Origin of the sequence: Izhakiella capsodis (genome assembly GCF_900115045.1) — a bacterium.
Classification (GTDB): Bacteria; Pseudomonadota; Gammaproteobacteria; order Enterobacterales; family Enterobacteriaceae; genus Izhakiella; species Izhakiella capsodis.
Genome location: NZ_FOVC01000002.1, coordinates 173,014 through 230,684, shown reverse-complemented (window position 1 = coordinate 230,684; position 57,671 = coordinate 173,014). Strand labels below are relative to the sequence as shown.

General features: G+C 49.9%; 47 protein-coding genes and 1 pseudogene (2 of these 48 only partly in view). 24 read left to right on the top strand and 24 right to left on the bottom strand.

Annotation, left to right across the window (positions count from 1 at the left end; translation table 11 throughout):
- The 3 genes from gcl to allA form a co-directional block, all read right to left on the bottom strand.
- Nucleotides 1-144 carry the 5' portion of a glyoxylate carboligase gene (gcl, locus tag BM191_RS04445; RefSeq protein ID WP_092875564.1) on the bottom strand. 1,647 nt of this gene lie to the left of the window's left edge, so the window shows 144 of its 1,791 coding nt (coding positions 1-144); it begins with the start codon at nucleotides 142-144; its stop codon lies off the left edge, out of view.
- Nucleotides 145-229: 85 nt separating this feature from the next.
- Nucleotides 230-1,048 carry an HTH-type transcriptional repressor AllR gene (gene allR / locus BM191_RS04440; protein ID WP_092875562.1) on the bottom strand — a complete coding sequence of 273 codons (819 nt, stop codon included), beginning with the start codon at nucleotides 1,046-1,048 and terminating at the stop codon, nucleotides 230-232.
- Nucleotides 1,049-1,139: 91 nt separating this feature from the next.
- Complete coding sequence (gene allA / locus BM191_RS04435; RefSeq protein WP_092876157.1) at nucleotides 1,140-1,622, bottom strand: ureidoglycolate lyase; 483 nt, start codon at nucleotides 1,620-1,622, stop codon at nucleotides 1,140-1,142.
- Between the two features lie 209 nt (nucleotides 1,623-1,831).
- Here allA and allS point away from each other — a divergent pair, with 209 nt between their 5' ends.
- Nucleotides 1,832-2,797 (top strand): HTH-type transcriptional activator AllS, encoded by a 966-nt coding sequence (allS, locus tag BM191_RS04430; RefSeq protein ID WP_092875560.1) that lies wholly within the window; start codon nucleotides 1,832-1,834, stop codon nucleotides 2,795-2,797.
- A gap of 237 nt (nucleotides 2,798-3,034) precedes the next feature.
- On the opposite strand, the gene ycgZ is transcribed toward allS, so the two are convergent.
- The 3 genes from ycgZ to BM191_RS04415 all read right to left on the bottom strand — a co-directional run bounded on the left by ycgZ (nucleotide 3,035) and on the right by BM191_RS04415 (nucleotide 4,805).
- Nucleotides 3,035-3,274: a regulatory protein YcgZ gene (gene ycgZ, locus BM191_RS04425; RefSeq protein ID WP_092875558.1), complete on the bottom strand. Its 240-nt coding sequence runs from the start codon at nucleotides 3,272-3,274 to the stop codon at nucleotides 3,035-3,037.
- A 179-nt stretch (nucleotides 3,275-3,453) separates the two neighbouring features.
- Nucleotides 3,454-3,732, bottom strand: a complete 279-nt coding sequence (locus BM191_RS16735) for a hypothetical protein (protein WP_177203289.1) — start codon at nucleotides 3,730-3,732, stop codon at nucleotides 3,454-3,456.
- 524 nt (nucleotides 3,733-4,256) lie between these two features.
- Nucleotides 4,257-4,805, bottom strand: a complete 549-nt coding sequence (locus tag BM191_RS04415) for a hypothetical protein (RefSeq protein ID WP_092875554.1) — start codon at nucleotides 4,803-4,805, stop codon at nucleotides 4,257-4,259.
- Nucleotides 4,806-6,423: 1,618 nt separating this feature from the next.
- Here BM191_RS04415 and BM191_RS04405 point away from each other — a divergent pair.
- Nucleotides 6,424-8,976: an AIDA repeat-containing protein gene (locus BM191_RS04405; protein WP_230479517.1), complete on the top strand. Its 2,553-nt coding sequence runs from the start codon at nucleotides 6,424-6,426 to the stop codon at nucleotides 8,974-8,976.
- A 344-nt stretch (nucleotides 8,977-9,320) separates the two neighbouring features.
- Here the strand turns inward: BM191_RS04405 and BM191_RS04400 are convergent, their stop codons facing one another.
- A complete protein-coding gene (locus BM191_RS04400) occupies nucleotides 9,321-10,280 on the bottom strand; it encodes a sugar kinase (RefSeq protein WP_092875546.1) in 960 nt (319 codons plus the stop codon).
- Between the two features lie 9 nt (nucleotides 10,281-10,289).
- Nucleotides 10,290-11,123 (bottom strand): DeoR/GlpR family DNA-binding transcription regulator, encoded by an 834-nt coding sequence (locus BM191_RS04395; protein WP_230479516.1) that lies wholly within the window; start codon nucleotides 11,121-11,123, stop codon nucleotides 10,290-10,292.
- Nucleotides 11,124-11,716: 593 nt separating this feature from the next.
- On the opposite strand from BM191_RS04395, the gene pfkB reads away from it, so the two are divergent.
- The 4 genes and pseudogenes from pfkB to lacD all read left to right on the top strand — a co-directional run bounded on the left by pfkB (nucleotide 11,717) and on the right by lacD (nucleotide 16,126).
- Nucleotides 11,717-12,631 carry a 1-phosphofructokinase gene (gene pfkB / locus BM191_RS04390; protein ID WP_092875542.1) on the top strand — a complete coding sequence of 305 codons (915 nt, stop codon included), beginning with the start codon at nucleotides 11,717-11,719 and terminating at the stop codon, nucleotides 12,629-12,631.
- A 10-nt stretch (nucleotides 12,632-12,641) separates the two neighbouring features.
- Nucleotides 12,642-14,036, top strand: a pseudogene (locus BM191_RS17050) (PTS fructose transporter subunit IIC); the annotation flags it as partial.
- On the top strand, nucleotides 14,037-14,876 hold the full coding sequence (locus BM191_RS17045) for an HPr family phosphocarrier protein (protein ID WP_230479528.1): 840 nt from the start codon (nucleotides 14,037-14,039) through the stop codon (nucleotides 14,874-14,876). It abuts the pseudogene before it with no gap.
- Nucleotides 14,877-15,139: 263 nt separating this feature from the next.
- Nucleotides 15,140-16,126 carry a tagatose-bisphosphate aldolase gene (gene lacD / locus BM191_RS04375; RefSeq protein ID WP_092875536.1) on the top strand — a complete coding sequence of 329 codons (987 nt, stop codon included), beginning with the start codon at nucleotides 15,140-15,142 and terminating at the stop codon, nucleotides 16,124-16,126.
- Between the two features lie 1,594 nt (nucleotides 16,127-17,720).
- Here lacD and BM191_RS04365 read toward each other — a convergent pair.
- The 5 genes from BM191_RS04365 to BM191_RS04345 form a co-directional block, all read right to left on the bottom strand.
- On the bottom strand, nucleotides 17,721-18,281 hold the full coding sequence (locus tag BM191_RS04365; RefSeq protein WP_092875532.1) for a fimbrial protein: 561 nt from the start codon (nucleotides 18,279-18,281) through the stop codon (nucleotides 17,721-17,723).
- 53 nt (nucleotides 18,282-18,334) lie between these two features.
- Entirely contained in the window at nucleotides 18,335-20,881 is a 2,547-nt protein-coding gene (locus BM191_RS04360; protein ID WP_230479515.1) for a fimbria/pilus outer membrane usher protein, read from the bottom strand.
- A 34-nt stretch (nucleotides 20,882-20,915) separates the two neighbouring features.
- A complete protein-coding gene (locus BM191_RS04355) occupies nucleotides 20,916-21,635 on the bottom strand; it encodes a fimbria/pilus periplasmic chaperone (protein ID WP_177203288.1) in 720 nt (239 codons plus the stop codon).
- A gap of 27 nt (nucleotides 21,636-21,662) precedes the next feature.
- Entirely contained in the window at nucleotides 21,663-21,950 is a 288-nt protein-coding gene (locus BM191_RS04350; RefSeq protein WP_230479514.1) for a hypothetical protein, read from the bottom strand.
- A 334-nt stretch (nucleotides 21,951-22,284) separates the two neighbouring features.
- Nucleotides 22,285-23,214 (bottom strand): LysR family transcriptional regulator, encoded by a 930-nt coding sequence (locus BM191_RS04345; protein WP_230479513.1) that lies wholly within the window; start codon nucleotides 23,212-23,214, stop codon nucleotides 22,285-22,287.
- A 690-nt stretch (nucleotides 23,215-23,904) separates the two neighbouring features.
- Between BM191_RS04345 and BM191_RS04340 the strand changes: the two genes are divergently transcribed.
- Both BM191_RS04340 and BM191_RS04335 read left to right on the top strand, forming a co-directional pair.
- The gene (locus BM191_RS04340) at nucleotides 23,905-24,270 is read left to right on the top strand and encodes a helix-turn-helix domain-containing protein (RefSeq protein WP_092875524.1); all 366 of its coding nucleotides are present in this window, start codon (nucleotides 23,905-23,907) and stop codon (nucleotides 24,268-24,270) included.
- A 114-nt stretch (nucleotides 24,271-24,384) separates the two neighbouring features.
- On the top strand, nucleotides 24,385-24,780 hold the full coding sequence (locus BM191_RS04335; protein WP_092875522.1) for a hypothetical protein: 396 nt from the start codon (nucleotides 24,385-24,387) through the stop codon (nucleotides 24,778-24,780).
- A gap of 289 nt (nucleotides 24,781-25,069) precedes the next feature.
- On the opposite strand, the gene BM191_RS04330 is transcribed toward BM191_RS04335, so the two are convergent.
- A complete protein-coding gene (locus tag BM191_RS04330; RefSeq protein ID WP_092875520.1) occupies nucleotides 25,070-26,038 on the bottom strand; it encodes a magnesium and cobalt transport protein CorA in 969 nt (322 codons plus the stop codon).
- 33 nt (nucleotides 26,039-26,071) lie between these two features.
- The gene (locus tag BM191_RS04325) at nucleotides 26,072-27,289 is read right to left on the bottom strand and encodes a mechanosensitive ion channel family protein (protein WP_092875518.1); all 1,218 of its coding nucleotides are present in this window, start codon (nucleotides 27,287-27,289) and stop codon (nucleotides 26,072-26,074) included.
- Between the two features lie 498 nt (nucleotides 27,290-27,787).
- Between BM191_RS04325 and yghU the strand changes: the two genes are divergently transcribed.
- The 3 genes from yghU (at nucleotide 27,788) to BM191_RS04310 (ending at nucleotide 30,760) form a co-directional block, all read left to right on the top strand.
- A complete protein-coding gene (yghU, locus tag BM191_RS04320; protein ID WP_092875516.1) occupies nucleotides 27,788-28,636 on the top strand; it encodes a glutathione-dependent disulfide-bond oxidoreductase in 849 nt (282 codons plus the stop codon).
- Nucleotides 28,637-29,240: 604 nt separating this feature from the next.
- Nucleotides 29,241-29,828 carry a TetR/AcrR family transcriptional regulator gene (locus BM191_RS04315; protein WP_092875514.1) on the top strand — a complete coding sequence of 196 codons (588 nt, stop codon included), beginning with the start codon at nucleotides 29,241-29,243 and terminating at the stop codon, nucleotides 29,826-29,828.
- Nucleotides 29,828-30,760: a DMT family transporter gene (locus BM191_RS04310; protein WP_092875512.1), complete on the top strand. Its 933-nt coding sequence runs from the start codon at nucleotides 29,828-29,830 to the stop codon at nucleotides 30,758-30,760. The genes BM191_RS04315 and BM191_RS04310 overlap by 1 nt, the downstream gene beginning before the upstream one ends.
- Before the next feature lie 431 nt (nucleotides 30,761-31,191).
- Here BM191_RS04310 and BM191_RS04305 read toward each other — a convergent pair whose 3' ends face one another.
- Entirely contained in the window at nucleotides 31,192-31,464 is a 273-nt protein-coding gene (locus BM191_RS04305; protein ID WP_092875510.1) for a metal-sensing transcriptional repressor, read from the bottom strand.
- Between the two features lie 109 nt (nucleotides 31,465-31,573).
- On the opposite strand from BM191_RS04305, the gene BM191_RS04300 reads away from it, so the two are divergent.
- The 3 genes from BM191_RS04300 to BM191_RS04290 all read left to right on the top strand — a co-directional run bounded on the left by BM191_RS04300 (nucleotide 31,574) and on the right by BM191_RS04290 (nucleotide 35,307).
- Entirely contained in the window at nucleotides 31,574-32,671 is a 1,098-nt protein-coding gene (locus tag BM191_RS04300) for a nickel/cobalt efflux transporter (protein WP_092875508.1), read from the top strand.
- Between the two features lie 589 nt (nucleotides 32,672-33,260).
- A complete protein-coding gene (locus BM191_RS04295) occupies nucleotides 33,261-33,959 on the top strand; it encodes an MgtC/SapB family protein (protein ID WP_092875506.1) in 699 nt (232 codons plus the stop codon).
- 532 nt (nucleotides 33,960-34,491) lie between these two features.
- The gene (locus BM191_RS04290) at nucleotides 34,492-35,307 is read left to right on the top strand and encodes a siderophore-interacting protein (protein ID WP_092875504.1); all 816 of its coding nucleotides are present in this window, start codon (nucleotides 34,492-34,494) and stop codon (nucleotides 35,305-35,307) included.
- 110 nt (nucleotides 35,308-35,417) lie between these two features.
- On the opposite strand, the gene BM191_RS04285 is transcribed toward BM191_RS04290, so the two are convergent.
- The 3 genes from BM191_RS04285 to BM191_RS04275 form a co-directional block, all read right to left on the bottom strand.
- Nucleotides 35,418-36,869, bottom strand: a complete 1,452-nt coding sequence (locus tag BM191_RS04285) for a methyl-accepting chemotaxis protein (RefSeq protein ID WP_092875502.1) — start codon at nucleotides 36,867-36,869, stop codon at nucleotides 35,418-35,420.
- Nucleotides 36,870-36,921: 52 nt separating this feature from the next.
- Nucleotides 36,922-38,817, bottom strand: coding sequence for a penicillin-binding protein 2 (gene mrdA / locus BM191_RS04280; RefSeq protein WP_092875500.1), 1,896 nt, complete (start codon nucleotides 38,815-38,817; stop codon nucleotides 36,922-36,924).
- A gap of 116 nt (nucleotides 38,818-38,933) precedes the next feature.
- Nucleotides 38,934-39,938, bottom strand: coding sequence for a LacI family DNA-binding transcriptional regulator (locus BM191_RS04275; RefSeq protein WP_092876154.1), 1,005 nt, complete (start codon nucleotides 39,936-39,938; stop codon nucleotides 38,934-38,936).
- Nucleotides 39,939-40,183: 245 nt separating this feature from the next.
- On the opposite strand from BM191_RS04275, the gene BM191_RS04270 reads away from it, so the two are divergent.
- On the top strand, nucleotides 40,184-41,380 hold the full coding sequence (locus BM191_RS04270) for an L-talarate/galactarate dehydratase (RefSeq protein WP_092875498.1): 1,197 nt from the start codon (nucleotides 40,184-40,186) through the stop codon (nucleotides 41,378-41,380).
- A 153-nt stretch (nucleotides 41,381-41,533) separates the two neighbouring features.
- Here the strand turns inward: BM191_RS04270 and BM191_RS04265 are convergent, their stop codons facing one another.
- Nucleotides 41,534-42,082, bottom strand: coding sequence for a YceI family protein (locus tag BM191_RS04265; RefSeq protein WP_230479527.1), 549 nt, complete (start codon nucleotides 42,080-42,082; stop codon nucleotides 41,534-41,536).
- 225 nt (nucleotides 42,083-42,307) lie between these two features.
- The gene (gene treF / locus BM191_RS04260) at nucleotides 42,308-43,939 is read right to left on the bottom strand and encodes an alpha,alpha-trehalase TreF (protein WP_269017625.1); all 1,632 of its coding nucleotides are present in this window, start codon (nucleotides 43,937-43,939) and stop codon (nucleotides 42,308-42,310) included.
- A 901-nt stretch (nucleotides 43,940-44,840) separates the two neighbouring features.
- On the opposite strand from treF, the gene BM191_RS04255 reads away from it, so the two are divergent.
- Nucleotides 44,841-45,812 (top strand): VirK/YbjX family protein, encoded by a 972-nt coding sequence (locus BM191_RS04255; RefSeq protein WP_092875494.1) that lies wholly within the window; start codon nucleotides 44,841-44,843, stop codon nucleotides 45,810-45,812.
- An 808-nt stretch (nucleotides 45,813-46,620) separates the two neighbouring features.
- Entirely contained in the window at nucleotides 46,621-47,124 is a 504-nt protein-coding gene (gene ftnA, locus BM191_RS04250; RefSeq protein ID WP_092875492.1) for a non-heme ferritin, read from the top strand.
- Between the two features lie 362 nt (nucleotides 47,125-47,486).
- Here ftnA and BM191_RS04245 read toward each other — a convergent pair whose 3' ends face one another.
- Together BM191_RS04245 and BM191_RS04240 are read right to left on the bottom strand one after the other, a co-directional pair.
- The gene (locus BM191_RS04245; protein ID WP_092875490.1) at nucleotides 47,487-49,229 is read right to left on the bottom strand and encodes a lysophospholipid acyltransferase family protein; all 1,743 of its coding nucleotides are present in this window, start codon (nucleotides 49,227-49,229) and stop codon (nucleotides 47,487-47,489) included.
- Nucleotides 49,230-49,721: 492 nt separating this feature from the next.
- A complete protein-coding gene (locus tag BM191_RS04240) occupies nucleotides 49,722-50,333 on the bottom strand; it encodes a hypothetical protein (protein WP_092875488.1) in 612 nt (203 codons plus the stop codon).
- A 220-nt stretch (nucleotides 50,334-50,553) separates the two neighbouring features.
- Here BM191_RS04240 and BM191_RS04235 point away from each other — a divergent pair, with 220 nt between their 5' ends.
- On the top strand, nucleotides 50,554-51,045 hold the full coding sequence (locus BM191_RS04235) for a YlaC family protein (protein WP_092875486.1): 492 nt from the start codon (nucleotides 50,554-50,556) through the stop codon (nucleotides 51,043-51,045).
- A 152-nt stretch (nucleotides 51,046-51,197) separates the two neighbouring features.
- Here BM191_RS04235 and BM191_RS04230 read toward each other — a convergent pair whose 3' ends face one another.
- The gene (locus tag BM191_RS04230) at nucleotides 51,198-51,482 is read right to left on the bottom strand and encodes a hypothetical protein (RefSeq protein ID WP_092875484.1); all 285 of its coding nucleotides are present in this window, start codon (nucleotides 51,480-51,482) and stop codon (nucleotides 51,198-51,200) included.
- 658 nt (nucleotides 51,483-52,140) lie between these two features.
- Here BM191_RS04230 and BM191_RS04225 point away from each other — a divergent pair.
- From BM191_RS04225 to tcuC, 6 genes are all read left to right on the top strand, one after another.
- Nucleotides 52,141-52,707 (top strand): Csu type fimbrial protein, encoded by a 567-nt coding sequence (locus BM191_RS04225; protein ID WP_092875482.1) that lies wholly within the window; start codon nucleotides 52,141-52,143, stop codon nucleotides 52,705-52,707.
- Nucleotides 52,708-52,723: 16 nt separating this feature from the next.
- Nucleotides 52,724-53,251, top strand: a complete 528-nt coding sequence (locus BM191_RS04220) for a Csu type fimbrial protein (RefSeq protein ID WP_092875480.1) — start codon at nucleotides 52,724-52,726, stop codon at nucleotides 53,249-53,251.
- A 24-nt stretch (nucleotides 53,252-53,275) separates the two neighbouring features.
- On the top strand, nucleotides 53,276-54,004 hold the full coding sequence (locus tag BM191_RS04215) for a fimbrial biogenesis chaperone (protein WP_092875477.1): 729 nt from the start codon (nucleotides 53,276-53,278) through the stop codon (nucleotides 54,002-54,004).
- Nucleotides 54,001-56,430 (top strand): fimbria/pilus outer membrane usher protein, encoded by a 2,430-nt coding sequence (locus tag BM191_RS04210; RefSeq protein ID WP_092875475.1) that lies wholly within the window; start codon nucleotides 54,001-54,003, stop codon nucleotides 56,428-56,430. Before BM191_RS04215 ends, BM191_RS04210 begins: the two co-directional genes overlap by 4 nt.
- On the top strand, nucleotides 56,427-57,407 hold the full coding sequence (locus BM191_RS04205) for a Csu type fimbrial protein (RefSeq protein WP_092875473.1): 981 nt from the start codon (nucleotides 56,427-56,429) through the stop codon (nucleotides 57,405-57,407). Before BM191_RS04210 ends, BM191_RS04205 begins: the two co-directional genes overlap by 4 nt.
- A 138-nt stretch (nucleotides 57,408-57,545) precedes the next feature.
- Nucleotides 57,546-57,671, top strand: the beginning of a protein-coding gene (tcuC, locus tag BM191_RS04200; RefSeq protein WP_092875471.1) for an MFS transporter. 1,239 nt of this gene lie beyond the right edge of the window; 126 of the gene's 1,365 nt are visible here — the first part of the coding sequence; its start codon is at nucleotides 57,546-57,548; its stop codon lies off the right edge, out of view.

The following is a 57,671-nucleotide window of genomic DNA, read 5'->3' as shown; positions in this document are numbered from 1 at the left end:
GGCTAAAACATGGCGGATGCCACCCTGCTTACGCATAGCGGAATAAAACGGATTGATTGCCGCGCCAGGCACGCCAAAAGCGGCAGTCACACCCTCTTTTTCCAGAATATATACAGCCGCATCCACGGCTCTCATTCTTGCCATTATGACTTCCTTCTTAGTTTATTGGAAAATATTTCCAACAATAGAAAAGTCTAAAAAACTCCCGCTCCTGCGAGCGGGCAGTTGCCTATTGCGCTGGCTTTCTCAGCCCCAGGGCCGTACTGATATCCTGTGCAGTGCTATGCATAAGCTCGCCCTGGCTGACAAACCTGTCCGGGGTCAACCTGGAAGCAGGACCAGAGATAGAAATAGCAGCGACTACTGTACCCACATCGTCATAAATCGCAGAGGCAATGCAATTCAGGCCGGTTATGTGCTCCTCATGATCGATACTGTAGCCACGCATCCTGGATTCTTTCAGGTCTTTTTGCAGCGCGGGCAGATCGACGACAGTGGTGGACGTGAAACGCTGAAGACCGGTATTAACGATAACCTCGACCAGCTCCTCATCGGGCAACGGATAGAGCAGCGACTTGCCGGCACCTGAAGCATGCAGTGGCAGACGACTGCCCAGCGGAGCACACATTCGGATCATCGATTGACACTCCAGCTGTCCAATCAGCACCGCTTCATTACGGTTACGTATTGCCACATTGACCGTTTCGCCAGACATCAGCATCAGCCGACGCATAAAAGGCCCCGCAACTGATAACACATCCCGATTATGGATATAGGCCGAGCCAATATTAAATGCACCCAATCCAATATGCCACCAGCCTAACTGGCTGTCCTGGTTTACAAAATCGGCATTTTCCAACGCCTTAAGTAAACGAAAAGTCGTGGATACAGGTAGCGCCAGGCTCAGCGCAATATCACTGACCGACGAGCTACCACCGCTTTTTTCAAGGTATTGCAAGATGGCAATCCCGCGCTCCAGCGCCTGCGCTCCTTTTACCGCCACCGGAGCCGCTCTTCCCGGTCGGCCTCTCCGTCTTACTTCCGTCATACCCTGATTATCTCCAGCTCAAAATGTGAGCAAATGTATAAGCTTCATGCCCACATCTTATGCAAGATAATCTACAGCGTCATCTGCTACCTTACGCAAAGTACAGCTCACAGTCAGAAATCGACATCACGTCACAATTATCCTGACCGGCGCGATCAACGGTGAGAAAATCAATTTGTTTTTGCCAGCCGAAAATCGGGTGGTGCCATATGTTACGGTGATAATTTACTCCCTGATGGCCATTGGAGATAAACGCGCGCAGCGTATCCAGATCAGGTTCGGTATCCCCAGTGGCAACAATTACCACAAAGGGCTCACCATTCATTGGAATAAAAGCCTGGCTACCCAATGGATGGCGCTCCAGCCTGGAAAAAACGAGCGGTAGCTTCACCGGTTGCGCCCGATTGATGCTGATAAGCGCCCGGTCCTGCTTGAGAATATCTACCTTCGCAAGATCATGGTAACGTTCAACGGTGCCATCATTGATGTAAAAATAATCGTTCCCGGCGGTTTCAATAACGTCTCCATAGGGGCTAAATGCTGTCCGATTAAGAGGTAACACATTGATTTTAATGGCACAAGACATTTAACAATACCTTTATTATATGATTACATGTAAATAACAAAGTGCATGAGTGCTAATCTAGAAGCATCAAAAAACATCGGCAAGATAAAATTGAAATATTTTTCCAAAACAAGATTGAACCCACAGTTATACAAACCGTATTATGAAAAAAATTGAAAACCCTATAAGGACATCTTAGGTGATAGGAGTTGCCCTGCATGCTGGATCCTGAAATTCTACGCACCTTCATCGTCGTTGCTGAAACCGCTAGCTTCTCAAAAGCAGCCGATAAGCTTTGTAAAACCACAGCAACCATCAGCTATCGGATTAAGCTGCTGGAAGAGAATACCGGCGTGGCACTACTGCAACGCACCACCCGCAGCGTCTCCCTGACTCCGGCAGGCATGCATTTACTTGAACAGGCGCGTGAATGGCTGAGCTGGATAGACAGCATGCCCGGGAAGCTGCGACAGATTAATGACGGCGTCGAGCGCCAGGTGAATATCGTGGTCAATAATCTGGTTTACAGCTCTGCGGCTGTCACGCAGCTGCTTGCCTGGCTGACCCACCGCTATCCGGTTACACAGTTCAATTTTTCACGGCAGATCTTTATGGGGGTATGGGATGCGATGCTGCACGACGATTTTTCACTGGCGATCGGTGTAACCGGCACTGAATCGCTGGCCGAAACCATCGCCATCGCACCGCTGGGTGAAGTGGAATGGCTGTTTGTAATGGCCGCAGATCACCCTTTACGACAGCATGCTGACCCGCTGACCGAAAGCCATTTACGTCAGTATCCTGCGATTAACGTTGAAGATAGTGCCAGAAAACTGACCCGGCGGGTGGCCTGGCGGCTGTCAGGCCAAAAAGAGATTCTGGTGCCTGATTTGGAAACTAAAATTGCCGCCCATCTTGCGGGCATCGGCATCGGTTTTTTGCCAGCGGCACTGTGCCAGCCGTTGATTGCCCAAGGGGTATTATTAAGCCGTACTATCCCTACCATGCGCGCTCCCTCTCCTTTAAGCCTGGCCTGGCGCAAAGATCTGAGCGGCAGCGCCGTTCAGGAAATCGTGAGGCTTTTTCACCACTCACGTCAGGAAATAGCCGGATTTCTGTCGCCCTTTAACGCCGCGCAATACAAAGAGGCCGGCTGCTGCGGTAGCATCATCAATACCGTTTAAGACCGGTGGGTATAAAGTACCCATGCACAGGATAACTGAGATCATTTGGCCTTTCGCCATTAACGTCTGAAACGGATGCGATCTTGAGTAAGACCGCTTCTCAGTGTTTCTCAGCGCGAACGTATTAAGCCCATATGGCGGCCGCGATCGAGCGGTGAGATAAGGTATGACCATTAATCTGCATGCACCTCTGGCAAAATGAGGGTTAACGGCCCGATCAGAGAGTACGTGCAGGGCTTACTGCTCAAACAGCATGCCAATCAGCGTCTGATAGCGCTGCTTCTCCTTTCCGGTCGTGGCCAGCTCCTGACCTCTTAACAGTCTGGTGCAAATCGCCTTACGGTTGAGATGTTTTCCTGCCTGGATAATCTCGACCACAATATTTCCCAGGATTTCCTGCTGGGATGGAAGCACTGCGTCACTGACATAATCGGCAATCTTACGGTCAGTCACTGCCAGGGAGCCGGTATGATGCATAGATACCTCTTCTTTGGTTAAACGTTGAGCGCAACATAATAACGATAAAGTTATACAAGAAAATAATTTTTGTACAGATATAATGTTAGTTAATCGTTTCAACCGGAAAAGGCATAGCCGATGAAGATCACGTTGGCCTGAAGGAATGAGTGGTACGCAAAGGTGCAAAAATAAGAGGTTTAGACGAGCAGAAAGCGTGTTTGTAGAGAGGAAAGCGTCATCCCTGACATAAATCTCCGGCCGGCGCGCCCGGAAGCGCATCCGATATAAAGGTTATCTGTCATCGTCGTTTTCCGGCCGGAGCCGGACCACGTCTCCAGCGTGTTTTCCCTCACCGTCATCATCATTGCCTGCCAGCCAGTAAAGCGCTGGCGGGTTTCTCTGACCCGGCTGTCTGAAACACCTGAGCCAGTGAGTGGCATCGGATATTTGTATAAGCCGGAGGTCGCTGATTTCATTTTCGGCAAACAGCCTGAGCTGTGCAAGGAGTGTATCGACACTGATGTCCTTATCACTCAGAGCAAGACTCAAAGCCGCTTCACCAATAAGGGTTTGACCTGATTCATCGTCGTGAAAAAACACGGTATATCCTCCTTAAATGAACGGGTGATAACCTCGTTATTAATCGTAGACGAAAAATACCAGAGTGCGTCACCACGGACAGATACATCATTTGCGAGTAATTTAAGATGGATTGAAGAGCGGGATTCGCCAAGTCTAAGAGGCGCTGATGAACCGGTTATTGACGAGCGAACCCTATAAGGCTGTCGAGCTACTGTAACTGAAGAGCGAAACATAGCTATATCTTCGACACGAACAGATTGCGATGCGAATACTTCGCTCCCCTCCTCAGCCCAAGATCAGCGCCTGTATCAACATCAGAGGCACAATTTTCGATAACAGTGACATCTGAAAGATAACCTGATAAGGCGGGTTAATAAAAATAGCTGCCAAGGTTATCCGGTTTTCCATAATAAGATAATTAGCGGGCGTTTTGTTGGCTGGGTCGTAAGCGGGATAGAAGCGAAGGTGCTAAAGGGATTCCCGACTGCTCAAAAACCAATTTCTTGTACAGTTTTTCTTCGAATGAATAAATCACGGGCGGTTTTAAATTATAAAGAAGGGCAATAGATCTAGTATCCATACCATTTGACATAAGCCGCAGTATTAGAAACTCATGCTCAGTGAGCGGCGGCTGCTCTGAATGCGTTTCCAATATTTTTTCATTTTGTGGAGAGGTGGTAATGATACGGCTTATAATCTCCATTTTTATGCTCGACTCAAAGACCGCAAAGACATTTTGATATCTTTTGAGAAGATATTTAGCGATAGACATCAGTCGGCGAGAGCAGATAATGACGTATTTCCTGTCATCAGAAAGTGGTATAGCTCTGAGAAACAGGCTGAGCGTTGACTCATTAAGATTAATAAATGTGAGATCTTCCCGCATAACACTCTGATTTAGCTCAATAACACCGCCGCCAAATAAATGATCATTCTGGGGCCAGTAAATCCTTTTAGACGCAGACATATAACCTCTTTTCCTGAGGAGTCTTCACCAAGAGTTTAAACCCAAAGTATTAAAAACACAGCCAATGATAGATGAAAAGATATCTGGCACTGCTGTGTAGAATTAATTAAAGTTCTTAATCTACAATATTTATATAGTACACCAAATACTTTATTCGTTAAAGTCGATCAATACGTTAAATATCATCGTTAATAACTATTAAACTAACTTAACCGATCGTTGTTACTAATATGTTTTCTACTTCTTCATACTCAGTTTTATTTACTCCTCCACAAAAAACTCACTACCTCCATAGAGTGGAATAAGCGATGGATATATGATAAAAATCTGCTTTCGCTATCATTTCTTAGCCATTCATTCAATCTAAGTACGGTATCAGCCTGCTTGTCGCTCTTCCCACCTTGCATTTTAATTAGGGGTATACTGGCAAGTTTTAAATTGTCATAAATCTTCGCGGTGTTAAGGCAGAGACTATATGAATATTTTTCAATCGGAATACTTTTGACAATACGGCCAGAATTAACACCGTCATACATATCTAAAAAAAGTGCTTATGACAGTGAACACTTCACCCGTCACACCGATATTTCCCTCGACGGCCTAGCTGATGAACTGTCACGTTTACCGGCACTCAGGCGCGACAGTACAGGCGTTAGCACGACCACAATTAAAACAAGGGGGCTCGTCTGCACTGCCAGCCAGGTTTGAAAAGAGAATCATCCGACGCCTTGCGCATGACAATGCTCACACCGATAACCCAGGTCTCAGGCGGGTTCGCAAACCCGCTGCGACTCAGACCCCGTCGAGCAGCATGAAAACGCTATCCTGAACGCGGTATAAAACAGTTCGCCTAATAAATTGAGTTATCGCCATGTCTCATCGCTACAAACGAAGCGTTTAACCACCGTTTAACTAGCTTTTGTATAATCCTGCGCTTGGCTTACAGCTTAACTGGACTGACCAGAGCATTAAACATCATCCGTGTTTCACTTTGCCTTAGATTCTGTGTTTAACAATGATGTTGCTTTCTTTGTTAATTCACAATGAATCCGGTTCTGTCACACAAAGCCTCATGGCTAAAGAGTTTTAAACTGATTAACCGTCTCGTAAGGACAAAAATGATGTCATTCGACTGCATGACATCATTTGCCATGTCGAAGTGTTCAGTGTATCTGTGGCGACCTGGCGCATTACCACCGCCTGCATAATTTGAAAGAGAGGATCGTGAGATACTCTCCCAGCCATAACGCGTTGCCGTACCACGCTCACTGGCACGTTGTTTTACTGGATGACTACGTTCTCTGCAACGCCACGTCGCGTATGCCAGGCAATCCTCAGAAAAGTATTTAACCCAATTCAGGTTTCAGCTTCAGAGCTGGCCATGTTGACGTCTTTGCCGGAACAGGCAGGCTTCATACGCAATAACATAACAAAATGCAATTCAGCTTAACGACTTCGCAGCGGCTTTATTCCGGCAAAAAAGTTTAAATATACATCAGTAATAAAGAGAAATCAGATGAACAAAAGGTACAGGCTCGCTTGGATTATGTTGCGAAATGTGGGGGTTGCAATATTGAAACCTATCAGATACCGCGTATATCAATCATGGATGTTGAAAATGATACCAGGCACATTGCTGCTTTCCACCCTAAGCGGATATGCCACGGCAGCCGATTACAACGGTACCCTACTAAGCTTCATGCAACACCAGATGATTTTAGTGAAAGACATTGCCGCAGACACCAAGATAAATAGCGATGAACCTCCGTTATTAAACAATGGCTCTGGGCTACTCACCACGGTGAATTCAGACGGTTATCAGGATATATTTCAAGGCGGGGAGGCTACGGCCACCACATTAAACGCAAACGATGTACAGAATATTTACAGAAATGGGCGGGCCATCTCCACCACGATAAATAATAAAGGAACCCAGTATGTCAGCGGAGGCTCGGTGATATCCACCATAAATAACGGTGGAGAGCAAACCATTGAAGACGGCGGCATAGCGATAGGTACGATAGTCAATGCAAGGGGCACTCAGCGTGTCAGAAACGGCAATGTGAAGTTTAGCGTATTAAATTCTGCTTCAAAACAATATGTTAGCAGAGGTGGACTGGCAACGTACACCACGGTAAATTCTGGGGCGCGTCAGCATGTCTTTAGTGGAGGGGTAATTAGATCGACGACACTCAAGGCCGGGGGATTTATCAGCGTTGCTGACGGGGCAACGGCAACCGGTGTACAACAACTACCGGGAAGTGCGATTTTTACGATTACCCGATCGACTTTGACCGGTACCAACGTTAAGGGTGATTTCTCTATCAGGAACGGCGTGGCCCGTAATATTTTACTGGATAACGGTGGTAACCTTACTGTATCAAAAGGTGATACGGCGTGGGATACCACAATCAACGCGGGCGGCACGCTCAACATCAGCGATGGCGGTATACTGAATGGCGTCACTACGTTAACTGACGGCGGCGTGATCGCGGGAAACACGGTTATCAACGATGGTGATATGAATTTTTCACTTGATGCAACAGAAATCGGGAACGGCAACCTTACGGGAAGCGGTCAACTCACCAAGTCTGGCACCGGCTCTCTCATCCTGGGGGGTGTTGTGGCTCAGAAGCAGATTAACCTCAACGCGGGATCGTTGGTGATGGACGGTCTGCAGGCCAAGACTAACATTATTGCCCAGGCGGGAACGTCACTGTCACTGATTCATCGCACTACGCTCACCGGTTTTATTGACCCAACCGATGTAAGCATTGACAGCAGTAGTACCTGGAACCTCACCGATAACGCGCAGGTGAATAACCTGACTCACGCTGGCAGTATTACGTTTGTACCTGCACAGGGTTCCTTCACACCGCATACCCTGACCGTAAAAAACCTGACCGGTAAAGGCGGTACTGTCACTCTTAATAGCGTATTGGGCGACAGCAGTTCTCCGGGCGATAAGATCGTGATTGATGGCGGCCGCGCCACCGGTAATAGTGACCTGAAAGTGCGCAACCACGGTGGCCTGGGCGCACAAACGACAGGCAGCGGTATTGTTCTGGTTAAGGCCATACACGGCGCGACTACCGACGAAAAGGCCTTCAGACTGAAACAGCCGATAAAAGCGGGGGCTTATGTGTACAGCCTGTACCGAAACGTCGACCAGAGCTGGTATCTGACCTCGCAGCAAATGAACAACGATAGCCCGCGGGTAAACTACCGCGACGCCATGTGGAGCTATACAGCAATGCCGTCGCTGTCCCTCGACTATGATCGCCTGGTCGCAGGCACAGCCGACACCCGTTTTAACTATGCACCAGAGAGCAGGATCTGGGGCCGTGTGGCAACAGGTCAGCTTCACAAACCTGGCAAAGGCGGTCTCACGGAGGGCGGTATCCCGGCCAGTAACAGCACTTATCGCTTTTTACAGCTTGGTGGGGATCTATGGCAGCTTGATAACGAAATAGCCAACTGGCGTGCGGGTGTTTACGGTGCCACAGGTTTGATGCGTAGTGATGTCTGGCGTGAAGTAAGCCGCACATCAGCGGGTAGTACTCGCGATACAGTCTACACTGGCGGGGTCTATCTTTCGGGTCACCTCCATAGCGGCCTGCATCTGAGCAGTTTGCTGCAGGTCAGTCGCCATAGCCTGAATGCCACATCCAACGACGGTACGCAGCTGTCCACCAACGGCACCGGATGGCTGGCTTCAGCAGAAGCGGGACAGACCTTCTTTTTTACAAGAGCGCTGACTCTGGAGCCGCAATTGCAGTATACGATACAGGGTCTGGGCATGAATGATGGTCGTGACAGCGCCGCCTCGCTTCACTGGTCTGACAGCCGTCGCCAGTCGGTACGCGTAAGTCTGAAGTTAGGCACATATCAGGATGCAAAAACCACGCTGGCCTGGTGGGTCGCGCCGTCATTAACTCAGTCGTATGGCGGACATAGCGGTTTCACGGCTTCAGTACCTGCGGTGACCGCCTCAGATACACGTTTTCGCAGCAACCTGTCGGGCACTCGTGCCGGCCTCAACGCTGGTTTAAGCGCTCGCATTCGTCAGAATACGGCGCTGAGCGTCCAGGGAGGCTGGTCCACGTCGCTGAACGGTAGCGAAACCGGCGGCTATTACGGACTTGTTAACCTCACTGTATCGTTTGGCTAACCGGGCATACAGGTATCATCAGTTAATGGTAAATCATACAGCGCGGTGATCCAGCATCACCGCGCTGATATCTGACGGATTAGGGGAATCTACCCATTCATCCTGATAGCCCTGCCTCCGCTAAACAGGATACGAAATGGTGTTAACAATGGAGTGACCGAGCATGGCGCGCCGGGGGTATATCATTTCTTCCTTTATTTACGTATCAAAATATTGCAGCGCGCCTATCCTCTCAATTGATGTAACACCCAGAGAATAGGCGTATTGCCGGATTCAAAAAGGAACTCAGGCCATGTAAACCATCGGTACCGCACGGCAACGTTCATCTCAGCAGGGCGCTACGTTCAGTGAGTGGAAGATAAAAGATTTTCTATCTGTGTTAGGGATGACAACCCCTCCATAGGGCCTCTGGACGAGACTGCCAGCGCGCCGCTGGCGTTGGCATACGCCAGCGATTTCTCTTCCGAATAGCCAGCCAGCAGCAGGCTAACAAACGTTGCACCGAAGCAATCTCCCGCGCCTGTTGGATCCACAACACGGGTAGCCAGCCCTGATACGTGACACTCACTGATTTCCCCATTACATAAACGATAATGGCTTGCGCCTTTAGAACCTCTTTTGATTACAATATGTTTTATTCCATTATTTAACAGCTCATTGACGACATCACTTTCACAGTGATCCTGGGAACTGGAAAAATGGGACACTTCTCCCTCACTGGGTATAAAAATATCGGTATACTCAAGCACGTAATCTAAAGCCTGCTCCATTTCAGGAATATTTAGCATTTCCTTCCTGATATTGGGATCAAAGGAAACGGTTCCGTTATGACTTTTTACAACTTCAATTGCTTTTCGCATCGCATCAATCATACGAAAAGAAAAAAGTGATGACCCCATTATATGAATATGCTGACATTGATTTAATAAACCTATATCAAGATGCTTTGCTGTAAAGTGGCCACAGGCGCTATTCGGAATATTAAATATAAAATCACGATCTATTTGGTTACGATAACTAACAAATGCGGTGCCCGTGGGGGCTTGATCAATAATAGTGATACCATCAGTTATAACGCCTTCATGGCGCAGTCTTTCAATGTTCAACCTACCGAAGTCATCGTTACCCACGCAGCCAAACAGCGTAGATTTATAGTCCAACCTGGCGACTTGCGCTGCAAAAATTGCGGGCGCCCCGCTGGGATAAGGGCCGATAAATTCGCCAGGTTGAGTGAATCCCTGATTGGGATTCCTGGAGAGAAATTCAACTAAAAGTTCACCCATGGTGCAAATATTAACAGACATAGCCACTGCTTATTCTCCGGATAAGTTACGGTTAGACCATGTAAAGCATTCATTATTGCTGTAGCATATATTGAAACCGACTTCGGACAAGAATTGTTGATACTGCTCATTGATAAAACGACAAGTTACGAGGTTTTTCACCTGACAAATATTCCCAATCATGGAAGCGGTGCCGGATATTTCACACACGGGGTCAAATATTGAAATTATGTTTGCAGCCTTATCAAAACAGCGTTGATAAGATGACGCCAGTAATGATTGGTTGATCATTAAGCCACCGTTAGCGCCGGGAGGGCTTACTTCTAAAATACAGTGGTCGATAGTCGAGCGCTGAATGACATCATCAAAGGCCTGACCTGTCAGTAACGACTCCGGACGGATAACCTCATCACCCGCAACGATGATCTTACCATGTAGATATTGCTCAGCCAGCAGCACATGCTGTAAATCATTCACTATCAGTCGTAACTTTTTCTTTTCACAGAGAAAAGGGATAATTCTGCGACAGGTTTCTCCCTGCCCCAGAAAAACAGTCTCCTCGTCAGAGATCAATCTTGTACATTGACGTGCGATTTCAAGTTTGTGCAGAAGGTCAACAGGTTGAACTGAAACGGAAGATTCATATTTTGAGGGGAGAGCAGAAACAGCAGGTGTGGCTATTGCACCACCAAACGAACGCTTCAGATAACCCTGTTGTTCAAGGTAGTTGAGATCGCCCCGGATAGTCACCCCAGTAACGCCAAGAAGTGCAGACAGGTCATCAACTTTTATTTCTCCCTGCCGCCCCACTAATTCAGCAATTTTTAGTCGGCGCTTTAATAAGTTAGACGATTTTCTGGGCACTGGTCCCCCGCTCATAATCCGATGAAGAAGCTACTATAGCGCCCGATACTTTTAATTGATAGTAATGCCAATTCAACTGACTGCTTCAATGTTGATGTCACCAAAAACGATGAACGCAATCGCGCCACGCTTGAATAAAACGCTTAATATCAATTAGTTATTGATAATCATTTCGAGTGTTAAAAATTTAAAAATGAAAGTTAAGAGCTTTTAAATATTTCGTTTTGAAAAATTAATTGAGGAAACGTGCTTCTCATCACATAAAAAACCGCCAGATCTTGATATATTCTTTCAAAATGAAGGCATTATGCTTATAGCTTCCTTTCAGCAAGTAAAGGACATAACAACCCAGCAGCTGGCTGCCTACGTTGGCACCGTAAAAGAGGGTCATCCCGATATTTCCGTCCCGGGAAAGGAGCATTGATGTAAATGAAAATAACAAAAGAGACTGTCGTTGTTTTCCTGAACGCGCGGATATGATCACTCACGGCGCGTTTAAAAGCCTGGCAAAACTTCGTCGATCATTCCCGGCGGAATGACCATTTATCCGACTGTCAGACCTGCTGTTCTGATAAATAATGAGGTTCAATACTGTGATTTATACCCTGACACTCAACACTGCGATAGATATGAATATTTCATGTGATCCTGTAACCCCCTCAGTGGTTAATCGTACGCATCGTACAGATTATTGCCCGAACGGTAAGGGGGTCAATGTTGCGCGGGTATTAGATCGCTACAATCAGCCTGTAAATATTATGGGAATTTTTGGTGGCTTTACGGGGCGCTATATTGTGGAGGAGCTTCAGAAAGAGAATTTTGACGTTATTCCAGCTTGGGTAAACCAACCCACAAGAATAAATATTTTTATTAACGATGGCGAGCATGAATATAAATTACTTAATCCGGGAAGTCATGTTGATGATGAATGTAAGCGCCAGGTGCTCCACCATCTGAACAACCTGAAAGAAGGTGACATATTGGTCATCAGTGGCAGTCTGCCTCCGGGGATAGAAAGCAGTTTTTACCACGAAATAGTAGCCGCCTGTCAAAATAAAGGCTGTGAGATGATTCTCGACATCAGTCATCCGGTACTGAAAGCGCTAATTAAACAGGGTCCTTTACTGATTAAACCTAATGATGATGAACTGGCGGAAATCTTCGGGCTGGCGATCAAAACCCACCAGCAGGCCAGAGAGGCGATGGCGTTTCTTCATCAATCCGGTGCCCGCAATATATTGCTGACTATGGGTGCCAGGGGACTTTATTTTTCAGATGGAACCGATCTCTGGTTTTGTACTGCGCCTGAAATTGAGCTGGTTAGCTCCGCCTGTGCTGGCGATGCGGCACTGGGGGCTTTTTTGAGCGTCTGGCTCCAGGGGGGAGATATCAGTGTGGCGCTTCGGTTAGCCAGCGCCACGGGCGCAGATGTGGCCGCTTCAACGGGACTTGGAACGTTCTCACGGGTGGAACAGTTAATGACGAAAACAGAGACCGTCAAATTATAAGAGGCAAATCATGAAAAAAGTCATTGCGGTAACCGGTTGCCCTACCGGAATCGCCCACACTTTTATGGCCGAAGAAGCGTTAAAGGCTGCAGCAAAAAAACTAAACGTTGAAATTAAAGTAGAAACCAACGGCGCATCGGGTGTAGAGAATGTCATTACCTCAGACGATTTAAAAGATATATATGGCGTTATTATTGCCGCAGACAAAGACATAAATGCAAATCGTTTCAATGGCTTACCGGTCATTGAAGTGCCGGTTAAGGATGCCATTCACCATCCTGATGAATTAATAACCAAAGTCATTCAGGGTCATGCCCCTGTTCGTAAAGGCTCTGCCACGTCATCGGCTCGGCCAGGTGAAGATCCGTCAGAGCAAGAATCATTCGGACGTCAGATTTATAAACACCTGATGAGCGGCGTCTCTACTATGCTTCCCTTTGTCGTCGCCGGGGGAATATTGATCGCCATTTCTTTCCTTTGGGGCATTTATTCCGCGAACCCGGAATCGCCGCAATACAATATTATTGCCGCAACCTTGATGAAAGTCGGGCAGCAGGCGTTCTCGATCATGGTGCCGGTATTTACCGCCTATATTGCTTACTCAATTTCTGGTCGCCCTGGCATGGTGGCCGGATTTGTCGGCGGATTACTGGCCAATGAAACTGGCGCCGGGTTCATCGGCGGCATCATCGCCGGTTTTGCTGCGGGCTACTTTATGCTGTGGATGAGGCATTGCCTGAGCCGGCTCCCTCGTCAGTTTGAGGGCCTGAAATCGATCTTTATTATGCCCCTTATCGGCGTACTGGTTATCGGCGTCATGATGATCCTGCTCGGTCAACCCGTTTCCGCGTTGAACAACGGGATGATGCACTGGCTCAGTTCGCTGCAGGAGGCCAACCCCATCCTTTTAGGCATTGTTGTCGGATGTATGTGTTCGTTTGACTTCGGTGGCCCGGTCAATAAAGCCGCGTATGTAACGGGGACACTGCTGTTAGGTCAGGGTAATTATTACTTTATGGCGGGGGTTTCTGCCGCCTGTATCACCCCGCCTCTGGTCATTGCTCTCGCGACAACCTTCTTCCGCAAAGGGTTCACAGAAGAAGAGCGTACCGCCGGTATGGTGAACTATGTTCTCGGCTGTACGCATATCACCGAAGGGGCCATCCCGTTTGCTGCCAAAGATCCATTACGGGTCATCCCACTGATGATGGTGGCGTCCTCCGTGTCGGCGGTGCTCAGCTACAGCATGCAAATTGAGGTTCCGGCACCGCATGGCGGATTCCTGATCCTGCCGCTGGTAAGTAAACCACTCACCTGGGTGCTGTGTATTCTGGCAGGGTCGGCCTGCGGCGCGGTAATGCTGGGGACCCTGCGCCTCTGGCAAAAACGGCATAACACCAATACGGTGAATCCGGTTATCCCGGAGCAAGATCACGCTATCCCGGACGAAAAGCAGGCAATCGCGCTGACCACCGGGGACATTTTCTTCAATCGCGATGTGAGGGTAAAAGATGATGCGCTAACCCAGGTGGCTAACGCGATGGAAAAGGCAACGCTTATCCGCGCAGACTATCTGACAGGCATGCGCGATCGCGAAGCACAGATCAGTACCTATCTGGGTAACGGCATTGCCATTCCGCATGGCACGCCCCAAAGCCGCGATGCGGTGCTGAGAACTGGCGTAAAAGTGATGGTCTGTCCGCAGGGCGTTGACTGGGGAGAGGGCCAGATCGCGCGTCTGATTGTTGCCATCGCCGCCCAGGACAATGAGCACCTGGATATTCTCCGCCGCCTTACGCATGTGCTCAGTCATGACGGCGTGCAGCAAGCGCTTGAATCCGCCGCTGATGCGCAGGATGTACTGAGCATCCTGGAAGGGAGGACGCCAGATAGCCCGCAACCAGCGAAAGCGCAACCAGCCCGTCAGTGCGATGCCGAAGGAACCTTCACACTGATCAACGCGCATGGCCTGCATGCCCGCCCCAGTGCGCTGCTGGTTAAAACGATCAAACAGTGGCAGTCGGATATCCGCATAGAAAACCTGGACACCGGATCAGGTCTGGTAGAGGGTAAAAACCTGATGAAGGTGGTGTCTCTGGGGGCGAAGCAGGGACATCGCCTGCACGTGATAGCGAACGGCGCGGATGCGCAGCAAGCCATTGCCGCCATTGGCAGGGCGTTTGAGACTGGGCTGGGTGAAGGGAATGGTTCAGAACAACACGCGCCTGAAGCCGGTGCGCATTAGTCAGCAGTTAAAGAAGAAGATGGCCCGCGCCGACCCCGGCGCAATGCCATCATGCTCAGGGTGAGTTTATCGGCGCGTAGCGTCCTTATTTCATCACCCCAGTCAACACGAGCAGAAACAGCCGACCGTCCGTTTAATGGACGTGAATTTACCGGGTAGATCGTCTTAAACGGCTGTTTGAAAGGATGTCGGCGATCACCTGCCATTAACTATTTTTAATATCGTCGTTCCTGATGGAGCGTTTTGCAAAAGGTAAAGTAAAGATGACCAGACTGACCGAACACAAAAAACAGGCGATGCGCAGATTATCAAATGAGCATGGCGTGATAGCTGCGCTGGCTATCGATCAGCGCGGGGCGCTGAAAAAGATGATCGCCATGCACAAGCCACAGGGCGCGGAAGATAAAGACATCATCGACTTTAAAGCGCTGGTATCCAGAACGCTGACACCCTATGCCTCCTCCATCCTGCTCGATCCTGAGTACGGTCTGCCCGCTGCGAAGGTCAGAGCGGACAATGCCGGTCTGTTACTGGCGTATGAAAAAACCGGTTACGATGCCAGTAAAAAAGGTCGTCTGCCCGATTTACTGGATCTGTGGTCGGCAAAACGGCTGAAAGAAGCCGGCGCCGATGCGGTCAAATTTCTGCTCTATTACGATATTGATGAAGAAACGGAGATCAACGACCGTAAGCAGGCGTTTATCGAACGTCTGGGTGCAGAGTGTACCGCAGAAGATATTCCTTTCTATCTCGAGCTGGTCTCCTACGATGCCACTAATGCTGATGCGAGCAGTAAGGCCTATGCGAAAGTCAAACCGCATAAAGTCAATGACATGATGAAGGTATTTTCCCATCCGCGCTATGGCGTTGATGTGCTGAAAGTCGAAGTGCCGGTCAACATGAAATATGTCGAAGGATATGCTGCGGAGGGGGAGTCTGTTTACACCCGGGAGCAGGCGGCGGAGTATTTCAAACAGCAGTCTGAAGCTACCGCGTTACCTTTTATCTTCCTCAGTGCCGGGGTCAGTGCTGAACTGTTCCAGCACACGCTGCGCTTTGCTAAATCGGCAGGCTCTACCTTTAACGGCGTATTATGCGGTCGCGCGACCTGGGCTAACGGCGTGGAACCCTTTATCACCCAAGGGGAAGGTGCCGCCAGGGCATGGCTGGGATCGCAAGGAAAGGCAAATATTACTGAACTGAATGCGGTGCTGAACGAAACCGCGTCATCGTGGTTTGATAAAGTCTAGCGCGCTTTTTGTGGTTAACAGAACGGCCTTGAGGGGCCGTTTATTATATAAAGCAATTTCGACCAGGGCACGATTTCCGGGTTTTATTTTGGAGCGCCGGGACTCTTAGGGTTATTCCGCCATGCCAGTCTGGAATAAACAAACAAAACGAAGGCTCAACTATGAATTTATAAGAAGTAGCCCGATTGTTTGATAACAAGCTATGCTAATGTATTAATTCGCCTCTATATATATCTGTAAGGTCGGGCTGCCAGTTTCAACCTTCAGCGTAAAAATTTTGCCATGCCTATTAATATCAACGCGCCACTGGGGTGTTGTACCTTAACCTTAATTTCAATTAAAAAGTGGTTTAGATAACTTTACGTATAAGCAAAAGAGTGAGCATCCGCAGAGTCATACCTATGGCAGATGGTTATGGCATGCAGATTTCGAAACTCAGCCCAGCAGATATCATTACGGTAAGACACACGTTCAATGAACCAAGCCACATTCAAGAAGCTATTATCACAGCTTGCCATTACTGGCTAAATTGGCTGGTGTCAGAAAATTACAAGCTGGCGCACACCATTAAGAAGATCAGAAGTCACTGTGGAGGCTAAATATTAATTATCTGCCTGTAATAGCAAATCGCTCTTCAGAAAGGAATCCTATTGACAGCATAAATTGCAGCAAAATCCATAGGCTCTTGACCTTACCCGCTGCCCATCTCAATGATGCTTCAGAAAAGATGAATCAAGGAACGAAGATCTTCGCCACCATGCTTCCACTATACTGACCAGGAGCAACATTTAATTAATTAGGGTTGAAGACGATAGATGTTTCTTGTCCTACTTTATCCGCTGTCCATGAGATGCCATTCCAGCTTGCGTTGCTAACCGTATACTGGAGAACGTCATTACCGGATTTCAGTATCCCTATCCCTCCGGGCACTTGAACGTCAGTGGTTTGATCGGGGCTAAATAGCAGCTGTGAATTTTTCGTTAGTGGACTCGCCAGCAACACCTTTTTGCTTTGATTGCCTGTCAAATTGACGTGTATGCTATTTTGAACTTGGGCTGTCAGGGTGGTTGCTGCTGGCAAAGTTGTATGAATTGTAGCCCAAGAATGCCTTACAAAACCACTATATTCATAAAATTCAGCATTAATTACAGCTGGTGTATCACCGGTATTTTTTATAGTATATTTTAATTGTTCGCCCTTCTTTTAATGTTTTACCTATATTAACGCGGTCTCCATAACCGGAATTAACACATATCACAGCGCCATTGATGGAGTCATATTGGGACTGATTCTCCAATTTATAGGTAACATCTTTCAGTTCAGCTCCCTGTACATCCAGACAAAATGCGTCCGCACCAGTCCAATATCCCACTGGCGTCTGCCCCATCGTAGCAGTGTCACTATTTTCGCCAGGATGTAACACCGATAAAGTCACCATGTCGGCATACACGGGGGGTCATACAAAGTATGAAGGCGATACAGCCAACCGCATATACTGTTCTTTTCATTAATTCACCCTCTGCTAAACGTCTTCGGGCAACCGTGACGCACTGTTTACTGGCGGCCCGAAGTTTGCTTTATTGATTTATCGCGATTAGTTATAGGCCAGCTTCAGCGTGACAGGCGCATTGAATTGTCCCGGTGTCGGCTTTTTGCCATCTGCCTGCAAGAGTTCCACAGTAAATTTTAGCGTTTGCGTAGTCTTCCCCGCATCTACATTAAATTTCTGTGGGTTATTACCGGTCAGTATTGCACCTTTATTCACAGCGTTATCGCCTGTCAGAATCTCAGCCACAACGCCACTGGCAGTTGCATCCTTTAGCGTGTTAACAATATGACCAGTATTGTCAATGGCCGCGCCAACCTGGGTGACAGTGATGCTATTTATAGCCTTACCACAATTGCTTAAGTTGATCTGTTTGGAGAACGGTTTTTTGTCGATAATATCATTGCCATTCACGCTTCCGAGATCCCATGCAAGGCTACTTTGCACCTCACAAGTATTATCCAGCACAGTCGCCGTAATAGTTACCGTGGTCTGGTCTGTCGCCGAAGGAGCTGGAGTGTCACCCCAAGCCTGAGCAGAAACCGACAGCCCCAGCAGCGACAGCGCGGCCAGTGGCATCACTGAGTTACCAATAAAACGCTTCATCATTTTTTCCTGTATTTCCTTTGGTGGTTTAATGGGCCACTGGCCCCGAATCTAACTTACTGACAGTTCACCTGCTGCTGAACCAGCGGCAGTTTATTGGCATCCGCGGGCAGGCTAAAACGGGCGCGACACTGTTGCCCGGCACCGGTACCCCATTTCGCCTGCAGGCTGTCCTGTGAAGACAGACCGGTCAGGTAAACCTGACCGCCGTCCCCCACCAGCCCGCCATCGCTGCCGCTGGTGACCGCGGTGCCAAAGGGCAGCGGCTGGCCGTTGTGCAGCAGGGTGAGCAACGCGTGCGCCCCGCTGTGCACCCGGAAGCGGGCCCGGACGATCGCCCCCTGGGTGGGCACCACGCTGACCACCGGGTTGTCGATGTCGGTGTGGTTATTCAGGGTGCTGACGTCAAGCGCCACCTCGTTTTGCTGATACTGGCTGGCATAAGGCACCAGGGCATAGCCCCGACTGTCAGTATGGATACCCTGCATATCAGCAACGGAAACATCCGCAGCGCCCGCAGCGTCTACCAGCACGCTGGTGTCACCCGGCTGCTGACCAAAGGTAGCGCCGCCACGATGGACAACCACCCCTCCGCTGGCACCATAGCGAAGCTGACGGTAGTGGCGGCTGTAGCCGTAGCCGGCTGACAGGCTGCCGTAGCTGCCGCTGTAATCAAGGCTGGTGTCCCCACTGCCACCGTCACGGCGGTCATAGCCCTGAGCAACCGACCAGGAGAGCTGATTGTTATCGGCTGAACCACTGACGCCGGTCTGCAGAGTGCTGTTGCCGTTACTGTCACGGTTCAGGCTGGTAGTGACATAGACCGGGTTCGACGCCGGATTGCCCAACGGCATTGACAGCCCGAGATACAGCGTGCGGTCGGCGTCCGGCTGGCCGCTGACCCGACTGTAACCCCAGGAGAGGCTCCAGCTCACCGAGTGAAACGTGCTGCTCAGTCCGATCTGCACATCATCGGTCGTGGCGTCCGACTGCCAGTAGGTCTGATGGCTGCCACTCACATAAGCCGAGCCAAACGATCCCAGCGACTGGGAAAGGTTGACCGTCACCTGCTGCCGGCGACTGTTATACAGACTGTAATAGTTGTGCCAGTCCGGGGCGAGCTGCCGCCCGGCGGCATCAACCTCCACGTCAGTGTTATTCCAGCCTGACATCGCGCGCTCTGCCGTTTCACTGAGTGTGTGGAAGCCCTGCGTGGAGTAGCGATAGCCGGCCAGCTGAAAGGTGGTGCCGGTGGTCAATAGCGAACGGGCGTAAAGAAAACGCACCGACTGCCCCTGGTGGCGGGAATTGTCCGGCAGCACGCTGTCGGCCTGGGTCACATCCGCTGACAGTGCCCCCCAGATCCCCAGATTAATGCCTGCCCCCAGCGCGGCTGAGTGGTAGCGCACCGCCTGAAGCAGTCCGCCGTAGACGGTCACATCGTGGGGTAACCCCCACTGCACCACGCCCTGCAGGAAGGGCGGATCCGCAGTGTCTTCCCCAGCGCTGCGGTAGTGGCCGGCAGTCAGGGCATAGCGCAGGTGTCCCTGCCGCTGCAGGACCGGGATAGAAGAATAGGGTACGGTAAATACCCGCAGCGTACCGTCGGCTTCACGCACCTGAACCGTCAGATCCCCGGCGCTGCTCACGGTGTTCAGATCATCAATCACAAAGGCGCCCGGAGCGACAAAGGTCTGGTAAATCACGTTGCCGTTCTGAAGCACGCTGACGCGCGCGTTGCTGTTCGCCACGCCCCGGATCACCGGCGCATAGGAACGCACGCTCTCCGGATACATGCTGTCGCTGGTCGCCAGCTGCACGCCGCGATAGGAAAAGGCGTCGAACACCGTATCACTGGTGGTGCCGTCGCCCAGCAGCAGCTCGCTACGCCAGGGAATAATGTCGCGCTCAGCCCAGGTGTTGATGTGCCGCCACTGACGCTGACTTTGATAAGCGTTTCCGTCGCTGCTCCAGGTACTGTTATCCCGCAGCCGCCATGCACCGAGATTCAGGCCGCTGGTCAAGTAAAGGTATTCGCTGTGGCTGTTGCCGTACTCGCCCCGACTTTGACTTCCGCTGAGCTGCCAGTCCAGCAGCACGGCGTTGATCCCTTCATCCCAGCGGGCAGGCGGAACCCATCCCTTGGGACGGTGGATCAGTGCCGCCTGGGGAATGCTGATATTGAGACGCATATTGTCGGTATCAAAGCGGGTGAATGCACCGGGTATAATTTTTTCCAGCGGCAGACAGGTGCCCGGTTTTACCTGCATCAGTGCCGGAAATGCCGTCATTTTTATGCCTGAGTTAGCCAGGTCATCGCCGGTCAGACAGGGATGCAGACCGCTGGGATCATGCGCATAAGATGAGGTAGCAAGGCTGAACGCCAGCGTACGTCGCCCGATGCGATTACCATCAACATAGAGCTCAACAGGATACCGGCCCGGTGATAGTGCTGCACCCTGCTCAAAAGCGGCCAGGCTTGCCACACTGTATTCACCGGTGATCATCGAAGGCTCAAAGTGCAGCATCGCAGAAGCCTTGCCGGAGAGTATGGCCATCACACAGATCGCCACCGGTTTCAGCATTAAGCCTCTTTTTTTCATTCTGAAAAAATCCTGTCTTAAGCCAAATCGATGGTCAATGGATGCTGAACGTCAGCGGCGCGCTGATACCGCCATAATCATTGATATTGTGCAGGGTTATCGTCGATCCACTGCCTGTTGGTAACGGCAAGCTGACACTGTCCAGCGGGGGAACCATCGTGTCCTCCAGCGCCTTTCCACCGCTGCTTAACTCAGTCAGCGTCAGGTAATAAGGGGTGGGATTATGCACCACCAACTGATGACCATTACGACTAAAGGTCAGGCTGCGGGCAGCCAGCTCTGGCGCCGGTTTCAGACCGCGGGGCCTTAAAAACAGTTTAAGCTGCGTCACCGTCGCGACGTGAATAACCGCATGTCCCGCGTCCTGACTCTCATCAACCGAAGGAATGGCCTTCACCATCAGGTAAAACAGCGTTTCCCGGTCAGTGGGAAAATGTCCACCGGTGCGCAACAGGCTGAGCATGTTTGCGCTGTCCGGTTTGCTAAGGTAAAGCGGAGGGGTCACCACAACGTCGGGGCTTTTCTCCCCCGCTGCGGTGTCAACCCACGATTGAATGAGATAATTATCCTGATCGGACGTGTTAGCCACCCGGGCCTCAATGCGTGAGGCATCAGCAGGAAAAATAAAACGCGTCCCGTTAACGGTAATGCCACCGTTTGCCAGGCAGGAGGTGGGGACTGATACCGTCAGTATCATTGCTAACAGCAGCACCTTGCTGGCAATAAGTGACCAGAATGACTGTTTTGTTTTCATCTCTTTAATCCTCAACTCACTATTCATTCAGGTTGGGCAAAACCTGCCCCCCAGACTTTGAAGTTCAGAACGTGCTGTGGCCTCCATGTCACGCAGGTCATTGAACCAGGCGCTGCCATCATCGTGCTGCTCAAGACATTTCCTCAGCAACGTCCAGATATAAAAGATTTCGCTCAGACCCGGATGTTCATTGCACTCCAGGATCAATAAGCGTTGCAGAACGGCACACTCCTCAAAGCCGTAATGGCTAAGTCGGTTAGCAAAGTCCTTTGTATTTATCCGCTGCTGCTGCCCTGTCGAAATTTCATTCATCATGCGTTGCTCTCGGGCACTAACCGACCCGGTCGAAATAGCATTGGGCCTTAGAGATGTATATTCGGTGCAGATGCCTGCCGGAGTGAGCTCCAGAAAAACATATTATTAGGAACAGGCTGAAACTCACTCGCAAAGCAGAGATCCATGTTCACCGTGCCTTAATAGCATGAAGATCGTCAGACTATTATGCTGGCACTCTGTAATGGAGGGGCATTATAGGGAAATAATTCGCCGGCGAAACAGCCGCCAGGTTAATGAAGCTTTAACTTAAATGAAAGACAGGGAATAATAAGGGACTAAGATAATTCTTTCCCCCAGGGGGGGAGATATCATTTTAATCATACCGTGGCCGGTTATTCCAGCAACGTTCAATATAATCGCGAAAATGGGTAAAAAGCGCTTGCTGACGCGGCTGCTGTTTCCATATTAACCAGACGGGCAAATCAGGAACCTGCCACTCCGGCAGAACTTTAACCATATGACCGCCGGACAGATGCTGTGCTACCAGCCAGTTGGGTGTGGCTATGCTGATCCCCTTTCCTTGCATAACCAGATTCAGCATAGCCAGCAGATTATTGGATGAAAGACCGCTTACTGAGGATTGCTCTAAAAGATAAGACTCCTCGCCACGAGAAAGTCTTAGCGGTCCGGCCAGCCCATTCTGATGCATGCCAAAAAGTGCATGTTGCGCCAAATCACGCGGATGGATAATAGGCGGATGCCGATCAAGATAACGCTGACTGGCGCAAAGACAAAGCTTTACCGGGCTAAGCTTTCTGTGAACCAGGTTATCACTTTCAATACGCCCGCTGCGTAACACCACGTCATCCAGCTCGGGAGAGTCAAAGCGCAGATCGGGACGCTCACGTGCGTCGAGAAAAATCCTCACCCCTGGGTGTGCCTGCATATATTCATAACACCACTCACTGGCTAAAAATTCGCACACAATCGCAGGGGCAGTAAATCGCACTGAGCCTTTAATCTCACCTTCGGGATTACGAATCTCTTCCAGTAATGCGTTAAAGGAGGCGGCAATATCTCTGGCCCGATGCAACGTGGTCATGCCTGACTCAGTCAGGCTCATTCCCTGAGTTGTACGGGTAAAAAGGACCGTGCCCAGATAACGCTCAATGCGAATGATGGCTTTACTCACCGCAGCCGTACTGATATCAAGCTGGCGGGCCGTTTCTGAAAGGCTGCCTGTCTCCGCCGTGCGAATAAAAATCAGCCAGTCACGCATTCCACGGTTATTATCTCGGTCCAAGTCCCACTCCTGGTATTAAGTATAATGTGGCGAGTCAATCAGCCATTCATAAGCCGTTCACAACGGCTGAACACAGCAGATGATAATGTTGTTTCGCTTATCAAAAAGAATTCTTCTCGCCAGAAAAAGTGAATCAAAAGATAGAATCAGCATGGCTGCAACCCTAAAAAATCCACGCACCTTTTTCAATGGTACCGGCCTGTATGTGGGAACGCAGCCAATCAGATGAATCTCATCAAACTAATGATGTGAGGATGCTGATTGAGTAAATATAATCTATTACGTTAGATTTTGAAGATTAATCATACTCTGCGTTAACATTCATTATCTTCGTTGCCGGGCGGTTCAGATTTATGGTCAGATAACGAATCAGGCAACAGGATAATCGGTTCCACTTTTATCAATGTCATTGCATCATCGCGCGCACGTATGCGCATCAAGCCAGCCAATCCTGACTCATGGAGCGGAGAGTTAACGGTCGATAATCAGGCTGTTCCAGCCTGATTAAAATATGACTGATAACTGATAAAAATACCCAATTTATTCTAAAATAATCAGGAACGCGCCATGACGATAGATTTACCTTTTGCAGAAATACGCTTCGCATCACAGTCAAGGGCTTTATGATAGATGCGTTAATTCACTGGCAAGGACGCTAAACATGCTGAAAACACCTCCTCGGAGTTTGTTATGAAATTCTCCACACGATTAACTCAACTTCGCCGGTCCGCTGGATTGACCCAACAAGGGTTGGCTGACAGCGTGGCGATTCACGTCAATCAGCTTCGTCGTTATGAGGCAGGGATCGCTAAACCAACCCTTTCTCCATTGATTAAGCTGGCGCGTCGGCTGAACGTATCTCTGGACGACTTGGTGTTCGCCAATGCGGAATACGATCCGCCAGAGGAGCTAATTAAGCAATTTCTGGCAGTTAAACTTTTACCCATCGAAGAGCGACGGCTGGTTATTGCCTTGATTGATACCATCATTACACACGCGAAGGCGCATACGGCTAAAAATAAAGCCGGTCCTTCTCCTGATGCTCATCATGACTAGCCAGCGCAATATGAAACACAGATCGATCACCTGCTGAAAAATAACTCGCCGGAAGATAAATGCTGAGCTACTTTTTAATAAATACCTCACATTAATCTCTGAGAGAGACGAGCGATGAAAAGCGTAAAAACGCTGTCAACCATGCTTATTACAATGACATTACTCACCACTGGTTGCCATTCCTATTATGGTGTAAACGTTCGGCAGCAATCTTTAAATAATGGTAGTTATTATTTAATGCAGCCGCCTTTATATTCAGGCGACAAAATTCGCTTTCAGCTCAAAAGCGGCGAAAAAGGCGAGCTGACAGTGTCCCGAACCGATCCGCAAAATATTTACGCTGACGATGGTCGCGTAGTGCCGGTTTCACAGATCAGCTCGCTGGAAAAACGTGAGGTATCAAACGGTAAAACTGCGGCTGTCGTCGGCGGCAGTTCGGCAGTGTTGGTTATCGTACTCTTCGCTGCCTTTGTCAGTGTCGCTGCGGTTGGCATCATTGCGGGAACCTGATCGAGGCGCCTCTTTTGTCGCCGCTTTTTATCCGCGGCGGCAATGTTACCACTTGATTACGCATTACCGGCCTGGTCAACCTCCGTACTCATCTGACCATCCAGGCGATGAGGCAGACAATAGCGAAAATCGCTTCGCTATCCGGGAAATCAAGCGCCGGTCCGATTACTCTCTCGGTTGCTCATGAGCCGCCAACCGCTGCGCTGACAACTATCGTCATGATGATACTCAACAGCGGCAAATAGTGAGAGAGCCAAGCTTATCATGCTACGCGCAGTCCGCGGCGAGATCATAGCCAGCCTGCATTGCGAAACTTTTTCCATATCCAGCCGCAAATTCCTAGTGTCACCAGCAGCGATGCCGGATAACCATAGTAATCATTCAGCTCAGGCATATTTTTAAAATTCATGCCGTACATACTAAATATCACCGTTGGTACCACCAGTATTGCCCCCCATCCCGCCAGACGTTTCACCACTTCGTTTTGCTGCACTGAAATCAGCGCAAGCTTGACCTGCATGGCATTGATCAGTATCTCACGCATCTCATCGGCATCGATTACCACGTGGCTGGCGTGATCCTGTACATCGCGTATGTACGGCCGGAGTGACTCCGGGATAGTTTCCTGATGCAGGTGGATCAGCTGTGAACAGATCTCCTCGACGGGGTGGGCGGCATTGCGCAGCAAGGACAGCTCGCGCCGCATATTATAGGCGAGCTGCAAATCGTCACGATTAAATTCACTATTGAACATTGCCGTTTCGATATTACTGATACAATCGTTGAGCTTTGCAATAATATTGCTGTAGTTATCAACGATAAAATCCATAATGCAGTAAAGCGCATAACCTGCACCAAGCGCGAATTTATCGTGGTTTTCCAACGCCCGCTGGCGAACTTTAGCATAGCTGTCAGATTGCCCATGACGAACTGAGATCAGGAAGTTTTTGCCAACAAACAGATGGGTTTCACCATAGTGAATCTCACCACTTTCATCCCGCCTGGCAGTTTTTAATACGATGAACAACGAGTCTCTGTAGCGCTCAATCTTAGGCCGCTGATGCGCAGTAAGCGCATCTTCAATCGCCAGTTCATGCAGGTTAAATTCCTGTTTGATGGTGTTCATAAAAGCCAGATCTGGCTCCAGTAAACCCAGCCAGATAAAGGTATCGGGCTGTTTAATAAACTCGCTGATATCCTCAACCGCAACTACCTCCGGCTCGCGTCCCTGGCGATAAGCCATACTGTTTACAATCATCATCGTCTCCGAATGTCACGCTGGGTTCTTGTTCTATTCCGATGTGAGACGACGGAAGTCGCCACCGGTCGGTTGCTGATAGATAGTCAGCTGGAAGTAGTGCGCAATAGCATAAATATACTCAAAGATCTCTGCCTGAGACTCTTCGTAATCGATCCATAAGGTTGAGGACGTAAAGCAATAAACTTCCACCGGAAGTCCCTGCGCCGTGGGTGCCATCGGGCGAACAACCAGATACATATCGCCGCGAATGTCCCCACGCTTACCCAGCCAACGCGCGATATATTTACGAAACAGACCTACGTTAGTTATTCCCTGCTCAAGAAACCACGACTCGTCCAGTGAGTCCGGTTTATTTGGTGGCAAGGTTTCTTCCACCATTTTATACAACAGAGGCAAACGTTCTAACGACTTTATTAACGCTGGCGTGGCGAACGAAATGGATAGTTGATCAATATAAAAGCTGCGTTTTATACGCCGTCCACCGGAGGCGAACATCGCCTGCCAGTTAGTGTAGGTTTCGGTGATAAAATTCTTGGTGGGAATACGTGAGATTGTGTTATCCCAGTTGCGTACGGTAATGGTATGCAGCGCGATATCAATCACCTCGCCACTAATATCCGAGCCGGGCATTTCAATCCAGTCACCTAATTGCAGCACGTCCGAGGTTGAAACCTGGATGTTAGCTACCAGTGAAATCAGCGTATGCTGAAACACCAACATCAGCACCGCGGCTACAGCACCTAAACTGGAAAGAATAATAACGGGCGACTTGTTCGACATGGTCGCCAACACCAGTATCGCCGCAATGACGTGAACGCCGATTTTTCCAACCTGAATATAGCCTTTAATCGAGTGGTTTTTTTTCCGCGTTTTGCGCACCCATGAAAGATTAATAATCTCCAGAATTTCATTTATCAGGTTTGCTAGGTAGACAATAAACAAAATGCCACAAATGGTATTGAGGGTATCCGCCATGTGTTGCGGTAAATTGGGGATGAACTGATTGAAGGTATAAACTGTTATCACTGGCACCATATTCGCCAGCTTACCGGCAATACGGACATCTTTTTCCAGCGGCACATCCTGTTTATGGGTAGCGAAAAACAGCCTGCGCACCAGGAAAACCAGAAAGAACTTGCTGATAAGCCAGGACACCAGACCGGAGACAAGTAGCGCCCCGCTAAAAAAAATCACATAGAGAACGTAATTCTCAGCAATAAAAGACCAGATATTACTCAATAACGACATTGCACCCACGCCCGCTGTATTTATGTTGGCAAATTATCCCATTGTGACAACGTTTAACCTTAGATGATTTGTGCTTTAAGCATTCGGACGATAATTAACCGCGTGCAGGACGGAGCAGTGTCGGCTGGCTATTAAAGTAAAAGCGCGGCAACTCTCGCATGACGCAGTACATCTCTGCTCAACCTGTCGTCATCGCCAGACAGAGTACGAAACCACCCGATAACCCGCCCCGACAAGACGCCAGCTGAAACTATGCTGCCCCAGCCGGATGCTGAGGCATACCGTCTGATTCAAGATAGCCTACGGCGCTGGATATCACCATCTCACACGAAATAGACGAGATTTTCCTCACTGGCAGGCGCAATGGAGTACCCCGAATCATCATTGGCTGGACCGCTTTTCCGGGCAGTCGCATTAAACAGCAAATTGCGCTGATAGTTTTTTTATCCTGGTCCATTATTAAGGGTGGAATCTTCAAACCTGACAGGAGAAAACGTTATGTCGGAGAGTGGCTATCAGCCAGCCAAAGTCTGGCACTGGAACAAAGATCGGGCCGGGACATGGTCTAAAATTAACCGCCCGACCGCCGGCGCTCGCTACCAGCAAGCGCTACCAACGGGTAAACATCCTCTGCAACTCTATTCTATGGCGACGCCTAACGGTCAGAAAGTCACTATTATGCTGGAGGAGTTGCTGGCGCTCGGCGTCAGTGGCGCTGAGTATGATGCGTATTTGATCCGCATTGGCGAAGGCGAGCAGTTTTCCAGCGGTTTTGTTGCGGTAAATCCTAACTCCAAAATACCTGCCCTGCTGGATAACAGCGTGACACCGCCGGTGCGGGTATTCGAATCTGGCGCCATCTTACTCTACCTGGCAGAAAAGTTCGGTCAGCTCCTGCCAGACGATCAGGCCCGCCGGACGGAAGCGCTCAACTGGCTTTTCTGGTTGCAAGGTTCAGCACCCTATCTCGGCGGCGGATTTGGTCATTTTTATCACTATGCGCCGGTAAAAATTGAATATGCCATCGACCGTTTTACCATGGAAGCTAAACGCCAGCTGGACGTACTGGATCAGCATCTTGCCAGCAATCAATATCTGGCAGGCGATGAGTACAGCATTGCTGATATTGCCACCTGGCCGTGGTATGGCAATCTGGTTTTTGGCGAGCAGTACGGCGCGGGTGAGTTTCTTGAGGTCGGCAGCTATGTTAACGTACTGCGCTGGGCCAAAACCATTGCCGATCGTCCGGCGGTAAAACGCGGTCGTATCGTTAACCGCACCTGGGGCGAGGAAAACCAGCAATTAGCCGAGCGCCATGATGCCGCTGATTTCGATAAACTGAAATAACCGCCTTTTGCAGCGATGCTCTGTGGTCGCTGCAACTCTTCAGATTTTATCCTGCGCAAAATGTCACGTTTTCGTTTTGTTGGACGGCTGCGGATATCGCTGAAAAACTTAATGATGTCATCAAATTCATAGGTTCCCATCCTACTGGCAAAGCGACCAGCCTGCCTTCATGCTGTCAACACACGGGCTGAGTGGATTCATCGCCTGATTCCGGATTTTCGCGCTATCCAGCCCATGGGGCGTAATTGGCCAGGCATAAGCTAAATATTGTGTTCAACCGCAGGTAAGGTTACGCAGCGCACTGTAAAAGACATTCAGCTAAATATAACCATAAAAGCCTGGTGAAATCGCGGACGAAAACACTAGCTCATGTAGCGCTCAATGGAAGTGGCATAATCATCGCTTGATTCAATCCTCTCTTTTTTTCATGTAAGTCTATCGACAAGGGCAGCCTGGCGTAGCCAGCTAGCATGACCAACTGCCAACTATCACAGACCCACCGGGGGTTGGAAATAAAATGCGTACACCGCAATGCGGTGCAGCTTGATTTCAATATGCAAGTAGGTAGACTGATCTACCTACTTGAGCTATCAGGAGGCAAAAAATGGCATCTTCATCCGCAGGCTCTAAAAGCGCCTATGAAAAATTGCTCGATGCTGCCAGCGTGCTGTTTTACAACCACGGCATAAACGGCACAGGAATTGATTCTATTGTGAAGCACGCTGGGGTAGCAAAAAAAAGTCTTTATAACAATTTCTCATCAAAAGAGGAACTGGTGGCGGCTTACCTCAGAGTGCGTCACGAAGAATGGCTCTCACTCTATGAAAAACGGTTGCGGCTGGCCCTGACCCCTACAGAGCGAGTGATGGCAGTATTTCATGCTTATCAGGATCATGCTGAGTTTGAATACGAGAACGGCTTCCGTGGCTGCGGCTTGCTCAACGCGGCAGCAGAACTGCTTGCCAAAACACCGGGGCGCCAGGCAGTTCGTGAACATAAAGAGGAAGTCGAGGCCATCCTCGCAGCGAGCCTGACTGACCTCATGAAAGGGAATGCAGAAAATGCGCGCAATATGGCCAGACACTTCGCCTTTCTGCTGGAAGGCAGCATCTCACGAGCCGGACTGGAAGGGAACAGTCACTGCGTTAAACAGGCCTGCATGATTGCCAGACAGATGATGGAGGCATACTGATGGGTGAGTCGGGACAGCGTTATAGTGGCATAGCTGGCGTACTCATCGCAGCTATTCTCTGGGGTACCACCGGTACAGCCGCCACCTTCGCCCCTGATCTTAGCCCACTTGCCATTGGCGCGGTAGCTATGGGCGTTGGCGGACTTTTACAGACCATCATTGCTGGCAACACGCTTATCTGCCAGCGCCAGCTGATATTCAGCCACTGGCACTTTCTGCTTACCGGTGCGATTGCCGTAACAATTTACCCTCTCGCCTTTTACGCTTCCATGCATTATGCCGGGGTCACGATCGGTACAGTTATTTCCATTGGCTCTGCGCCGCTTTTGACTGCCCTGATCGAATATCGCTTTGACAAAGTTCACCTGACAAGGCGATGGATGTGCGGAGCGGCTGTGGGCATTTGCGGTATGGTGATGCTTTGTCTGGCAGAAAACTACGGACAAAGTGCCGGGGACGCCCTTATCACGGCAGGTATTTTCCTGGGTCTGCTGGCCGGTTTCACCTATGCGTTTTATTCCTGGTCGGCGCGACGTTTAATGCAGGCTGGCGTGGCTTCACGCGCAGCTATGGGAGCCATTTTTGGCGCAGGCGGTGCTCTGCTAATGCCTGTACTGTTTATAACAGGCTCGCCACTTTTGGCAAGCTGGAACAATGCCGCCGTCGGGTTTTATATGGCAGTGATCCCCATGTTTGCCGGATACATTTGCTATGGCTACGGTCTGGCCCGCGTATCAGCCAGCACGGCAACCACTCTTACTTTAATTGAGCCGGTTATTGCCGCTTTACTTGCCGTTATGCTCGTCGGCGAAAGACTTCCTCTCTTCGGTTGGGTCGGTGTCGGTCTGATAGTCGCTTGTCTGGGTATCATTACTGTTCCGTTTGAGAAATGTTCATTCACATTTACCCGACGCCGGCCTGACAATCTCTAAAAATACAGCGGAATAGGATCCACCAGGCAGAGGCCTTTTAAATGTCATGTCAGATCATTGACAGGGCAACGCTGGGCCTCTGCCTGCAAAAGGTTGCCCGGCGAAAGGGGGCCGATTTATTCCAGCCAGTGATTGCATTTTCTTGCTCACGCATGAGACCGATCCGGTAAAGTTTAAGGCGCACTGTGACGATAATTGAGATTGAGATGAATCAAAATGCATAAAAACTGCACGCAGCAACATCACTGATAACCATGAGCCTTGATGGCTCTTGATGTGAGCAGAGTAGCGAAACTATTGGTTATTTTTCGAAAGAATAGTCAATCACCGGATGCCGATGGCGCGATACATCAAACCGATGACTCAATCAGGCATAAAAGCGATGCCGCACGATGAGATATGCGGTTGCTGCCCACCCGGAGGCGTAATGACTATTTCATATAGGCTTTCAACACTTTCAGCATAATTTCCAGCTCGCTGGCTCGCCGATCCTCGTCAGATTCGTGCACCAGATGAACGTGCAGATGGCCTTCAATGACCACTTGCATGAGACCGTTAATCGCCCCGCGCACCGCTGCTATCTGTTGCAGAATCAAATCACAATCTGCCTCCTGCTCCAGCATTTTCCCTAACCCACTTAGCTGACCCTGAATGCGGTTTACCCGCGCCTGCAATTTTTTCTTGTCCTGAACAGTATGCGCCATTGGCCTTCTCCTTTGATTCATTTGCGCAGTATAACAGAACGCTGTTGATATACCAGGGGGGAGTATATATACTCCCCCCTGGTATAATCACTGCACTGGAATCAACACTATGTTCGACTTCGCTTCTCTTCTTCAACACAGTAATGCCTGGTTATTCGTACCGGGAGCCATGCTGCTAGGCGCTTTGCACGGCCTGGAGCCTGGACACTCAAAAACAATGATGGCAGCATTTATCGTTGCCATCAGAGGTAGCGTGAAGCAGGCCGTTTTACTTGGGCTGGCGGCAACGTTCTCCCACACGCTGATCGTCTGGCTGGTTGCACTGGGGGGCACCTGGATTAGCAGCCGCTTTACTGCCGCCGTCGCTGAACCCTGGCTGGAACTTATCTCCGCGCTGGTGATTATGGCTATCGCCGCCTGGATTGCCTGGCATAACTGGCGTCAGGAACGCAGCTGGCGTTTACAACAAGATCTGCGTCGACAGACCAATAACAATACCGGCTTACAAGTAGTAGATACCGGCCACGGTCTGGTCGAAATATCGCTGACACAGCAGCAGGGAGAAAACTGCTGGCAGCTGCGCTCCCTCAGCGGGCGTCCATGGCAGGCAGATGAGGTGATCCTTACTACAGATCCCGACGAAAAGAGCGCCCACCAATTTGATTTTGCCAACGTCGGCAGTTTTCTGCGCTCAACGCAGTCGACAGGACCGCAACAGCCATCAGCTGCCAGGCTAACGCTGAGCCACGCCGGGCATGCCCATGATTATGATTTGCAGTTCGGCCCACAAAACATCGCCGTAGAGGCAGCCGTATTTCAGGATGCCCATGAGCTGGCACATGCAAGGCAAATCGAAAAACGCTTTCAGGGCCAGGCAGTCACCAACGGACAGATTTTGCTGTTCGGCCTCACAGGCGGGTTGATCCCCTGCCCGGCTGCCGTCACCGTACTGCTGATTTGCCTGCAAATGAAAGCGTTGGCCCTCGGTAGTGCGCTGGTACTGTGCTTTAGCATTGGACTGGCGTTAACCATGGTTGCGGTTGGCGTGGCAGCGGCCTTGAGCGTCGATCAGCTGGCGCGTCGCTGGAATGGCTTTGATACTCTTGCCCGCCGCGCTCCCTGGCTTTCGAGCTTGCTGATGCTGGCGATCGCTGGCTTCATGGCCTGGCATGGCTGGCAGGGATTGTCTCACCAGCTGATCACTTAACCGCTGGCAAGTATGCCGACGATTTTACCCCGATGCGTGGCGTAAACTTCCGCCCGCACTGCCCTCTTAGCAGGGGGCTTCATCCTCTCAGGCATGATGATTTTTACCTCCGCCATTGCGCGGTCAAAAGCGATGCTGGCTTGAGCCGTTAATTTTTTGACACCAGAACGCGACCACCGGCATCACCGGCTATATCCGCATAACAACAGCGCGCGGTTAGCCATCCGTGACGCCAGGCAGGCGATGGCTGATTCACGATAACGTATTGATTTACCCTCTTCGCTGCCTGAATTTTACCTTTTGTTGTCGATTGGTTTATGAAGCCGTATTGCCAGACGGTGTGTGTAACACTATTATGCCGGCGATTTATCAATCACTTACTGAGGAGTCCACGCTTGGACAGTCATCCCGGCGGGTTACGCCAGGTTAATCAGTAAGTCAGTTCAGGCCGCCGGCTGCTGACTTACTTATGTCGGCACAGCAGGCTCATTTCTGTTGTTCCCCTTCTGCATCGCTCCGACGAGAGCAGAGATAACCTGTATGTAACCCTCATAACTGGCGGATTATCAGCCGCTAACTGAGGTGTCATATGGACTGGAAAGTCTTTTTTCTCCGTGCGCTTATTGCGCTACTGCTCGGCGCGTTGATCGGCGCAGAGCGGCAATTTCGTCAGCGCCTTACCGGACTGCGCACCAATGCGCTGGTCTGCACCGGTGCCTGCCTGTTTGTGGTTATGACCCAGTGTATACAAGGGCTGGACGCTACGCGCGTGGCGGCTTACGTTGTCTCCGGTACCGGTTTTCTCGGCGGCGGCGTGATTATGCGTGATGGAATGAACGTTCGCGGACTCAATACTGCCGCAACGCTGTGGTGTACCGCGGCAATCGGCGTGCTGTGCAGCATGGGTTTAATTCTGGAAGCCGCCCTCGGCTGCATGATTATTCTCAGCGCCAACATCCTGCTGCGTGAAGTGACACTGCGCATCAACGGTCAGCAGGGGTTGGCCGCCAGCGAAGCCGCGCAACGTTATCATTTGCGCCTGACCTGCCTGGCAGAAGAAGAGGTGCAAATGCGCAATCTGATTCTGGAAGGGCTAAAAAGCGGGCGTCTCCAGCTGCAGGGCCTGGAGAGCGAAGATCTGCCGCAGGCCGGAAAAATGCAGGTGCAAGCTGACATCCTGGGCCTGCCCGGCGCTGCTGCTCAGGTAGAAAAGCTGGTCAGCCGCCTCAGCCGTGAGAAAGGGGTTAGCGCGATCCGCTGGCAGCTGGGAGAGATGGCGCTGGCCTGATCTTTTCCTTCTGCTGCCAGACACACCGCCGGGAACAGCCTACGCCCTGCCGTCAGGTGAGCGGCCGCAGAAAAGTGTCGCCACTGCAGTTACCACAATCTGCCATCCCCGAAAAAATCAACGACCTGCCGCCCGATATCGGGCTGGCAGCCATCCTGATAAATCCGCCGCGCGTTAAACGGCTACCGTACGCTGGTTCGGGATCGTAAATAATTCTCTGATGGACAACCGACACGACTTGCAAGACAGGATCGGACAATATGGCGCTGACGACAATCGGTGCCAGTATTCACGGCTTTACTGGATTGAGCTGCGCGCAAGCCTGCGCAACCGGTACGGCACCTGGTTTTTCTCCCCGGCACAGGTGGATAAACCTTTGCCTACATCAAGGGGCACCCCAGCGCCGTTACACCAGCGTGCCTGTGACGCAAAACGCACGGAATGAGCACTCGTCAGACTTGAAGCAGAAATATAACCCGGTCATAATTCCACCTGTAAATGATAATCATTTTCATCTTAACAGGATGCCGCAATGTCAGATTCTCCAATTTTAACCCCGCTGCCACAGCGAATACATAATGAGCTGGCTTTCCGACTGATTACGGTTAAAGATAAAGTTTTATTGGCTTCATCTTTCTACCGTCTGACCTTTAGCGGCGACATGCTAACGGGCTTCAGCTCACGTGGTTTCGATGACCATATAAAGCTTTTTTTTCCTGACGCGCAGAGCGGAGCCCTGCTGATGCCAACCATCAGCGATGATGGCATCGTGTGGCCAGAGGGCCCGCGCCCGGCAATGCGTGATTACACACCACTGACTTTCGATACACAGAATAACCTGCTGACGCTCGATTTTTATATCCACGACCGCGGCGTCGCCAGCGACTGGGCGGCAACAGCAAAGCCCGGTGATACGCTATTAGTTGGCGGTCCGCGTGCCTCCTTGCAAGTTCCATGCGGTTACAGAGAACAGATTTATATTTGTGATGAAACCGGGTTACCTGCAATGCAGCGCCGCCTGAACGATCTGGCCGCCAGTCAGACGGAATGCACGCTGAGTTTGTATGCCTTTGCCGACGCTTCGGTAGGCGAAGCCTATCTGCAAACTGCCCTACCGCTGGAGCGTCACTGGCTTGGTAGCGGCTTAATGCACGGCGAGCCGTTACAGAATTTGCTGACCGTCCTACAGGCACAGGCGCCAATAACAGAAGATTACTTTATCTGGATGACCGGTGAAGGCGCTGCAGTAAAGTTATTAGCGGATAAGCTACTGACGACGACGTCTGTCGACAAAGACCGGGTGCGCGCCGTTGCTTACTGGCATGCCAAAACGGCAACCAGCCGCTGACATTACCGGTCTGACCGCCAGAAAACATCGAGGAAGCGCGACGCAATGACAAAAAGCGAGAATACAGCGTCACCCTCAGTGAGACGACTCAGGGTTCAAACAGTGCTGGCTCAGGCAATGCGAAACACTGAAATAGCGTCTTTCAACGCATTCACCAGGGATTGCTGATGATGAGCGCGTTGCAGCGTCTCTGCGACATGTCTGACGTTGTCCTGAACGCTGTGATCGATACTGGCAATGCTGTCTTTCATCTGGCTGATGCTGCTGCTTTGCTGTTCGCTCATCTGAGAAAGCTCGCTCACCAGCTGCGTTAATGCATCAATTCGATCCATCACCTTATGCATGGTCTGGCCCGCTTCTTCAACCTGACGCTGCCCACTCTGAGTGCTTTCCGCTGCTGCGTTAATCAGCTGGCGAATATCTCCCGAAGCGCGTTCACAATGCTGTGCCAGGGTGCGTACCTCCGTCGCGACGACGGAAAAACCCCGACCGTTAACGCCAGCGCGGGAGGCCTCTACCGAGGCGTTCAGTGCCAGAATATTCGTTTGAAAGGCAATATCATCAATCAGCTCCAGCACACTACCTACCCGGCGTGAGTCGTCGCTAACGCGATCCATCCACTGCTTCGCCGCATCAATGTTTCTCCTGCCCTGTGCCGTGACGCTGCTGGCGCTGCTGGCCAGCTCGCTGGCCGCATGTGCTTTATCGCTGGTAAGGGTGGCCGCGCAATTCATCTGTGCCATCGCGCTGGCTATATCGGCAAGGGCATGCGCCTGCTCATCGGTGCGTTGTGACAAAGCCGAGTTGCGTTGCAAAATACTCTCCGCCTCGCTCAATAAGGCAATCACGCTCTGATTAACCTGGTTAAGGGTGCCGTGCATAGTCCCCAGGGTTGAACTGAACGTACGAGCGAAGGGGGTCTTGCTGGTTGCATCATCAGCGACCAGGGTCAAGTGGCCTGGCTCGCGGTTGATCCAACCGGCCAGTTGAGCAACCTCACTCGCAGCCCGGGCATCAGCCGACATATGAAAGGCAATCCACAGCAGCATAACAGTTTGCACCACCACAAACAGCGCGTGAAAAAACACCATATGCCAGCCGCTATGGACAAAAACGACGATGCCATACAGATCGTTTTGTTGCAGGTAATTGAACAGGACGTGATGCAGCGCTGCGGTTGCCGCGCCGACCATAAGCGGCAAATAATCACGGTAAGCCAACAATGCGGAAAGTAGCACAAAAACGGAGAAGTGATATTCCGTTTGCCCCCCACCCAACTGAATCAAGAGTCCGGCAAAGCTAATCAGCAGTACAGCAAAACCTGCCCGGCTGACGGTTGTCCCCCAAAAAAGATAGCGCAATGCGCAGGCCAGCAAGGTAAGCACACCGCCGCATAACAGCGCCAGTTCAAACTCACCCACCAGCCAGCCGATCAGCATCACGATAAGCCATAGCGTACAGCAGATGGCCAGCATCAGGCGATCGGCTTGCTGCCAGATACGAGTTAAAGATATTTCGGTGTCTTGATTACTTTTTCTAACGATTAATACATCGGCAAGCATAGTGCCCGTTCCTACGGTTAAATCAGTACTATCGGCATCCGCGATGATTTCCTTAATTCAATTTATTTGCCGCCTGATCGGCTAACTGCATCTGCGTTTGACCAGTAGGACCTTTAAGGAACATGTAATCAAGGATATGGCGCACTACCGGGCCAGCCACTATGCCGTTATCCCCACCGTTTTCCAGCACCAACGCCATCGCAACCGTTGGATGTTTATAGGGGGCGAACGCGGTATAAAGTATGTTATCACGCAGGCGCAATGGGAGCGTTTTGGCGTTATAGATCTGGTTTTTTTTCAGGCTGAAAACCTGCGCGGTACCACTTTTAGCTGCAATGCCGTAGGGCGCGCTATGAAAATACTTGTAGCCGGTGCCGTCAGGCGAATTCGCCATACCGAACATCGCTTTGCGGATCAGCGCCCAGTAGGGTGAGTTGGTTGAGGCAACCTGGCCTACGGGCATCGGTGATTTGTAATGGATGGTCTGATTACCCAGCTTTGCAGCAGACATCAGGTGCGGCGACATTACCCGGCCGTTATTCAGTAGCGTCACCAGCGCTTTTACCATCTGGATCGGCGTGGCTATCCAATATCCCTGACCGATCCCCACAGAGATTGTATCACCCTGATACCAAGGCTGATGATGGGCGCGCATTTTCCAGGGACGCGAGGGCAGCAGGCCAGGATACTCCTCGTGAAGATCGATGCCAGTCATCTTTCCATAACCAAATTGCGACAGCATCGCGTGGATGCGGTCAATACCCATTTCGAATGCGACCTGGTAGAAAAAGGTATCGGCGGATTCTTCAATCGCTTTCGTCACATCCAGCATGCCATGACCATTTCTATTCCAGTCATGGTAGCAGTGTTTAGTTCCCGGTATCGTCCAGGTTGGTCCACTATAAAGCTCGGTTTGCGGGGTAATGACTTTATCCAGAAGCGCCGACATCGCAATATAGGGCTTCACCGTTGAGGCTGGAGGATAAAGTCCCTGGGTAACGCGGTTGATTAGCGGCAGATCTTTATCCGTAAGCAACTGATGATAAGCTTTAAAGCTGATCCCCTTAACAAAAGGATTAGGATCGTAGCCAGGGCAGGAGACCATTGCCAGCACTGAAGCATCCTTGGGGTTTTCAATCAGTACGGCGGCACGCTGACCCGGAAGCTGCTTTTCCACAAACAGCTGGAGGGGTAAATCAAGGGTGAGATAGATATTTTTCCCCGCCACCGGCGGCACCTTTTTCAGGACCCTCACTATCCGGCCGTGGTTATCAACTTCCACTTCCTGATAGCCCGTTTGACCGTGCAACAGCTTTTCATAGTAGCTTTCTATACCTTGCTTACCTATATTGCGATCCGCAAGGTAATTCTCCAGCTCGCCGGTTTTTTTCAACCGTTGATAATCACTATCGCTAATCCGCGAGACGTATCCTATTACGTGTGATAACGCCGCACCGTAGGGATACTCTCGGTCGTAATAGCTATTAATACTCACCCCGCCGAATTTAAACTGGTTAACGGCAAATCGCGCCATTTCAACGTTCGTGAGTTCATCTTTTAGTACAACATTGCGGTAACGGCTGCTCTGTTTGAGCGCTTGCCAGAAGGTCTTTATGTCGTCCGGGGTCAGATAAACCACCGGCGTTAGCGCCTTTATCAACGCTTTCATATTATGGATTTTGTAAGGCATAACGGCGAGATCAAACTTCTTGACGTTTCTTACCAACGGGATCCCGTTGCGGTCATAAATAATCCCACGGCGCGGCGCTAACGGTATCATCTTGATATCATTCTCATTAGAGCGTGTCTGATAATAGTGATGATCGTCTATTTGCAGATGCCAGAGATTACTCAGCAAAATCAAAAATCCGGTTAACACTATGCCGAGTGCGACCCGCGAGCGGCGATTAAAAAGTTTTTCTTGTCGTTCGAAATCGGGCAGATTCATCAGCGGGAGAATTAAGGGAAAAACAGTCGGTCATAATAAGATTTGGTATCCATAGCACCAGACAAAAGATGCGAGCAGGTGCCGAAAAGTGTAATATTTATTAACCTCTGTAATAGTCAGGCTGACTGCCGCTCACAGAGCCAGAAGCCCAAATCGCGCAGCGGCTCGCTAAGCGTCATACCTTCAATTTTATCAGCCAGCATCGTCGCCGCTTCCTGACCCAGCCGCCAGCGATCGATAGCTACCGTGGTAATTGAAGGCAGATGGCAGGCAGCAAAATCGAGATCGCCAAACCCCATTACCGCCAGCTGCTGTGGTACGCTAATACCCTGAGATTGGGCCTCAAGGATCGCACCCTGCGCCAGGGTATCCGAACTGCAGATGATCGCATCAAGCTCAGGGGCGCGAGCAAGTAGCGCCTGCATACCATCCCGCCCCAAACGCATCGTAGCCGGTAGCCCTACCTTCACTTCCACAAACCAGCAACCAACATGACTTTGCAGCATATCGACTACCCCTTGCTTACGTATCAAGGCCCGCTGATCTGCGGTCCACAGTAAACCAAAGCGGCGATATCCCTTGCCGAGCAAATAGCGCGCGCTAAGGCGGCCGACTTTTTCATGGGAAAACCCCACCAGCATATCTATTGGCGTCGGCGTGAGATCCCATATTTCTACCACGGGCAGTGCAGCGTTTATCAGGCGTTTTTTCAGCGCGGGCGCATGATGAATGCCGGTAAGCACGATCCCATCGGGTTTGCGCGATAGCAAGGTCGCCACCAAAGCGGCTTCGCCATCACTGTCATAGCCGCCCACACAAAGCAGCATGTGATAACCACGCTGCGCCAGGGTATCACTGATTGCCTGGATGGTATCGACAAACATGTTGTTATTAATTTGCGGTACGACGACGGCAATTAGCTTGCTGCGTCTTGAAGCAAGGCCTCCGGCCAGCATATTAGGAATGTAGCCCGTTTTCTCCACCGCCAGCATGACCCGCGCCACCGTCATCGGGCGAACAATTTTTGGGTTGTTCAATGCCCGACTGACGGTCATCGGTGATAAACCCGCCTCACGCGCAACATCCTCCAGAGTCGGTGCGACAGTGCCTTCTGACTTCATTTTTTTGCTTTTCACTTATTGCCCTTGCCGACGCTAATCGTTTCATGATCCGGTAATGTGCGCGCCTTTGCTAACAGGCAAAGGTTGCGTTGATAAAATGTTATCGCAATCAATTAAATAAATTAAGTCATCATTTACTACATTAATTTTGTGATCAAAGTAGATTTAAAGCCGTATTTAATCGTTAATAATTTAAAAAGCATAAATGTTAGCGCAAACATTTAAATCATAAAGGAGCACCATAAATGATAGACAGTGGGAATTCTAACGCCGTATCTTACGCCCGATCCTCCGGTGGTAGCACTGCCGCCGGGAGCGGCGATCGTATTGAATGGGTAAATATCTCGCTGGCATTTCTACCGCTGTCGACGCCGGTAAGCGATGCCAAGGTGCTCACCGGTCGACAAAAGCCATTGAGTGAAGTGGCAATAATTTTTGCCGAAATCCACACCCGCGACGGATTTGAAGGCGTAGGATTCAGCTACTCCAAGCGAGCGGGTGGCCGGGGGATTTACGCTCACGCCGTGGAAATCGCTGATAATCTACTGGGTGAAGACCCCAACGATATTCAGAAAATTTACAGCAAGCTTCTGTGGGCAGGCGCTTCCGTTGGACGCAGTGGCTTAGCAGTACAGGCAATTTCGTCTGTCGATATCGCGTTATGGGATATGAAAGCCCGACGAGCCGGCTTACCGCTGGCAAAGCTTTTAGGCGCTCATCGGGATTCCGTACGCTGCTATAATACTTCCGGTGGCTTCCTGCATACGCCGCTGGAGCAGGTAATAAAGAATATCGCGATTTCCTGTGAAAGCGGCATTGGCGGTATTAAGATCAAAGTAGGGCATCCCGATAACCAGCAGGATCTGAAACGACTGGCTGCCGTACGCAACGCGCTGGGTGATAACTTCCCGCTCATGGTGGACGCTAATCAGCAGTGGGATCGTGAAACGGCTATCAGGATGGGCCGTAAAATGGAAAGCTTTAACTTGATCTGGATCGAAGAGCCTCTCGATGCTTATGACGTTGAAGGACACGCGGCGCTTGCCAGCACGCTGGATACCCCCATCGCCACTGGCGAGATGCTCACCAGCTTTCGTGAACATGAGCAGTTAATCCTTGGTAACGCCAGTGACTTTGTTCAGCCCGATGCACCACGCGTTGGCGGCATCACCCCCTTTATGCAAATTATGGATCTGGCGGCAAGGCACGGCAAAAAACTGGCACCGCACTTTGCTATGGAGATCCATTTACATCTGGCCGCTGCCTATCCGACCGAACCGTGGCTGGAGCACTTCGAATGGCTTAATCCCCTGTTCGATGAGCAGCTTGAGCTACGCGATGGGCGCATGATTATCTCCGCACGCCACGGTCTGGGAATTACAATCAGCGAGCAGGCCAGACGCTGGACGGTTTTGCAGCAAAGCTTCGGCAAACGCCCTTAGTTTAGCTGGCTGTCACGCCTGCCGGTATGGATGTTCCCGCGTAATCAGTACAGTGGTCATGCGGCGCGCACGTACAGCCTGAACATACTCAACATTGCCCGCTACGCCGTGGCAAAAACCCGCAGGACTGTTTGCGGGTTTTTTAACACCTGACTATTTAGCGTAAGCTTCCGTTGAGATGCGTATTGCAATCTCATCGCTAACCGACGGCACGTATTCATCGAGTTTATAATCGGAACGTTTAACGGTAGCGGTCGCATCAAAGCCAATCGCCGGCTTTTTCACCATCGGGTGCATTTCTTGCTGGTTAAGCGTCGCATGCAGTACCACCGGCTTAGTAATACCTTTTATGGTCAGGTTGCCGGCTACATCAAATTTGTTATTCCCTGTAGCTGTCACTTTGCTACTGGAAAACGTTGCAGTCGGGTAATTTTTTACGTCAAAGTATCCCGCGCCAAGAAACGCCTCGGTCAGCGCTGGCACCCGCGTATCTATAGTGTTCAGCGGCAGAGTAACATCGACTTTTGACTGGGAGGGATCGGTCTTATCAAACACGATATTACCTGACGCCTCGCTGATTGAAGCCGTTGGGTGGGAAAAACCGAAATGCGCCCATGAAACGATAACCGAGGTATGACTCGCATCAATCTTATAGCTCACGCCGGTTGCCCCGGCTACCTGCGAATAAATACCCAGTCCCATCACCAGCGGTAAATATACTGTTTTCCATACTGACATCAATCTGACCTTTTATTGAGGAATGGACTCCTGATTGTGCAGAATTCAGCGCAATAAGATTATTAAAAGCTTTTGTTTATAATGTTCAAATAATTTAAGTAATAACCTGAATTAACTATTTTTACGTTGAAAATTTTAACCGACCGCTGCGGGACAAGTTACATGCGCTGTTGCTGAAGTTTGAGGTCCTTAGTCGACTATCCCAGGGTAAAGGGCAATCAGCCGACGCGTCACTCCATTTGTCCAGCCAAAACCATCCTGCAAAGGGTATTCCCCACCGCCCCCGGCTTTTACTTCATTCCCAACAATATTATATTTTTCGACCAGCCTTGCATGCTGGCGATAAAAATCATGCACTGTCGTCAGCCAACGTCGGGCCAGTTCGGCCCCCATCTTCTCTTCGCCATAAGCATTTAATCCCTGAATCGCCATCCATTGCAGTGGAGCCCAGGCATTGGGGCTATCCCACTGTTGGCCGGAATTGTGCAACGAAGTAATCAGCCCGCCCGCGCTGAGAAGATCTTTCTCCAGCGCCCGTGCGACGAATGCGCCCTGCACCGGACTTGCCAGCCCGACGAAAAGCGGTACCACTACCGCCGCGGTATACGCCGCCAGCCGCTGGCGACGCCAGTCATAATCACGATAAATGTTGGCGCTATAATCCCAAAGATAGCGATCGATAGCACGATGACGCTTTGTCGCATACTGGCTAAAGCGCGCTGAGGTAGTTTCATCCCCAGCAACAGCTGAAATGCTGGCAATCATGCACTCCAGCTTATAAAGCAATGCGTTAAGGTCAATCGGTAAAAACTGGGTAGTACGGATGCTGGCCAACCGATGCGGATCGCGTAGCCAGCGTGACGAATAGTCCCAGCCTGACGCGGCACCCGCTCGCAAATCGCGGTAGACTTCGCTTGCCGGACGCGACGATCCCCGGGCGGTTTCCACGTCTTCAGCATAAGACTCATCACGCGGCGTATCCCGATCGTCCCAATAACGGTTCAGTAGCGAACCGTCCGGCAATTTTACTACGTGGCGGTAAGCCTGCTGTGGCTCCAGCGCGTCGGCGCCATCCATCCAGTAATCATGCTCTTTAATCAACTGATTCAGGTAGCGTTTGGAACCGCGAATGCCGTCCTCTTCAAACAGTTCAACCATCAGAGCAAAAACAGGAGGCTGAGAGCGGCTGAGATAATAGGTGCGGTTCCCATTGGGAATATGGCCGTAGTTATCGATAAGCCAGGCGAAATTGTCTGCCATATTATGCAGCAGATCCTCCCGACCACTTTCGGCAAGCCCCAGCATGCTAAAGTAGGAATCCCAGTAGTAGGTCTCGCCGAATCGTCCGCCTGGCACCACGTAGGATTTAGGCAACGGCAGCAATGAAGAAAACGGTGACTGCTCGTGCGGCTCTTTCGTAAGAACCGGCCACAGATCATCAATGTGCTGCGTCAACGTTTTGCCCGGATCGGATACGTAATCGTTTTTTTCTATCGACGTGTATTTAAAGTTGCTGGCAACAAACTGCGTTAAATTGAAGCCAGGCATGTTGCGCAGGCGGCGAAAGTCCTCAAGGATTTGCTGGGGATCATTTAACGGCGCGCAGTCGGCGAAGGTTTTGCTATCGGTAAATACGCGTTCGAGTTGAACCGACTCGAACAACTCCAGATATCTGTCCGCTGGCGTTAAGATATCAGAAACAGGCATACCCAGGATAATCTCAGGCTGGGGTTCGACCTCAGCTGAATCCTCCGAAATAACCTCCCAATCTTTATTAAACTGATTCTTCTCTTCGTCACGACCAGGGCAGATGTTATCGATATCTTTGCGCTGAATATTGATAATAACCTCCTCCGAATAGGGTGGACCTGATGTGATGATTAATTTTATCAAATTAGGTTTCTTATTATAGAAGAAGGTGTCTGTGATTCAAAATCAAAGCAAGGTAAATAAATCAAAAATATAGTTTCGGGCGTTATTTTCAATTATCAACCAACACACTTTGTCATACTACGCTCTCACTCGATGTAGGAAAAATCTGTAGTCACAATAGGTAAACACGAAGTTTAGCCTGATCTACGCTAATTGATTGTTATTATTTGATAAGATACAGGGCGCAGTCCCTGTGTAAATCAGATGCACCGAGGATGGACGCCACTAAGAATCGGATTATTTATAAAAAAGCCTCAGTGCTGCGATTTGAGAGAACAACACTGGGCCTGCGGCGCTAGCGTGATGTAGTTGCAACAACAATGTTGCCACGCCGCTGCCAACGGCGGATTCTGAACAGGTAAATAAAAGTGATGCTGAACATGTAACCTCCGACAGAATTAAGACAACAAACCCTACTTATACCCTATCGTCCAGAAAAAAAAGTCGATATGCACCGCATTTGCCCTATTTTTTAGTGCTGAAAAGAAGCGCCAGCAAACCTTCATCGCACGTTTACCGCACAGCACACAACCTTCTATATCATCAGCCCAGCGTAAACGGCTTAACCAGTGAAGCAAACCGATTTTTAGCTGAACCGTCGTCCAATGCTATACCGCACCATAACAACCGTAGGGAATATATTACGATCTTCCATTTAATTCACACTGATTAACATTTGTTTACCTTATTAATGATATTATTGCCACGTCTGATGTTACGAGTAATCGAGCAATGAAAATGAATCACGCTTCATTGCTCGTAACCCTATGATTATCCTTAAGAGTTTATTATGTCATCAATTCAAACAACCGATAACATTTATGATGTCAAACCGCTAAACGGCTGGTCATTATTTTTAGATCTGGCGCAAGGTAATCTGACGCCAGGTGAATACTGGCTGAACAAAACCAATCGCCAAAAATTTGTTATTCGTTCCCTTTGCATGCCATTTAACTCTTATCGTTACCTTTCTGAGCTAGCGAAACATCCTCTGTTCGATCAGATAATCAAGGCTCAGCCGGGCCTTCCTTGTCGTCTTCAACGCCCCTGGATGATGCTCGGTTTGGATATCGGCCAGAAACGCAGTCACATCTATGATCACTACGTTCAATTCTGTCATGCATTACCACGTCATCTCCTTGACGGCTATTTTTCTGATCGTGGCGCCTTGCTGGCGGAATTTATTGGAAAAGGCCAGAAAAAATTTAGCGTAAGGTTGTGCGCAGAGGACTTTCTCAGCAAAGAGGGCGAAGCAACTCTGCAATTCTGTGATGAGAAAAATATCTCGCTGGCACTGCTGACGTTTACCCTCATCACCATCGATAATAAACGAACACTTTTTATTGGTGGTCTGCAGGGGGCGAAATCCTTAACACCTCATGAAAATATTCAGGCTGCAACTAAATACTGTCATGGCCTTTTTCCAAAACGTGTGCTGACAGAAGCCGCGATCAATTTGGCACGGCAATTATCCGCAGAGCGGATTATTGCCGTCAGTAATAGCAACCATATCTATGAATCATGGCGTTATCGGGCAAAGAAAAAAGATAAGCTGCTGGCGGATTATGATGATTTCTGGCAATCGCTGGGGGCCGAGCGAGATGCTAAAGGCAACTTCATATTACCCGTACAAATGCCGCGAAAAGCAATTGAAAATATCGTCAGCAAAAAGCGTGCAGAGTACCGCCGTCGCTATGAACTACTGGATCAGATGAGCGAACAGATAACCCAGGCCTGCCAGCAACCAGGCTTAACGCATTAACCATAAAACTCATCGCTGACGCATTCAGAGAATCACTATAACCCCCAGGAAACCTGGACTCTATTTGATCAGGCCGTGCATCAAGCAGCGCTTATCACCGTGATAAACCTCTTTTTTGCACGGTCTTCGATGACACCTTCTGTCTCTCTTTTTTCTGATCGGCAGTCACCGCTTTCGCCTGGTTGCCCCTGCTATTAACTACGAAGGCGAGCCGCCCGGCAACCTGTTGGCGTTAAGATGCCAGCCCAGAAGGTATTGTTATGATACTCGTAAAAAAACTGTTGGCCTTTTCAGTTACTGCGCTTTGCTACCTTTCAACAGTAAAGCGTTCTATTTCACCCTACCTGACACAAATATCTTCCAGCGATTATATCTGTCAGCTTTTAAACGTTATTCCGCTATTTACTATAAATTCGTTATCAATCCTAAAATTAAACATGCCGGCGATTATATTTAAAATAATTCTTCTGTTATTCAAGGCACGAAGAAAAAACAGAAACATCATGTTTGTATGCGGCTGAAAATAGCGGCCACTCGTGAAGCCTTACATATTAGCCTGAAAATACAGGTGACGGCTCTTAGCCTTTGATGAGTAGATGCTGTTAATAAAAATAGTTATCATCCCCATTAAAAATTGATAACCATTTCTTTTAACACGATAATAATTATCACTTAATCATTTTAACGATAAACAGAAACAAATAATTAAAAATTAATTCACTCCGCCATTTCTATTTTTAATACATTATGCATAATAGACTCCATCGCCTGATATTCATTTTGAAAATAACATACCCGGAGTTACACCATGCTTAGCAATGAAATGACCGCAAAGCTCAACGAGCAGCTGAATCTTGAGTTTTATTCTGCCAATCTCTATCTACAGATGAGCGCCTGGTGCAGCGACAAAGGTTTTGAAGGTGCCGCCGTATTTCTGCGCGAGCATTCCAGCGAAGAGATGAACCATATGAGGCGCCTGTTTAACTACCTCAGCGATACCGGCGCGATGCCGGTGCTTGGGAGTATTGACGCACCGCCGGTTACCTTTAATAGCCTTTCTGAAGTGTTTGATAAAACTTACGAACACGAGAAATTTATTACGAAAAAAATCAACGAACTGGCGCATGCTGCGATAACCAGCCAGGACTACTCAACCTTCAACTTCCTGCAATGGTATGTTGCCGAACAGCATGAAGAAGAGAAACTATTCAAAGCCGTTATCGATAAGCTTGCCCTGGTCGGTCAGGATGGCAAAGGCCTGTATCTTGCCGATAAAGACCTCGGTAATATGGGCTCTCAGGAAACGCCCTGAAACACCTGCGCCGCTGCAATTGCAGCGGCCTTTTTTACCGCACCAGCAGACGATAGCAGCATCTATTCATCCTTATCTTGCGACACGACGATGGCCAAATCGCTCAGCCAGGATTAGCGCATCGGGCCAGGTGGCATTCGTGCCTTCTCTCGGAAAGTACCTCCTGGTAATACTTTGCATCAGCGTCGAAAAAGCACTCCGCAGCTGAACATTCTCTTTTCCTGGCACCTCTTGCAGTTGCTGTTCGACATCCTGTCGGATGTAACGAACGTCTTGTGGGAACGTTATACGTGGTGATTTCAACCCTCTTTTTTAAAACAGAAAAATCGATCCGGAAAATTGATTAAAAAAATGAAGGTACCTTAAACGTCAGGCTTCTCGCCGCCGAAAGGAGTAGCATTTTCTGGTCGATAGACGCCAACATAACGTGCAAACCGACTCGCTTTGAGCTGGCTGACGTCTACTAAAACCAGACCGTCAATGCAGTTATTAAAATCTGGATCGCTGCCAAAGTCGATGAACTGTACCCCCCCCTGTTCGCACAGCTCAGAATACTGTTTATACAGTGGCGGAATACTGCAACCAAGATTATTTAGTAGACTCTTTAACCGCTGGAGGTCTTCGTGGTAGTTATCGCCACTGAACTGTGCCAATACATCAGGTAATGATGCCGGGTAAGGACGCCGTGATTGCGCTAAGGGCAAAGTCGGCGCGAAGTAGAGCCGATAAAAGGCAACCAGCAAATCCCGCGCTGCCAGCGGCAAACCGCCGGAGATAGATACCGGACCGAACAAATAGCGATATTGCGGATACTTCGCCAGCCAGGCACCAATCCCCATCCAAAGATAATCTAATCCACGCCGACCCCAATAGGCCGGCTGAATAAAGCTGCGGCCTAGCTCGATTCCCTGGTCGAGTATTGGGTTCATTTCGTTACCGTAATTAAACAGGCTATAGCTATAGAGACCCGCGAGACCTTTGCGCCTGACCTGCTCCGCAGTGGGAATAAAACGATAGGCACCGACAATATCCAACGTCACGTCATCCCAAAGGATCAGGTGGTAATAATCGTCATCATAATCATCGAGATCCCGGCGATGCCCACTGCCTTCACCGACAGCGCGAAAAGCAATTTCACGCAGGCGACCCAGCTCGCGCAAAACAGGTACGTAAGCTTCACCGTTGCGGCGATAAAGATAAATCACTTTGCTATCCGGTAACCGACCGAGCACCTCACAATTCGCCAGTGCTTTTTTCAGTACCGCGCGATCTTCTGCACGGGCAATCGCCGCCTCAGTCTGAAACAGGCCGCTTTTTCCCTGACTGAGCCGATAAACATGGCGGCGAAAACGGGCCGCCAGCTCTTTTGCCGTCGTGTGGCCGTCATGCCAGTTGGCAAAAGGAACGCGCTGACCGATTTGCAGCTTGATCCTGTTGCCCTGTTGCTTAAACATTTCGTTGACCAGCATCATCGTCGAAAGAGGTTGATAAATAGCCGAAATGGCATAAAAGAATGAAGAATTACGTCCGCTCAGATATACCGGTACCACCACCGCCCGTGAGCGCGCGGCGAGACGAACAAAACCGGGGCTCCATTTACCATCGCGAACGCCTTTGCCGCTTAGTCTCGACACTTCACCTGCCGGAAAAAAGATCAGCGCTCCCTGATTGTCCAGCTGCTCCTGCATCAACGCTATCTGCTGGCGGCTAGTACGATTGCCCATATTATCAACCGACAGCATCAGGCTTTTTAGTGCGCTAAGGCAGGACAGCAGGCGATTGGTGACGATTTTCACATCGCGTCTAACCTGAGATACTGCGTGCAATAGCGCCAGGCCATCAAGTGAACCAAGCGGATGATTGGCCACAATAACCAACGGTCCGGAGACAGGAATTTGCTCCAGATCGCGCTCACTGGTATCGCAATGGAAATCGAAATATTCCAGTACCTGTTCGACCATATCGAAACCTTGCAGATGACGATATTTTTGGTCAAACGCCTGAAATTTCTTTTCGTGCAATAACCTTTTCAGCAGGGACAGTTGCCAGCCTGCCGGTTTATGCTCGGGATAGAGATCCGCAAGAACATGTTCGATGGTGAACACAAATCATCTCCGGGTTTTACTGCGAAGTTAACGCACATCGGTGACGTATCTATTACAGAAATATTAAGCACTCACTGTCTTTTATCAAATAACCATGTTGAAAAAATCATATGCCGCATATTTTAAATATAAATGCCTGCCGTGCGCTTAATGAGTCATAGCCGCAAATCTTACAACCACAGTCATACAATAACCATAGCATTAACAGGTCTCTATATCAGCCACAAATAGCAAGAATACCGAAATAATCACGTCAATTTTTGTATTACAAACTAAGTTCTTAGATTGTTACATAATAAAAAAACTGATTTATTCTTATTCAGCCAAAGTGATTAAGTGGCTTCTGCTGTTTAATCGCAAGATTTAATACCAGATATTCCTCTGACCGGTGACAAGGTTCGCAAAATTATCAGCTGCTGACTCACAGCGACACCTCATTTTCCAGCAATAACATTAACACGCCAGTGATCATAACTATCGCTGACGGTTTTGTTATATATCTTGTGGATTACCTGCGCGAGTCAGGGGGTGCCAGATCTCAACAAGCCCCCCTTCATCACCCAGCAGCGGATCGGTTTGCGGCATGGCAACCTGTTTCACGGCTTCCAGCGCCAGGCTTAACAACGCTTTATCATCTCGCTGCGTTTCGGGCTGCACTCCACAAGGATAAGCAACAACAGCAAAAAAATCATCGCTGGCCGCTACCTGCTTATGTCCCACACCTGCGGGGATCAGCACTGCGTCACCCGCATGAACTGTCATCATCCGACCATTATCACCGCCAAATAATAGCTCCGCCCAACCCGCGCAAATGCCCAATACCTCATGAGTGTTAGGATGAAAATGGGTATAGGGATGGAGCGGATAGCGCCCGCATGGCAGCCACTGGTTAGTTGAGAAACACGCTTCGAACCAGACGACCAGATTCGTGTTATCCCGAGGCGCAGCTTGGGGATAACAAATCAGCGGGAACTGTACGTTATTTGGCACCCCGTTGTCCGGCTGGGATAGCAACAGATAGTGCGGTTGACTTGAGGCTCCTGTCATCAGCGTACCAGCGGCAAATGACATTAGCGACATAAGACTGCAAGAAGCGTGAAGCATACGACGTCTCCTGTTGTCATGAATCTGAAAAAGACTATTAGCCAATTGTGGCACTTTGCTGGAGGGTTGCAATGACTCTTCGCAGTTATACATAACATGCTCATTTTTATTAAATTAAGTCAAACAGAACCTCTGTGATAATTTAATTATTAAAAACTGCCTCTGGCCGCTTCTTGTTCGTCGTGGTTTAATATTGCAATAATCAATTTAAGAGGAAAGCATGGATATCATTAAAACCATCATGCTGCACGAAATTGAGCAGATAAACCGTGAAGAACAGCGCGATAATAAACCCCGTTTCAGTTTCAGCTTTATGAAAAAGCATCCAGGCCTGTGGGCGTTGATGTTTATTTGCTATCTGCTTACCGTCGCGCTGATATTTACTACCGAATTTCTTGGCTGGCCTGCTTTCTGGGGCGCAACGCTGTTTGTATTGATCATGAGCATTCTGATGCTGATGGACATCAATCCACGCTATCGATTCGAAGATATCGATACGCTGGATTTACGTGTCTGCTACAACGGCGAATGGTATTATGACCGCAATTTATCAAACCAGGCTGTTAACGAAATCCTTTCTCATCCGTCAGTTCCTGAAGGAATTAAACAGGGTGTGCAGCGTCTGCTTGCAACCAAAGGCGAACTCGATTTTTACGATATGTTTCACCTCACCTGGGGAGCGCGTGAACCAATCTCAGGGCTGGCTAAATAGTCTTTCTGCTGCGCCCTGATTGCAGTTAATGTACAAGGTTTTCCAGGATCCTGGCCACCAACTCCTGCTCCTCAACCACGTCTAGGACGCATTGAACCTGTCTAACGTGTCCTCAGGTTTCATGCTTCTCGCCACGGTATTGAGTGAACGCATTAACGCATGCTGGTAAAACCAGTCAGCGTCGGGAAAGCGCCACCAAAAGGTAAAATCTGCTTGGCACGCGTTGCCTGTCGCACATCGAAGATAAACCTATTGATATCTACCGACTCCGCCAGTTGAACCGTCGGTGCACAACGGGCTGGCGCAAAAACGCTGCCTGTAATTCGACCTGGTAGCCTGACTGCGGTCGTGAAATCAGGACACCTGCTCTCTACACCACCTGACAAGCCTTCACCACCATCATCAAGCTCATTCCGCTGACGACAATCTGTTAGCACAGCGAAGGAAGTTTATCTCCCGCTAACCAGATGCCGCTGGCAATATGCTGGCGAATTTCACCCATCCGCTTTTGGTATTTAGCCATATGTTACAAGCGGTTTTCTGTAAATAAGCACGACTACAGGCTGGCGTCGTGGGCAACAAAACTGATTAACCATCATCAGGCAGGCAGAAATAAGCGCTGGATGAACATAGCGAAAATATCATCAACTAAAAGCACGGTTATATTTTTCATTCGGTTAATCCAGTTAGTTATCATCCTGAGATGGCCAGTAAATAGCACAAAATCCTGCAGGCAAACGTATGCTATGAGAAAGATGATGCCTGAGCAATATTAGCCTTCAGCCTTTTCTCAGATGATTACTAACAACCAGACCATTCGCGATTTTTCGACCGATTACGATTGTTCCTGGACCCGATAATGAGCGATCGATCATACATTAGTAATTTTTTTGATTTATATTTACCCCACCTCCCATATTTGTTCTATAGTAGAAAAAAATTTTAGTTTTAATGAATGCAAAAGCAGTAAGCAACCTGAATTATAATTATTTAACGGTAGGTTATAGCCATTAAAATACTAATAATATGTCAGAACACCTCACTAAACATCAGAAAATATAATTAATGAAACCACTAAAAACATAAGGTTTATTTATGAAAATAAGACTTTATATGGCTGCTTGCGGCTTGCTCTCTCTCCTCAGTAGCGCAGCAATAGCGGCAACCAGTACCGGCACCATTAATGCCACCTTAACGCTGACGTCCGGCTGTCTGGTGAACGGCGAGTCGGCTGCCACCGGCGTTAACTTCGGCACGCTTGATTTTGGCACAAGCGCCGCGACTTTCAGCACGCTGAACGCAACACTCGTTGGATCGAAAGGTAATGGTATCTCGATCAAATGCACCACAGACCAATCTTATAACGTACAGTTAAGCAGCAGCAACGGAGTGCCAGATACCGTGTATGGATCGATAAGCGCTCAGCCACGCTACTTACTGCTCGGTAAAGACGCGACCAAAGGCATCGCTTACACGCTGTATAGCAGCACTGCTTATACCACCCCCATCGCCAATAATACGAACCTGGTCATCAGCGGAACCAGCGATCCCACCAACGGTGATAACTATCCCATTTATGGCCGTATCACCGGAGGAAATTTCAATACCGCCATACCTGCAGGGACCTATACGGATACGATCAATGTTGTGGTGAACTACTAAATGGCTGTCAGGAAAGATGAACGGCCGGGGACTCTGGCGCTGCATCGGTTTTAGCGCCATAACGCTGCTGATTATACTGCCTGCGCCACTATCAGCATTGCCTACTCAGTCATTCCAGGTCAGCGCTGCGATTGTGGCGGGGTGCGCTATTTCCGGCACGGCTAATGGCGTACTGGGTACGCTTAATTTTGGTACTCACCCCGGTGTCGGTACGCGCACGGTTAATGCCAGCTATGTTCAGAACGCCACACTAACTCTCGCCTGTTCCCCGGGAACCACGCTGAGTATGAGTATTAACGGCGGGGGTAATTACACCAGCACACGTAATCTACGAAATACACGTTCTGGCGAGTTACTACCCTATCGCATTTTTACCAACGCCTCCTACACCGCGGCGTCGGAGATTCCGGTCGATCAAAGCGTTTCCGTTACCTACAGCAATGCAAATAACATCATTCTACCGGTTTACGGCCAGTTGCAAATGAAGGGCATCTACCGCGCCGGTAGCTATGCCGACAATCTGACAATAACGCTGAGTTGGTAACTTCAATTGACAAGGAATGTACTTATGCCTGTTTTATCTATCCGCCACCTTATTCTGTCACTGCTATTAATGGGCGCTCTGGTATCGTCAGTCCGGGCAGGAAACTCGATTATGATCTGGCCCATTGATCCGGTCATCGATTCAGGGGATAAGGCCACAGAGCTATGGCTGGAGAATCGAGGTGACGCGACAACGTTAATGCAAGTGCGCATTTTCGGCTGGCGTCAGGTTAACGGAAACGAGCAGTTCCGCAATCAACAGGATGTGGTCGCCAGCCCACCAATGGTTCGTATGGAACCGGGTAAAAGGCAGCTGATTCGTTTGATCAGACAACAAGCTACACCGGCGAATAAAGAGTCAGCATACCGAATTCTGATTGATGAAATTCCAACCCCCCCAGACCCAGGGACCAGACCGACCGGTTTGACGTTTCAGATGCGCTATTCCGTCCCACTGTTTGTTTATGGTCTGGGTCTGCCAGCAAGCAGCGCGCATCCGCAACTGAGCTGGTACATTGCCAAACGTGATGGACGCCAGCTGCTGTTTATCAATAATCGAGGTAACAGTCACGCCCGACTCAGCAACGTTTCCCTTGCCGGTCATCAGCTTTCCGGTAGCCTGCTGGGATATGTACTGGCCGGTAGTCAAAATGCTTTTCCGTTAAATTTCCCGGTGTCGATTCACGACACGCTTAGCGCCCAGCTCTCAACGACCCGTAACTGGCAGAGTAAAGGATCACCGCAAGCGGAATGAATAAACAGCCTCGACCAACTGTCAGACTTTATGTCGTCACCGCCTGCGGCTTAATCAGCAGCCTGATTGTACACCAATGCTGCGCCGAGACATGGTCTTCGCTTCCGCCCCCGCCAGGCGCTGCACCGGTCAATGAGCATAATCAGCAATATATGCTGGGACTCGTTATTAATGAATATGATAGCAGCAAGATCGTGCAGGTGATCTTTCGCAACGGGCATTACATTTTGCGCGCCGCTGACCTGATTCAGGCCGGGATTGCGCCTTCTCATTTGAACGGCGCGGAAGTTGACGTTTCAGCCACGCCCGGCATGCAAGCCGTTTATGATAATGATCGCCAGCGAATGATGCTGACAGTGCCGCCGGAATGGCTACCCGGGCAAACCTTAGGTCCACGAATTCGTAATGGCATCCGCTACCCGGGCCGCAGCACTGAGAGCGCGCTGCTTAATTATGACTTTTATACCAGCCATACTCGCGCCTCGGGAACCCGGCTATCCGCCTCGAATGAACTGCGGCTGTCCGGCGATCGCGGGCAGTTTTCAAGCAGTGGCGTCTGGCAACAGACACTAACCGGCCCTGCATTTGACCAGCCCACTGGCTATCTGCGCTATGATACATCGTGGGCTGACGAAAATGAGCAACGCGCCCTCAGCTGGCGCGCTGGAGATTTGGTCACTAACGCGATGGATTGGACTTCCAGCGTCCGTCTCGGAGGCATACAGCTCTCCCGCGACTTCAGCATTCGCCCGGACCTGATAACCTACCCACTGCCGACGTTTGCCGGTCAGGCAGCCGTACCTTCCACAATCGATCTGTTTATTAATGGTTACCGATCCAGTCGTAATCAGGTTCAGCCCGGCGGCTGGTCCCTGACCAATATGCCCTATGTCAACGGTGCCGGTGATGCGGTCATTGTCACCACTGACGCCGTCGGACGGCGCGTGACCACGACCCTGCCGTTTTATGTTTCCAGCCAACTGCTTAAGGCCGGATTATCAGACTTTTCGCTTTCAGCCGGGGCGTTAAGACAAAACTATGGTTTAAAAAGTTTTGATTACGGTAGCCTGGCGGCTAACGGCTCTTACCGATACGGTCTGGCGAACTGGCTGACCGTGGAAACACATGCTGAGGGCGCGGAGAGTCTGATGCTGGGAGGGGCTGGCATGCAGTTCAAGCCCGGTGCGACTGGCGTTTTCAACGTATCGCTAACCCGTAGCCAGATGTCTGGTGCACAGGGAACGCAATACAGTTGGGGCTATCAATATAACAACCGCCGATTCGGCATTGGCGCTCAGCAGGTCATCCGTAGCGCTGAATTCAGCAATCTCGCGCTTTATGGTGATCGGAAGGAGGATAGCCGCTTCGGCACCAGCAGTCAGTATACGCTCAGCCGCCGTAGCACCCAGTACAGCACCAGCCTGTCCCTCGACCGTTACGGTAGCCTGGGGGCCGCATTCATCGACGTCATTAGCAACAGTGGAGAACGTACCAGCCTGTATAATATGTCATGGAGCACCAGCTTGTGGGGCAATAGCAACCTGTATATTTCCGCCACTCACGATCGTCAGCAGGATAGCTGGAGCGGCGCCGTTTCGCTGGTCATTCCATTCAGCGCCCTCGGTAATGCCAGCATTAGCATCGATCGGGATCGACAGAATGGCTACACCCCTCGCCTGAGCGTTTCCCATGCGATGCCTTCCGATGGCGGCCTGGCCTGGGATGCGTCCCTGGCGCGACAAAGCAACAGCAGTGATTATCGTCAGGCCGGACTGAACTGGCGTAATAATAATGTGGAATTGGCTGGCGGTTACTATGGCGATGATCGATACAGCACCCTTTGGAGCGATGTCATGGGATCGCTGGTGCTCATGGATGGACACCTGTTCAGCGCCAATCAGGTAAATGATGCGTTTGTGTTGGTGAAAACCGGCTATTCCAATATCAGAGTCAGCTACGAAAACCAGCTGATGGGTACAACCGACGATCGCGGCTACTTGCTGGTGCCTCGCGTCAGCTCCTGGTACCCGGCCAAATACGAAATTGACACCCTGAACTTACCGGCCACCACCAATATCGCTAACATCGAACAGCGATTTTCTGTGCGCCGTCAGAGCGGCTATTTGCTTAACTTCCCGATTAGACCGCTGCGCGCTGCCAATATTATTCTGCAGGACAGTCAGGGTGATCCGCTGCCAGTTTCCAGCAAAGTTCTGCGCCCGGATAAGCAAACTGGAATTGTTGGTTGGGACGGTATTACCTGGCTGGAAGGGTTACAAACTGAAAATCCACTGCGGGTAGTATCGCCTGACGGACGCCGTTGTGACATCACCGTCACCATACCGGACGTCACCGTCCAAACACTGAATACATACGGCCCCTATATCTGCGCTCTTACTGCACCTGCCTCAGGAAATCCGCCATGATCAACAACACTATCCGCCACGGCCTGCTTATTTTACTGTTGCTATGTGCCAAAACTGCACTTGGCAGTTGCAGCTTACCCGCAAAGAGCGCGGCATTTGGTACCGTCACCACTTTCAATATCAACAGTACACTCAACACCACTGCTTCAGCAATTCAGGTCGACTGTGGTGCCGGGTTGACACTGGGATTGCTTTCCAGCGATGCTATTTCGTTGCGACTGTTGAGCGCCACCTTTAGCAACGGCTCGCGCGGCGTTATGCAAACGGGTGCGTCTGGCAGTGACAGCATTCCGGTTCAGCTCTGCCTGACACCCAATTGTGGTAACGAGCTAACGATTAATCCCGCCAGTACGATCACCCTGAGATCAACCGATCTGCTCTCTCTTATCCTCAGCGGTAAAAATTTCATCATCCCTGTCTATTTACGCACAGTTCCCGGAGCCGTGGTGTCCGCAGGCAACTATCAAGTGAGATTGAGCGTACAGGTTTCCTACAATATCTGTACTAGCATCGGTTTACTGAATATCTGCCTGACGCCTCAGATCGATACGACTGTGGTGCCTGTGACGGTCACGATGAATATTACTAATGACTGCACGACGATTAGCGCCCCAGATATTAACTTTGGCAGCGCCCCGCTGGTCGACCGCTTTGCCAGCATTTCGCAGTCACTCAGCGTGGTTTGTAGTAAAGGCAGTACTTATAGCATCGGTCTGAGCAATGGCAGGCACGCCAATAATAATCAGCGCTATATGGCAAACGGCACTAACCTGCTGGCTTATGAGATCTACAAAGGCAGCAGCAGCAATCGCTGGGGACCAACGGGAACGGAACGGGTTGCCAGCAGCACCGCGAGCAGCACCAGTACCGACGGGCAGATAAAGACCTATAATTACACCGCCGCTATACTTTCTGCTCAGGCAACACCGGCTATCGGCAGCTATAGCGATAGCGTGATAGTAGATCTGTCATTTTAGCCATTACGTAGCATGCTTGTTAATAGATTGTTACTAATTACTCGCGAATGTAAATGGCTAACGGTGACATGGCTCACAACAGAATGCTCAACCGCTCGCTAAAAAAGGACGTTAATCGCAAGGAAATCAGGAAGCATAATGACAATACAGAGCACAACGACCACGCCAAAGCAGAACGGCGCAAAGACTATTTTCAACGTTACCAGCGGTAACTTTCTGGAGATGTATGACTTCATGGTGTTTGGCTACTATGCCAGCGCTATC

Excerpts from the sequence above, each read along its gene's own strand:
- allR (WP_092875562.1), bottom strand. The coding sequence starts at position 1,048 with ATGACGGAAGTAAGACGGAGAGGCCGACCGGGAAGAGCGGCTCCGGTG.
- allS (WP_092875560.1), top strand. The coding sequence starts at position 1,832 with ATGCTGGATCCTGAAATTCTACGCACCTTCATCGTCGTTGCTGAAACC.
- ycgZ (WP_092875558.1), bottom strand. The coding sequence starts at position 3,274 with ATGCATCATACCGGCTCCCTGGCAGTGACTGACCGTAAGATTGCCGAT.
- BM191_RS16735 (WP_177203289.1), bottom strand. The coding sequence starts at position 3,732 with ATGAAATCAGCGACCTCCGGCTTATACAAATATCCGATGCCACTCACT.
- BM191_RS04415 (WP_092875554.1), bottom strand. The coding sequence starts at position 4,805 with ATGTCTGCGTCTAAAAGGATTTACTGGCCCCAGAATGATCATTTATTT.
- BM191_RS04405 (WP_230479517.1), top strand. The coding sequence starts at position 6,424 with ATGATACCAGGCACATTGCTGCTTTCCACCCTAAGCGGATATGCCACG.
- BM191_RS04400 (WP_092875546.1), bottom strand. The coding sequence starts at position 10,280 with ATGTCTGTTAATATTTGCACCATGGGTGAACTTTTAGTTGAATTTCTC.
- lacD (WP_092875536.1), top strand. The coding sequence starts at position 15,140 with ATGACCAGACTGACCGAACACAAAAAACAGGCGATGCGCAGATTATCA.
- BM191_RS04365 (WP_092875532.1), bottom strand. The coding sequence starts at position 18,281 with ATGATGAAGCGTTTTATTGGTAACTCAGTGATGCCACTGGCCGCGCTG.
- BM191_RS04360 (WP_230479515.1), bottom strand. The coding sequence starts at position 20,881 with ATGAAAAAAAGAGGCTTAATGCTGAAACCGGTGGCGATCTGTGTGATG.
- BM191_RS04355 (WP_177203288.1), bottom strand. The coding sequence starts at position 21,635 with ATGAAAACAAAACAGTCATTCTGGTCACTTATTGCCAGCAAGGTGCTG.
- BM191_RS04350 (WP_230479514.1), bottom strand. The coding sequence starts at position 21,950 with ATGATGAATGAAATTTCGACAGGGCAGCAGCAGCGGATAAATACAAAG.
- BM191_RS04340 (WP_092875524.1), top strand. The coding sequence starts at position 23,905 with ATGAAATTCTCCACACGATTAACTCAACTTCGCCGGTCCGCTGGATTG.
- BM191_RS04335 (WP_092875522.1), top strand. The coding sequence starts at position 24,385 with ATGAAAAGCGTAAAAACGCTGTCAACCATGCTTATTACAATGACATTA.
- BM191_RS04330 (WP_092875520.1), bottom strand. The coding sequence starts at position 26,038 with ATGATTGTAAACAGTATGGCTTATCGCCAGGGACGCGAGCCGGAGGTA.
- BM191_RS04325 (WP_092875518.1), bottom strand. The coding sequence starts at position 27,289 with ATGTCGTTATTGAGTAATATCTGGTCTTTTATTGCTGAGAATTACGTT.
- yghU (WP_092875516.1), top strand. The coding sequence starts at position 27,788 with ATGTCGGAGAGTGGCTATCAGCCAGCCAAAGTCTGGCACTGGAACAAA.
- BM191_RS04315 (WP_092875514.1), top strand. The coding sequence starts at position 29,241 with ATGGCATCTTCATCCGCAGGCTCTAAAAGCGCCTATGAAAAATTGCTC.
- BM191_RS04310 (WP_092875512.1), top strand. The coding sequence starts at position 29,828 with ATGGGTGAGTCGGGACAGCGTTATAGTGGCATAGCTGGCGTACTCATC.
- BM191_RS04305 (WP_092875510.1), bottom strand. The coding sequence starts at position 31,464 with ATGGCGCATACTGTTCAGGACAAGAAAAAATTGCAGGCGCGGGTAAAC.
- BM191_RS04300 (WP_092875508.1), top strand. The coding sequence starts at position 31,574 with ATGTTCGACTTCGCTTCTCTTCTTCAACACAGTAATGCCTGGTTATTC.
- BM191_RS04295 (WP_092875506.1), top strand. The coding sequence starts at position 33,261 with ATGGACTGGAAAGTCTTTTTTCTCCGTGCGCTTATTGCGCTACTGCTC.
- BM191_RS04290 (WP_092875504.1), top strand. The coding sequence starts at position 34,492 with ATGTCAGATTCTCCAATTTTAACCCCGCTGCCACAGCGAATACATAAT.
- BM191_RS04285 (WP_092875502.1), bottom strand. The coding sequence starts at position 36,869 with ATGCTTGCCGATGTATTAATCGTTAGAAAAAGTAATCAAGACACCGAA.
- mrdA (WP_092875500.1), bottom strand. The coding sequence starts at position 38,817 with ATGAATCTGCCCGATTTCGAACGACAAGAAAAACTTTTTAATCGCCGC.
- BM191_RS04275 (WP_092876154.1), bottom strand. The coding sequence starts at position 39,938 with ATGAAGTCAGAAGGCACTGTCGCACCGACTCTGGAGGATGTTGCGCGT.
- BM191_RS04270 (WP_092875498.1), top strand. The coding sequence starts at position 40,184 with ATGATAGACAGTGGGAATTCTAACGCCGTATCTTACGCCCGATCCTCC.
- BM191_RS04265 (WP_230479527.1), bottom strand. The coding sequence starts at position 42,082 with ATGGGACTGGGTATTTATTCGCAGGTAGCCGGGGCAACCGGCGTGAGC.
- BM191_RS04255 (WP_092875494.1), top strand. The coding sequence starts at position 44,841 with ATGTCATCAATTCAAACAACCGATAACATTTATGATGTCAAACCGCTA.
- ftnA (WP_092875492.1), top strand. The coding sequence starts at position 46,621 with ATGCTTAGCAATGAAATGACCGCAAAGCTCAACGAGCAGCTGAATCTT.
- BM191_RS04240 (WP_092875488.1), bottom strand. The coding sequence starts at position 50,333 with ATGCTTCACGCTTCTTGCAGTCTTATGTCGCTAATGTCATTTGCCGCT.
- BM191_RS04235 (WP_092875486.1), top strand. The coding sequence starts at position 50,554 with ATGGATATCATTAAAACCATCATGCTGCACGAAATTGAGCAGATAAAC.
- BM191_RS04225 (WP_092875482.1), top strand. The coding sequence starts at position 52,141 with ATGAAAATAAGACTTTATATGGCTGCTTGCGGCTTGCTCTCTCTCCTC.
- BM191_RS04220 (WP_092875480.1), top strand. The coding sequence starts at position 52,724 with ATGAACGGCCGGGGACTCTGGCGCTGCATCGGTTTTAGCGCCATAACG.
- BM191_RS04215 (WP_092875477.1), top strand. The coding sequence starts at position 53,276 with ATGCCTGTTTTATCTATCCGCCACCTTATTCTGTCACTGCTATTAATG.
- BM191_RS04210 (WP_092875475.1), top strand. The coding sequence starts at position 54,001 with ATGAATAAACAGCCTCGACCAACTGTCAGACTTTATGTCGTCACCGCC.
- BM191_RS04205 (WP_092875473.1), top strand. The coding sequence starts at position 56,427 with ATGATCAACAACACTATCCGCCACGGCCTGCTTATTTTACTGTTGCTA.